Here is a 55,366-nt window from a genome sequence, read left to right as displayed (position 1 = left end):
GCTGGAAGTCCGAGACGCTGGCTTCCTCCGTCACGTCCAGGATGTCCAGGAGGTGGTGCGGCACTCCCCTGCGTTCGGCCATGGTGATTTTGGCGGTGCCGATGTCCATGCCGCGGTAGAACTGCATGGAGTCGGCGTTGATGACCTCGCCGTCGAGTTCCAGGGCCAGGGAGACCGCCAGGTCGGATTTGCCGGAGCCGGTGGGTCCGACGACGGCGATCACCGGCGGCGCCGCAGGGGCGGCTGCTGCCCCCGGTCCGGCCGGAACGTCTGCCGGGGCGCCCTGCTGGGCTGTCGCGGAAGCAGCCACGGCCTATCGGCCGCGGACGGGCAGGGTGGGCATGCCCAGGGAGACCCCGGTCCCGCCCGACGCCGATCCGGGCGCCGGGGCGCCGCAGGAGTCCGCCTGGGACCGGTCCCAGGCGTCGCCCGCGCGCGAGCGGCGGAGGCTGTAGTCGCCGGCTGTGGCGGGGTCCGCGACGAGGTGGAACGCCGCGGCCTCCGTGATGGTGACGGTGACGAGGTCGCCGGGACGCGGTGTCTCTGCGCCGTCGGGCACCGAGAAGTGGACCAGGCGCTGGTCCTGGGCGCGTCCGGACAGGCGGTGGGTTTCCTCCGACTTGCGCCCGGACTGGGCCGTGACCATCACCTCGACCCGCCGGCCGAGCTGGCGGGCGTTCTCTTCGGCGGCAATGCGGTCCTGCAGGGCGGTGAGGCGTTCGAAGCGCTCCTGCACCACCGCTTTGGGGAGCTGGCCCGGGAGCTCAGCGGCGGGTGTGCCCGGCCGCTTGGAGTACTGGAAGGTGAAGGCGGTGGCGAACCGGGACTTCTCCACGACGTCGAGCGTGGCCTGGAAGTCTTCTTCGGTCTCGCCGGGGAAGCCGACGATGATGTCCGTGGAGATGGCGGCGTGCGGGATTTTCTCGCGGACCTTGTCCAGGATGCCGAGGAACTTGGTGGACCGGTAGGAACGCTTCATGTCCTTGAGGACCTTGTCCGAGCCGGACTGCAGCGGCATGTGCAGCTGCGGCATGACATTGGGGGTCTCGGCCATGGCGTCGATGACGTCGTCCGTGAAGGCTGCCGGGTGCGGGCTGGTGAACCGGACACGTTCCAGGCCGGGGATCTCGCCGCACGCGCGCAGGAGTTTGGAGAACGCCTGCCGGTCGCCGAACTCCACGCCGTAGGAGTTCACGTTCTGGCCCAGCAGGGTGACCTCGATGGCGCCGTCGTCGACGAGGGCCTGGATCTCAGCCAGGATGTCGCCGGGCCGGCGGTCCTTTTCCTTCCCGCGCAGGGCGGGGACGATGCAGAAGGTGCAGGTGTTGTTGCAGCCGACGGAGATGGACACCCAGCCCGAGTAGACCGAGTCGCGCTTGGTGGGAAGCGTGGACGGGAAGACATCGAGGGATTCGAGGATTTCGAGCTGCGCGTCGTTGTTGTGGCGGGCCCGTTCCAGGAGCGCCGGCAGGGAGCCGACGTTGTGGGTGCCGAACACGGCGTCCACCCAGGGAGCCTTCTTCAGGATGGTCTCGCGGTCCTTCTGCGCCAGGCATCCCCCGACGGCGATCTGCATTCCCGGGTTCGCGGCCTTGACCGGGGCCAGGATGCCGAGGTTTCCGTAGAGCTTGTTGTCGGCGTTCTCCCGCACGGCGCAGGTGTTGAAGACCACGACGTCGGCCAGCTCCCCGGCGGAGGGGACGTAGCCGGCGGCCTCGAGCATCCCGGACATCCGCTCGGAGTCGTGCACGTTCATCTGGCAGCCGAAGGTCCGCACCTGGTACGTGCGGGGCTGCGCGGCCGGCACCGCCTCGGGGCGGGGTGTGGGCGCGGTGTCCGATGACGCGGTGTCCGGGGACGGGGTGGGGCCGGCTGCTGGGGAAGGAATGGTCAAACTCACCTGTTAAGGGTACCGGGTCGGTACGGTGCCGGGGCGCCTCAGAAATCCGGTTCCGGCTCCGCACCGGTAGCTGCCACAGCCTCATCGAGCACTTCGCCCACGATCCGGAACGCCAGGGACGGCTGGTATCCCTTGCGGGCCAGCATGGACGCCAGCCGGCGGGTGGTCTTGTCCCGCTCGGCACGGTCCGCGAACCCGGTGGTGCCGCGGAGTTTGCGCTGGACCAGGTCGCGGGCCGCGGATTCCTCGTCCGCGTCGCTGAGCTGCGCCAGGGCACCGGCCGCAGTGGCGTCGTCGATGCCCTTGTCCGCGAGTTCCCGGCGGAGGGCGCCCTTGGCGAGCTTGCGGTTCTGGGACCTGGACCGGACCCACATGTCGGCGAAGTCCGCGTCGTCGACCAGTTTCACTTCTTCGAAGCGGTCCAGGACGGCCTCGGCGACGTCGTCCGGAACGTGGCGTTCGGCCAGTTTGCGGGCGAGCTGCAGCCGGCTTTTGGGCGAGTTGGTCAGCTGCCGCAGGACGATGGCACGTGCGACAGCCGCCGGGTCCGCGTCCGGATCCAGTTCCGGGGACGGCGCCCCGGCGGGCCGGGAACCTGCGCTGCGCGTTCCCCCGGCCCCGGAGGACCTGCCGGACTTGCGTGAACTGCGGGAGCCGCGTGCACTGTGGGACTCGCGGGAACTTCGGGACTCGCGGGAACTGCGGGACTCGGCACCCGGGCCGGCATCGCCGTCCGGGTCGAGGCTCCAGGGAAGGAACCCCGGCCCGGTGCCGGCGCCGGTATTAGAAGCCGTCAACGGCCTTCAGCTTCGGGGAGTCTTCGCCCTCCTCGGCAGGCTTCACGCCAACGCCGAGCTTCTCCTTGATGAGCCGCTCCAGTTCGGCGGCGAGCTCGGGGTTGTCGCGCAGGAAGCGGCGGGAGTTCTCCATGCCCTGGCCCAGCTGGTCACCGTCATAGGTGAACCAGGAGCCCGACTTCTTGATCAGGCCGTGCTCGACGCCCATGTCAATGATGCCGCCTTCACGCGAAATACCCTGGCCGTAAATGATGTCGAACTCGGCGATCTTGAAGGGCGGGGCCATCTTGTTCTTGACGATCTTGGCCTTGGTGCGGTTACCGACGGAATCCGCGCCCTCCTTGAGGGTCTGGATGCGGCGGACGTCGATACGGATGGAGGCGTAGAACTTCAGGGCCTTGCCGCCGGTGGTGGTTTCCGGCGAGCCGAAGAAGACGCCGATCTTTTCACGCAGCTGGTTGATGAAGATGGCCGTGGTCTTGGTCTGGCTCAGGCGGCCGGTGATCTTACGGAGGGCCTGGCTCATGAGGCGGGCCTGCAGGCCGACGTGGCTGTCGCCCATATCGCCCTCGATTTCCGCGCGCGGAACCAGTGCCGCCACGGAGTCGATGACCACGATGTCCAGCGAGCCGGACCCCACCAGCATGTCCATGATTTCCAGGGCCTGCTCGCCGGTGTCCGGCTGGGAGACGAGGAGGGCGTCGGTGTCGACGCCCAGCTTGGCGGCGTACTCCGGATCGAGGGCGTGCTCGGCGTCGATGAACGCGGCGATGCCGCCCAGTCGCTGGGCGTTGGCCACCGCGTGCAGCGCGACGGTGGTCTTACCGGAGGATTCCGGACCGTAGATTTCCACCACGCGGCCGCGGGGCAGGCCGCCAATGCCAAGGGCGACGTCCAGTGCGATGGATCCGGTCGGGATGACCTCGATGGGCGCACGGACTTCGTCGCCAAGGCGCATGACCGAGCCTTTGCCGAACTGCTTGTCAATCTGGGCAAGTGCTGCGTCGAGCGCCTTCTGGCGATCCGGGGCTGCGGCCATGGTTCACACCTCTAATACTTTCTCGCTGTGGAGGGGCCTGCGGGGCCCCGGGTAGTGTTCGTGATCAGTTTTCTGTCATTACTGAAGCTACTGGCATCCACCGACAGAGCTTCCTGCTCGCCCCGCGTATGTGGAAAAACACTCTGCAAAAAGCATAGTCCCACCCGAACAGATATTCGAACAATCAGTCCGGCGTGTCAGCGGCGCAACGCCGGAACGGCGCATCAATCGGCACATCAACCGGCACATCAACCGGCAAGCCGGCAGCGGGGCTCAGCGCGGTTTGACGTCGCGGCCCAGCCGCCGTTCCGGCGGAACATCCTGCACGTCACACAGGGCGAGCCAGACCTGCTTGGGCGGCATGCCGGCGGCCAGGGCCTGGTCCGCCGTCCGCCCGCCGGCTCCGGCCAGGACCAGGGAACTGCTGAGGACACGGGAGTACCCGGCCCCGAATTCGTCGTCCATGAGGCGCCAAAAATCACTGATTCGCACCCTTCGAGTCTCTCACGCCCCGGGAGACTCTAGAATGGTTGCCATGATCACCCCGGCCGAAGGCCCCCGGATCCCCGGCCCGGCCGATGACTCCACCGAAGCCGCACTGACCGCCGTCGAGCACCAGCTGAGCATGCTGTGGCGCCGCGCCCGTTCCGTCTCCCACCAGCTCTCCCGCCAGGTGCACCCCGACATGGAACCGGCAGCCTATGGCCTGCTCTCGGTGATCCGCCGCGAGGGCGCGATCCGGCTGACCGAGCTGGCGTCCAGCATCGGCGTCGGGAAGCCCTCGGTGAGCCGGCAGATCGCGTTCCTGGAGCGCCTGGGTCTGGTGGCCAAGGAACCGGACCCGCTCGACGGCCGCGCGCAGATGATCCGGCTGACGCCCGCGGGCGAGGAGAAGATGCACGAGGTGCAGGACGCGCGGCGCGAAGTGTTCCGGGAACGCCTCGGTGAATGGCCGCTGGAGGAGCTGCAGAGCCTGGCCGGCTACATCGGGAAACTCAATGCCACCTACGAGCGGGACGGATTCCCCCGGGTCGACCCCCACTAGTTGCACCCTTATGGAGCAGGGCTGTCCCGCCGGCACGTCTCCGGCCCCGGCCTGAGGAGGGCACGCAAAAGACCCCGGCACACCGCCGGGGTCTTTTTGTCGAATAGGGGTGCCGGGGCTAGCGCGCCCCGGAGAGCAGGCCCTTGGCCAGCTCGTCATTAAGGTCGGAGTTGAGTTCACGGTCCAGGTCACGGCCGTAGCGCTGTGCGAACTCCTGGGGAACGGTGTCCGGAACGGCGACACCCTCGGCGACGGCGACCCGGTCGCTGACTTCCCGGAGCATGCTGGACAGCGGAACATCGAGGGCCGAGCAGATCGAGGAGAGCAGCTCCGAGGAGGCTTCCTTCTGGCCGCGTTCCACTTCACTCAGGTAGCCCAGGGAAACGCGGGCACTGTGCGAGACTTCGCGGAGGGTACGGCCTTGGCGTTGGCGGACATCGCGCAGTACATCACCGATTTCGTGACGAAGTACAACCATCTTGCGCTCCTTCTGTTCGCTCTTAGCCTGATCGGCGAGGCCCACATCCTTCCAGCGGACAACGCCGTTTACGGATACGGGCTGCTTTACCATCTGTATCGCCTTGCTCCCTCTTAGGTCGGGCCCGCTGGTCAAAGCGGACACTGATGATGCTTTCATCCTAGGCGCCTCCGTTGTTCGGAAGCGACACAATGTAACAACTATTAGGAATCAAGTTTTGTTCCCGGCAACTTTACGCCCGGTAGCCTTCGTCCTTCAGGGCTTCCAGCAGCCGCTCCAGCGCCGCGGCGCAGGCCTGCCCGCGGATTTCCGGCCGGCTGCCCTCGAAGCTGTAGCCGTACGACGCCGAGCCCGCCGCCGTCGCGACGCCGATGAACACGGACCCCACGTCCTTGCCGCCGTGCGGCTCGGGACCGGCGACGCCGGTGGTGGAGACGCCGATGTCGGCGCCGCAGGTCCGGCGTGCCCCTTCGGCCATGGCCTCGGCGACCCGGCCGTCCACCGCCCCGACACTGTCCAGCAGGTCCCGCGGCACTCCCAGCACCTCGGCCTTGACGGAGTTCTGGTAGGACACCACGCCGCCCTGCAGCATGCCGGAGGCGCCGGGCGTGTCGGCCAGGACGGCGGCCACCATGCCCGCGGTGAGGGATTCGGCCGTGGCGACGGTCTGGCCGCGGGCGATCGCCGTGGTGACGGCGTCCTCGGCGAGGTGGTGCAGGTTCACGGGGCGGTGGGGTCCGGTCATGGCTTGCCCTCCTGGCTCTGCTGCTGCCGGGCCCGGATGCCGCTGGCGCGCAGCTTGAGGGCCTCGATGACGTATTCGCCGCCGGTCCAGACGGTGATGGCGAGGGCCGCCATCATCACCACGAACGCCACGACGCCGAGCCACGGCGCGATCGAGGCGAGCGGCAGGATGTACAGGAAGATCGCCACCGTCTGGATGACGGTCTTGAGCTTTCCGCCGCGCGAGGCCGGGATCACGCCGTACTTGATGACGAAGAACCGCAGTGCGGTGACGCCCCATTCGCGGACCAGGATCAGGATGGTGACCCACCACGGCAGTTCCTGCAGCAGGGAAAGCATCACGAGTGCCGAGCCGGTGAGCAGCTTGTCGGCGATCGGGTCGGCGATCTTGCCGAAGTCGGTGACCAGGCCGCGGCTGCGGGCGATGTCGCCGTCGAGCTTGTCGGTGTAGATGGCGACGGCGAACGTGGCGGCGGCGACCCAGCGCCAGACGCCGTACTGGGGCTCGAGGCCGGGCGCGTCAAGCAGGAGGAACCAGACGAAAAACGGCACCATCACAATCCGCAGCATCGTCAAGATGTTGGGCAGGTTCCAGATCTGCGAGGCGGATCCGGGGCTGTTGGTTTCGGCGCTAGTCACGTTCCTAGGCTACCGTCCGGTGAGCGACCAGGCGTCCTCGGAACCGTCCTCGTCATCCCCGGAGCCGCCGTCGGCGCCGTCGTAATACTCGGTGCTTTGGGTCCGCCGGTCCAGGTCGTCGGCGACGAGGTCCTCCGCGTAGCCGCCCTGGGCGATGTTCGCGTTGGCGTTCTCGCTCAGCGCCGCGGTCTGCGAATCGCCGGCGGGCATTTCCATGCCCTTCATGGCGGCGAGGACGGTGGCCAGGTCATCGGGCTTGACCAGCACGTCGCGGGCCTTGGACCCCTCGGAGGGGCCCACCACGCCGCGGGACTCGAGCAGGTCCATCAGCCGGCCCGCCTTCGCGAAGCCGACGCGCAGCTTGCGCTGCAGCATCGACGTCGAACCGAACTGGGTGGTGACGACCAGTTCGGTGGCCTGCAGCAGGACCTCGAGGTCGTCTCCGATGTCGTCGTCGATCTGCTTCTTGGGCGCGTCGGGAGCCACGTCGTCGCGGTATACGGCCTTGAGCTGGCCCTTGACGTGCTCCACCACCTTGTGGATTTCGGACTCGGTGACCCAGGCGCCCTGGACGCGCATGGCCTTGGAGGCGCCCATCGGCAGGAACAGTGCGTCGCCCTGGCCGATGAGTTTCTCGGCGCCCGGCTGGTCCAGGACCACGCGGGAGTCGGTGACCGAGGACGTCGCGAACGCCATCCGGGACGGCACGTTGGCCTTGATCAGGCCGGTGACGACGTCGACCGAGGGCCGCTGGGTGGCGAGCACGAGGTGGATGCCGGCTGCACGGGCCAGCTGGGTGATGCGGACAATGGAGTCTTCGACGTCGCGGGGCGCCACCATCATCAGGTCGGCGAGTTCGTCCACAATCACCAGCAGGTACGGGTAGGCCCGGATGACCCGCTTGGACCCCTCCGGCGGGTGGACCTTGCCGGCCCGGACGGCCTTGTTGAAGTCGTCGATGTGCTTGAAGCCGTAGTTGGCGAGGTCGTCGTAGCGGGCGTCCATCTCGCGGACCACCCACTGCAGGGCCTCCGCGGCCTTCTTGGGGTTGGTGATGATCGGGGTGATCAGGTGCGGGACGCCCTCGTAGGCGGTGAGTTCCACGCGCTTGGGGTCCACCATGACCATGCGGACCTCGTCGGGGGTGGCGCGCATCAGGATGGACGTAATCATCGAGTTGACGAACGACGACTTGCCGGCGCCGGTGGCGCCTGCGACAAGCAGGTGCGGCATCTTGGCGAGGTTCGCGACGACGTAGCCGCCCTCGACGTCCTTGCCGACACCCATCACCATCGGGTGGTCGGTGCGCCGGGCGTTCTGGCTGCGGAGGACGTCGCCCAGGGAGACGGTCTCGCGGTCCGTGTTGGGGATTTCGATGCCGATGGCCGACTTGCCGGGAATGGGGCTCAGGATGCGCACGTCCGAGCTGGCCACGGCGTAGGAGATGTTCTTGGACAGCGCGGTGACGCGCTCCACCTTGGTGCCCGGGGACAGTTCGATCTCGTAGCGGGTGACTGTGGGGCCGCGGCTGAAGCCGGTGACCTGGGCGTCCACGTTGAACTGGGTGAGGGTCTCGGTCAGCGAGGCGACGATGGCGTCGTTGGCCTCGGTGCGTTCCTTCGGGATGGAGCCCGGGGTCAAGACGTCCGACGCCGGGAGCGTATACGTCACGTCGCCGGCGAGCGAGAGCTGTTCGGTGCGCTGCGGGATGGGCGTGGGCAGGGGCGCCGGGGCCACGGGGTTGGAGGGGACCTAGGCGTCGGCGACGACGCCGGCGGGTTGGAGGGGACCTTGGCGGCGGCGACGACGCCGGCCGCGGGCGGGGCCGGGGGTCCGCCGGCGGCCATTCCGGGGGAAACGAGCGGGATCGCTTCGGTGGCGTTCTCCCCCGCTGCGGCGCTGCCGAGGCCCTGGGCTGCCTTGATCTTCTCGACGGCGATCTCGGCCTGGGTGGGACGGCGGACGCCGGGGGCGGCGGCCTTGGCGGCGCTCTTCGCGGCCGCCTTGGCATCCCCTCTTGCCTCAGCGGCCGTCCGGGCCGCCTCGGCTTCCTCGTCCGCGATGAGTGCCCGTTCGAACGCCTCGTCGCCGACGTAGCCTTCGAGTCCGGCGTCGTCCTCGTGGTCTTTGCCGAAGAGGCGGCGGCGCCTCTTCTTCGCCGGTGCGGGATCGTTTTCGTAAAGGTAGCTGCGGTCATGGCCGTCAGCGTGGCCGTCGTGGTCCTGCAGGTCGATGCCCATGAGGTGCTCATAGGCGCCGCGCAGCCGGGCGGGGATCGCACCGAACGGCGTGGCGGTGACGATCAGCAGGGAGGTGAAGGCGAGCAGGCTGTAGGCGGCCAGCGGCACCGCGGCGTGGATGGCGGCGAGCGGGGCCGCGGCAAGGTAGCCGAGCATGCCGCCGGCCTGGCGGAGCCCGTCGAACCCCTCGGCGACGGTCGGTTCCCCGCCAATGACGTGGGCGAGGCCGCACCCGGCAAAGGTCATGATCAGGAAGCCAATCCCGATCCGGTTGTTGCCGCGGCCGTCGACGGGCTGGCGGAACAGGCGGAAGGCGCAGACGAAGAGCATCAGCGGCAGCAGCAGCGACATCCAGCCAAAGGTGCCGTTGACGATGCTGTAGACCATGTCCGGGAACCAGCCCTGGAAACCCCACCAGGCGAACGTGGCCACGAAGACGCCGAGGGCGAGGTTGAACAGGGCTGCGCCGTCGCGGCGTTCCTCGGGCGCGAGGTCGCTGACGTCGTAGCCGATCCGCCGGATTCCGGCGCCGACGACGTGGGCGACACCCAGCCAGGCGCCGGCCACCACCCTGACCAACCACGGCTGTTGGGGTTCGACGGCGGCCAGCTGGCGGGTGCGCGCGGCGCTGGACGTCCTTCCCGATTTGGACGCGGCCGAGCCGGAGCCCCTGGCCGGGGAGCCTGATTTGCCGCTGGAGTTACCTCGTGGCGCGGAGGAAGTACGAGTCGCCATACCCGCTACGGTACCCGACGCCGGGCAGAAAACCCCGGATTTCCGGGCCTCGGCCGGGACCATGTTGCCCGCCGGGCACACAGCAACGGCCGCCCCGGCCTGCCGCAGGCGGGGCCTGTGGCGGGCCGGGACGGCCGTTCTGGTAGGTGGCGGACGGTGCCGCCGCCTGGGTCCCGCGGGACCCAGGCCGGGGCTTACGCTTCCAGCACCACCGGGATGATCATCGGCTTGCGGCGGAGCTTGCGGTTGACCCAGGTTCCGACGACGCGGCGGACCACCTGCTGCAGCTGGTGCGTGGTGTGGTCGGTGCGGTTGAGCACGGCTTCTTCCAGCGCGGCGTTGATCTTCGGGATGATCTCGTCGAAGACCGAGTCGTCCTCAGCCACGCCGCGGGCGTGGATCTCCGGCCCGGAGACCACCTTGCCGGTGGCGCGGTGGATCACGGTGATGATGGAGATGAACCCTTCGTCGCCGAGGGTCTGGCGGTCCTTCAGGTCAGCTTCCGTGACCTCGCCGACGCTGGAGCCGTCGACGTAGACAAAGCCGACCTCCACCTGGCCCACGATGTCGGCCTGGTGGTCCCGCAGGTCGATGACGGTGCCGTTGTCCGCGAGGAGGATGCTCTCCTCGGGGACGCCGGAGTCCAGGGCGATCTTGCCGTTGGCGATCAGGTGCCGGGTTTCGCCGTGCACCGGCATCGCGTTGAGCGGCTCCAGGATGTTGTAGCAGTACAGCAGCTCGCCGGCCGCTGCGTGGCCGGAGACGTGCACCTTGGCGTTGCCCTTGTGGATGACGTCGGCGCCCAGCTTGAGCAGGCCGTTGATGATGCGGAAGACGGCGTTCTCGTTGCCCGGGATGAGGCTGGAGGCGAGGATGACCGTGTCGCCCTGGCCGACGACGACGCGGTGGTCACCGTTGGCCATGCGGGACAGGGCCGCCATCGGCTCGCCCTGGGAACCGGTGGACATCAGCACCACGCGGTTGTCCGGCAGGTTGTCGATGTTCTTGATGTCCACCAGGATGCCCGGGGGCACGTCGAGGTAGCCGAGCTTCGCGGCGATGGCCATGTTGCGGACCATGGAGCGGCCGACGAAGGCAACCTTGCGGTTGTGGTTGGCGGCGGCGTCGAGGACCTGCTGGACGCGGTGCACGTGCGAGGAGAACGAGGCCACGATCAGGCGCTTGGTGGCCTGGCCGAAGAGCCGGTCCAGGGTGGGCCCGATTTCCTTCTCGGCGGTGGTGAACCCCGGAACGTCGGCGTTCGTGGAGTCCGACATGAAGAGGTCCACGCCTTCTTCGCCGAGCTTGGCGAAGTGGCGGAGGTCGGTGATGCGGCCGTCCAGCGGCAGCTGGTCCATCTTGAAGTCGCCGGTGTGCAGGACGGTGCCGCCGGCGGTGCGCAGGAAGACAGCAAGGGCGTCGGGGATGGAGTGGTTGACGGCCACGAATTCGCACTCGAACGGGCCGAACTTCTTGATCTGGCCTTCGGTGACGGTCTGGGTGATCGGCCGGATCCGGTGCTCCTGCAGCTTCGCCTCGATCAGGGCCAGCGTCAGCTGGGAACCCACCAGGGGGATGTCGGCGCGCAGGCGCAGCAGGTAGGGCACGGCACCGATGTGGTCCTCGTGGCCGTGGGTCAGGACGACGGCGACGATGTCATCGAGGCGGTCCTCGATGTAGGAGAAATCGGGCAGGATCAGGTCAACGCCGGGCTGGGTTTCCTCCGGGAAGAGGACGCCGCAGTCGACGATGAGGAGCTTGCCGCCGATTTCGAAGACGGTCATGTTGCGGCCGATCTCCCCGAGGCCGCCGAGCGGAACGATCCGCAGGGTGTCCTTGAGCAGTTTCGGCGGCGTGACAAGGCCGGGAAGGGCAGTTTGGGTCATAGTGCACTACTTTCCAGGCGGTTGCCGGCCTGGTCTCCACTCATCAGGGTCACTGATTAGGAAAAGACCATTCCGGCTTCCGCCAAGTCCTCGCGGATGGTTTCGATCTCGGCGTCGTCCGGCTCCACGAGGGGCAAGCGGACAACAGAGTTGGGCAGGACTCCCTGCCACTTAAGAACTTGCTTCGCAGCAACAGCACCCTGGATGTGGGTCATCACTGCACGGACCACGGGGTCCAGTTCGAAATGTATGGTGCGGGCGGTGGCGAAGTCGCCCGCAAGTGCGGCGTCGATCATGGCGCGGAACTGCCGCGTGGCGACGTGCGCGGAAACGCTCACGAGTCCGGCGGCGCCGGCTGCCATCCACGGCAGGGTCAGCCCGTCGTCGCCGGAGTAGACGTCAAGGTCGGTGTTGGCAAGGACCCGGGTGACGGCCGCGAAGTCGGCCTTGGCGTCCTTGAGCGCGATGATGTTCCGGTGCTCCGCGAGCCGGATCATGGTCTCGGGTTCGATCGGGACGCAGGAGCGGCCGGGGATGTCATAGACCATCACGGGAAGGTCGGCGGCGTCGGCGACGGCTTCGATGTGGGCCTGGATGCCGCCCTGGCTCGGCTTGTTGTAGTACGGGGTGACGATCAGCTGGCCGTGGGCTCCGGCCTTCTCGGCGCGCTTGGCCATCTCGATGGAGTGCGAGGTGTGGTTGGTGCCCGTTCCGGCGATCACCTTGGCGCGGTCGCCCACCGCTTCGACGATGACGCGGAAGAGCTTCTCTTTTTCGTCGTCCTCCAGCGTGGAGGTCTCCCCCGTGGTGCCGGAAATGACGAGGGCATCGTGGCCGTCGTCGACGAGCTTGTTGGCCAGCTCCGCGTTCTGCTGGTAATCGACCTCACCGTCGGCTGTGAAAGGCGTAACCATGGCGGTTACGAGGGATCCGAACGTGTAAGAGCGAGTGCGAGAGTCAGGCATATGAAAAACGTTACCCTGTCCCCGGCTTGATAAGACAATGAAGGCGAAGTGATGAAGATCAAGCCGTGTCCGGAAAGCCCCCTTCGGACGGTGCCGCGCCGCTGATTATCCCTGCTGATTATCCCTGCTGGGCAGATCCGCCGGCCGGCACATCGCAGTAGCGGCCCACCGCTTCTTCGCGGAGCGCCTCGGCCCACGCCGCGAGCCGCTGGGCGGCCCGCACGTAGTGGAACAGTTCGCCGGGCGTGAGTGCTTCAAGGTCCGTCTCGGCAAGCCGGCGGGCGAGTTCGGCACCGGGCGCCTGCGCCGACAGGGCCGTCCCCTCCCTGCCCCACTGCACATCCTCCGCCGGCTCGCCGGCGACGAGCTGCCGGAACAGGAAGTCCACGACGCCGGGACTCATCGCCTTCAGCACGCCGGGGACCGCCTCCGGCGGGAGTGCGGGTTCTGGTCTGTTGTTCATGGCGCCATCCTATTCGAACATATATTCGAATACAAGGCCTGTGCGGCGCCTGTGAAGTTCCCCTGACCCGCCGTTGACGGAGGACCGCTGCCGGAGGTCGTGAGACGATCGACGAATGACGCCGCGCGGAACAGCATCCCCATCCCGGTCCGCAGCAGCCAAGGCCACCGGGATGCGGCTCGCAGGAATTGATGCCGCCCGCGGCCTGGCCCTCCTGGGCATGATGGCGACGCATGTCTTTCCGACCTTCGAGTCCAATGCCCAGCTCACCCCGACGTGGGTGGGGCTGGTTTTTTCCGGCCGCGCCTCGGCCCTGTTCGCCGTGCTTGCCGGGATCGGCCTGGCGCTGTCCACCGGGAAGCAGCAGCCGCTGGACGGTCCCCGGCTGTGGGCGGCCCGCCGGGGCATCGCCCTCCGCGCCCTGGTGATCGGCGCCGTCGGGCTCACCGTCGGCGGGCTCGAAGTGAACATCGCGATCATCCTGGTCCACTACGCCGTGCTGTTCCTGTGTGTGCTGCCGTTCCTGGGCCTGGACGTCAAGCACCTGCTGGTGCTGGCCGCCGGCTGGGTGCTGGTCAGCCCGGCAATGGCCTTCCTGCTGAGGCCGTGGCTCCTTGCCGCCGAGCCTCCCCTGCAGCTGGGCCACAACCCCGTCTGGGAGGACCTGTCCACCCCTGCCATCCTGCTGGGGGACCTGTTCCTGACCGGCTACTATCCCGTTTTCCAGTGGATGACCTACCTGCTGGTGGGCCTCGCGATCGGCCGGATGGCGCTGACGTCGGCGGCAGTCCCCGTCCTGCTGCTGGCCGTGGGCGCCGCCGTCGCCGTCCTCGCCAAGTGGTTCAGTGTGGTGATGATGGAGGACTGGGGCGGCCGGGCGCAGCTGCAAGCATCCCTCCTGGACCCCTCGTATCCGCTGGAAAGCCTGCTGCAGGTGAACCTCGCCGGGGTGGACCAGACCGGATCGGCCTGGTGGCTGGCATCCAGCGCCCCGCACTCGGGCACCACGCTGGACCTGCTGCACACCTCGGGGGTCGCGGCCGCCGTGGTGGGCTCTTTCCTGATCCTGGGCCGGCTGGTGCAGGGGGCCGGACTGGACCTGCTGCTGCCGCTGCGCGGTGCCGGAGCCATGACCCTGACCTTCTACACGGCCCACTTGTGCGCGATGGCGTCCCTCTCCGGCCAGCCGCTGCCGTCCGGCTGGACGGTGGAGGGGGTCTACTGGGCGCAGGCGGCCGCGATCCTCGCGATCGGCGGCATGTTCGCGGCGCTGGCGTGGCGGGGGCCGCTGGAATGGGTGGCGCATGCCGCCAACCAGCTGGGCCGGTACCAGCCGGCGCGGGTCAGGTAGCTGCGGCCCGGGCTACGGCCCGGGCGGCCCGGACGGCCCCCGGTAGCCAGGGGGCCGTCCGGGGCCCCGGGCAGCCCGCGGGCGCTCAGCCTTGGCGGGATCCCGTGCGGTACAGCCGGATGGCGTCGCGCATGGAGGCACGCGCCCGTTTGCGGTCGCCCGCGGCGTCATAAGCGCAGCTGAGCCGGAACCAGGAACGCCAGTCCTCCGGCGCCGCTTCCGTTTCGGCGCGGTACTTCTCGAATTCGCGGTCCGCGGCTTCGCGGATGATCCGCCCTGCGGGGGTGCGCGGCAGGTTGTCTTCGGGCAGCCCGCCTTCGGCTTCGAGGATGTTGGCCAGCCGTTCGGTCCGGGCACCGAAGAGCAGTTCGCGGACCAGGGCCCAGGCACCGATCACGGGCAGGATCAGGTACGCGGCGCCGATGGCCTTGGCCACCAGGTTGGGGTCCGTCATGAGGAGCACGGCGCGCTGGAAGGACACCACCAGGTAAAAGACCAGCAGGAGCGTGACCGCACCGACCCAGATCTTGGTGCGGTTGGCTTTGAAGGCGGCGAGGACGTTGGCCACGGCGCTCAGAGTCCCAGGTCCAGGTAGCCGTCGAGGCCGACGGTGAGGCCCGGGTGGGCCGCCACGTTGCGCACGCCCAGCAGCACGCCGGGCATGAACGAGGCGCGGTCGAAGGAGTCGTGCCGCAATGTCAGCTGCTCCCCCGGCCCGCCCAGAAGCACTTCCTGGTGCGCCACGAGGCCGCGGAGCCGGACGCTGTGGACGCGGACGCCGTCGACGTCGCAGCCGCGGGCGCCGGAGCGTTCGCTGGTGGTGGCATCGGGGCTGGCGGGAAGGCTGGCAGCAGAGCGCTCGGCGGCAATGAGCTGGGCAGTCCGCACGGCGGTGCCGGACGGGGCGTCCACCTTGTCCGGGTGGTGCAGTTCGACGATTTCCACCGACTCGAAGTAGCGGGAGGCCTTGGCGGCGAACGCTGAGGCGAGGACCGAACCGAGGGCGAAGTTTGGTGCGATCAGGACGCCCGCCTCCGGCTGGCCGGCGAGGAGCTCCTCCAGCCGGGCCAGTTTCTCCGCATCCCAACCGGTGGTACCAACTACGGCATGCATGCCGTGGTCGACGGCGAAGCGGACGTTCGCTTCGGTGCTTTCGGGGACGGTCAGGTCCACCACGATCCGGGCGCCGGCGTCGACAAGCGTCTCCAGCGGATCGTTGCGGCCCAGCGCGGCGACAAGGTTCAGGTCCGCGGCGGCTTCGACGGCCTGGACGGCTTCGGCGCCCATGCGCCCGTTGGCGCCCAGCACGGCGACTGCGAGTTGTTCGGTCATGCCATCAACCCTACCGCCGGGGCAGGGGCGGCCTTGAACCGGCCGCCCCGCGGTACTACTCCCCCGCGCCGACCCATTCCACCGTGCCGTCGGTGAAGAACTGCTCTTTCCAGATCGGCACCTGGGCCTTGATCCGGTCCACGAGTTCCGAGCAGACCGCGAATGCCTGCCCGCGGTGCGCGGCGGAGACGGCGCAGACCAGCGCGGGATCCCCGATCTCCAGCATCCCGATCCGGTGCGCCGCCCAGATCCGCACCGGGTGGCCCGGGGCTCCCCCGGTGGCTTGTCCGATGACTTGTTCAGTGGCTTGTTCGGCGACGAGCTGCGCGACGACGTCGGCCATGACCTGGTGCGCCGTGGGGTGCGCGCTGTAGCTCAGGCGGAGGACCGGCTTGCCGCCGTCGTGGTTACGGACCACGCCGCTGAAGCTCACCACGGCGCCTGCGGTTTCGGATTCGACAGCAGCGACGGCCTGGTCGATGGAGATGGGCTCGGCGCTCAGCACCGCGTGCACCACGTCGAAGGCCGGTGAAGTTTCGGTGTTCGGTTCAGTGGCCATGGCTGCCCTCCAGCTGGTCGCAAAGATGTCCGACGATGGGATCCAGCACGCCGAGGCCGTCCATGACGCCCTTCGGCGAGCCGGGAAGGTTAACAATGAAGGTCTGGCCCGCAGCTCCCGCGTGGCCCCGGCTAAGCATCGCCATCGGCGTCTTGGCGATCCCGGCGCCGCGGATGCCTTCCATGATGCCCGGGATCTCGCGGTCCAGCAGCGGCAGGGTCTGTTCCGGAGTGGCGTCGGTGGGGCTGAGGCCGGTGCCGCCGCTGGTGATGATGACGGCGGGCGCCTGGGTCAGGAGGGCGCGCAGGGCTGCGCCCACCGCGTCGCCGTCGGGGACCACCATGGCGGGGTACGTCTCGAAGCCGTGCTCGGTGAGCCAGTCGATGATGACCGGCCCGGTGAGGTCCTCATAGATTCCGGCCGCGGCCCGGGTGGAGGCGATCACGACGCCGGCCTTCCGCCCGGTGGCTTCGCCGTGCCGGTGTGGTTCGGGCATGCTCATAGTGTCCAGTCCCCGCTCTTGCCGCCGCTTTTGGCCAGCACCTTGATGTCTGTCAGCACCGCGTGCTTGTCCACGGCCTTGATCATGTCGTACACGCTGAGGGCTGCCACGGAGACCGCGGTCAGCGCTTCCATCTCGACGCCGGTGATGCCACGTGTCTTGACGGTGGCGAAGACGGTGACAAAGTCGGTTTCGAGCTCGAAGTCCACGGTGACCTTGGCGATGGGCAGCGGATGGCACAGCGGGATCAGCTCCGGCGTTTTCTTCGCCGCCATAATGCCTGCCACCCGGGCCACGGCAAGGGCATCGCCCTTGGGCAGCTCGCCCGCGCCGAGGAGGGCCAGGACCTCGGCGGTGCTGCGGACCGTGGCGGTGGCAGTGGCCTCACGGGTGGTCTCCGCCTTGTTGGACACGTCCACCATCTGGGCGGAGCCGTCCTGCCGGAGATGGGTCAGGCGCGGGGTTTCCGCCGGGGATGTTTCCGTTGCCGGGGCTTCTTCTTTCACAGCATCCATACTTCCACCTCTGCGCCCTCGGCGAGCGCGTCAATTCCTTCCGGGACCTGGATCAGGGCATTGGAGTGAGCCAGGGCACTGACGAGGTGGGATCCGGCGCCGCCCTCCAGCCGGACGGTGCCGTCCGGCAGGACCGTGCCCCGGCGCACCTGGTGCTTTGCCGGCGGCGATTCCAGGGCGTGGGCCAGGCGTGCCCTGACTGCCGGCCGCGGCGCGGGCGACCCGAACAGGTCGAAGAGGGCGGGCCGGAGGAACATCTCGAAGGAGACGAGGCAGCTCACCGGGTTCCCCGGGAACCCGAGGACCGGTACGCCGTCGAACGTTCCGATGCCCTGCGGGCCGCCGGGCTGCATCGCGACGCCGTAAAAGTCGACGTCGTGGCCCTCCATCGCCTGCCGGACCACCTCGTACGCGCCCTTGCTGACGCCGCCCGTGGTGATGATCAGGTCCGCGTCGGGGGCGTGCCGGCGCAGCAGTGCCGCGAGCTCCCCGGGACGGTCCGTGGCGATCCCGGTCCGGGTGACGTGCAGGCCCGCCTGGCGCATGGAGGACTCCAGCAAGGTGGCGTTGGAGTCGTAGATCTTGCCGGCGCCCAGCGGGGTGCCCGGTTCCACCACCTCGTCGCCGGTGGTGACCAGCACTACCCGCAGCTCGCGGTAGACGGGCACGTCGGTGAATCCCAAGGCGGCCAGGAGCCCCAGCTGCCCAGGTCCCAGGAAGGTGCCGGCGCCGAGGGCGGGCTCGCCGGTGCGGATGTCGCTGCCCGCGTTCCGGACGAAGGTCCCGGCCGGAACGGCGGGCAGCCGCACCGTGGCCGGGACGCCGGGCGCGGGGAACGCGGCGGGAACGGCCTGTTCGATCGGGACCACGGCGTCCGCGCCGGGCGGCATCATGGCGCCGGTCATGATCGGCGCGGCGGTACCGGCGGCCAGTGCGGGCGGCGCGGCCCCGGCTGGGACGGGCGCGACGACGCTCAGCCCGGTGCCGCCGTCGGGCACGTCGGCGCTGCGGATGGCGTAGCCGTCCATCTGGGAATTCGCGAACGGCGGCAGGTCCAGCGGCGCTACGACGTCCGCCGCGAGCCCGCGGCCCAGCGCCGCGAGGAGCGGGAGCCGTTCGATCCGGTCCGGGGTGCGGAGCGGGGCCAGGAGCCGGCGGACCGATTCGCGGTGCGCTTCCACGGTGACGTGCCCTGCCTGGGTGCGGTGCATGCGTTGGTGACCCCTCGTCTTGAGCCTGCGGCGTGGGCAGCCGGTCCGGTGCCCCGGCCCGGTTCCCTGGCCCGGCAGGGCCCGGCCGGTTAGGACTTTACGTCAACTCTAACCGTGTGGAAGCCGGTGGCCCCGCTGGGCGCCACCGGCGCGCGGTCCTCCACCTGGGCGGCGCCGGTGAGGTCCGTGGCGCGGACCTGGACCTCGTACCGGCCGGGGGTGAGCGGCAGTGCCAGCTTCCACTGGTACCAGGTGTCCGTGGAGATCCCGGGGGCCAGCTCCGCCTGCTGCCATGGGCCGCGGTTGACCCTGAGTTCCACCGTGCCGATGCCGGTGTGCTGGGCCCAGGCGACGCCGCCGAAGGTGACGTTGCCGGCGCTGACGGAGCGGCCGTCCCGGGGCACGTCGATGCGGGAGGACGTCTTGATGGGTCCGCGCTCGCTCCACCCGCGGGGCGTCCAGTAGCCGACGTCGTCAGCGAAGCGCGTCACCTTGAGCTCGGTGACCCATTTGGTGGCGGAGACGTAGCCGTAGAGGCCGGGGACGATCAGCCGGGCCGGGAAGCCGTGCTCCAGCGGCAGCGGTTCGCCGTTCATCCCGACGGCAAGGAGTGCGTCCCGGCTGTCCGTCAGCACCTCCAGCGGCGTTCCGGCGGTCCAGCCGTCCGAGCTGCGGGACAACACCATGTCCGCGCAGTCCTTCGGGCCGGCCAGTGCCAGCAGGTCACGGACCGGCCAGCCCAGCCAGCGGGCGTTGCCAATCAGGTCCCCGCCCACCTCATTGGACACGCAGGCAATGGTGATGTGCCGTTCGACCATCGGTTTGGCCAGCAGGGCGGCGAAGTCCAGCGAGACCTCGCGCTCCACCATCCCGGTGACCTTCAGGGTCCACTGGCCCGGGTCCAGCACCGGGACGCGCAGAGCCGTGTCGATCCGGTAGAAGTCCTTGTTGGGGGTCACCAGCGGGCCCATGCCGTCCAGCCGGACCTCGGCCCCGGCCGGGATCGGCGGAGCCGGGGATGCCGGGGCGGGGAGGGCCAGTTTGCTGCGCAGTTCGCTCACGACGGCGGCGGCTCCCCGGAAGGTCGCGGCGAGCACACCGGCGAGCACGCCGGCGGCGGCCGTTCCGCCGAGGACCTGGAAGAAGCGGCGCCGGGACGGGGGCCGCTGGGGTGTGGCGCCTGGTGCCTCCGCGGACATCCCGGCGTCGGCTTGCCAGTCCTCCAGCCGGCGGATCAGCCAGCGCAGCAGCACCATTCCGACGACGGCGGCGAACAGCGGGACGGGCACCGCGTTCGGCGTCAGTTCGCTCCGGCTGAGGACGGCGGCCAGCCCCGCCGCGCCGAACACGGCAATGATGGCCACGCCGGCGAACCGGCGCCGGAATTCGACGATTCCGGACAGGGCCGCCAGCGCGGCAATGACGAGTCCCATGCCGCCAAGGAGCGCGGCTTTGTCCGCCGTGCCGAAGAGCGCCACGGCCCAGTCCTTGACTCCCGGCGGGACCACGTCGATCACGGCGCCCCCGACGGCGGTCACCGGGGACAGCGAGGGGCTCACCAGGCCCGCCGCGAGCTCTCCGAGGGCGAGCCCTGTGCCGACGGCTACGACTCCCGCGGCAGCCGCCCAGGCCGTCGCGTGCCGGTCCGCGCCTCGCGGGGCCGGGGTCCGCGTGCCGGGGCCGGGAAGGGTGTCCGGCCCGGGCGGGGAAGTGTTCACCCCTCCAGCATAGGTTCGAGCCGGAGCCGGGGCACCGTCCTGCGGGAAGGGGCTGGGGGGCACCGCTGGCACCGTCCTGGGGCAAAGGCCGCTGTGCAGCGCAATGAGGGGTCCAACGGGAGTGATGCCGGCGCCGAGGTGGCGTAGCCTGAGCTTATGAGTGTTCAGCTTGGTATGCCCCAGCCCCGCGCGGAGGACGGTTCCGGCGCGGGCACTTCCGCCGCGCAGGTGCCCGGCCGCCCGGCCGGCCTGCCCGCCGGCCTGATGGACCGCTACGGCCGCCGTGCCACCGACATGCGGCTTTCCCTGACGGACAAATGCAATCTGCGCTGTACGTACTGCATGCCGGCCGAGGGCCTGGAGTGGCTATCCAAGCAGGCCGTGATGTCGGCGGAGGAGATCGTCCGGATCGTGCGGATCGGCGTCGACATGCTGGGCGTGCGCGAGCTGCGGCTCACCGGCGGCGAACCGCTGGTCCGGGCCGATCTGATGGACATCATTTCCGCGCTCCGCCACGCGCACCCTGACCTGCCCATCTCCATGACCACCAACGCCGTGGGACTGGATAAAAAAGCCGCCGGGCTCAAAGCCGCCGGACTGTCCCGGATCAACGTCTCCCTCGACTCCCTCCATGAGGAAACGTTCACCCAGCTCACCCGCCGGCCCTTCCTGAACAAGGTCCTCGCCGGCGTCGACGCCGCCTGGGCCGCCGGGCTGGGCCCCGTCAAGCTCAACGCCGTGCTGATGCGCGGCATCAACGACGCCGAGTCCCCCGCCCTCCTGGCGTGGGCGCTGGACCGCGGCTACGAGCTGCGCTTCATCGAGCAGATGCCGCTCGACGCCGACCACGGCTGGACCCGGCGGAACATGATCACCGCCGCGGAAATCCGGGAGCTGCTGTCCGTCGACTACGTGCTCAGCGCCGATCCGCGCGACCGCGACGGCGCCCCGGCGGAACGCTTCGAGGTCCGGGCCCGGGTGCCCGGCACGGCCGAGGCCACCGGGCCGGTCCTCGGCACCGTGGGGATCATCGCGTCCGTGACCGAGCCGTTCTGCTCCGATTGCCGCCGCACCCGCATCACGGCCGAGGGCAAGATCATGAGCTGCCTCTTCTCCCGCGAGGAAATCGACCTGCTGGGGCTGCTCCGCGAGGGCGCCAGCGACGAACAGCTCGCCGAACGCTGGCAGGATGCCATGTGGATCAAACCCAAAGCCCACGGCATGGACCACGTCGGACTGGACGCCCCGGACTTCGTCCAGCCGGACCGCAGCATGAGCGCCATCGGAGGCTGAAGCACCTGTGAACGTACGTTACTTCGCTGCCGCGCGCGCCGCTGCCGGCGTCGACGAGGAGCGCTTTGACCTCGCCGCGGACGCCACCGTGGACGCGCTGCTGGAGGCGATCCTCGCCGTCGAGCGCCCGGAACCCCCGGCCGGGACCCCGCCGCTGGCGCGGCTGCTGTCCCGGAGCAGCTTCCTGCTCAACGAGGTGGCGGTCCGCAACCGTGCGACGGCGCTGAAGCCGGACGACGTCGTCGACGTGCTCCCGCCGTTCGCCGGCGGCTAGGCAGCCCGCCGGCCATCCCCCGCCACGTTTTTGGGATACCGCCCGGCCCCCGCCGCGCGTAGCGTGGAACCATCCCAGAAACCCCGGGACCAGTAGCCGGAAGGAACGACTGGCATGTACACCTTGCAGATAGAACACGCGATCAAGGATTTCGGCATGTGGAAGGCCGCCTTCGACCGTGATCCGGTGAACCGGGCGGCGTCGGGCGTCACCGCGCACCGGATCAGCCGCCCGGTGGATGATCCGAACTACGTGGTGGTCGAACTCGATTTCGAGGGCCGGGACCAGGCGGAAGCGCTGCTTGCGAACCTCCAGGCTAACGTCTGGAACTCCTCCACCGTTGCCCCCGCCCTCGCGGGTGCCCCGAAAACCCGGATTCTGGAATCCGCGCCCTGACGCGCACCCGGCGCCCGGCCGTCATCCTGCGGCCAGCGCCTCCCGCACGGCGTCAGCGACGGCGGCGGCGCCGGCTTCGCCCATGATGATCGTGTAGTGGTTGACGTCCGGCACCTCGCGGACTTCCAAGGCCGGAAGCTTTTCCGCCCAGGCGTCCAGGTAGCCGGGCGCATACAGGCCGGCGGGTTCGTCCAGCAGCCCCCGCGGCGCTCGCAGCACCACGGTCTGCACCGCCAGTTCGTCCAGCGCCTTCAGGAGCGAGGGGCCGCGGCGCAGTTCGGCGGTGTCGTCCGCCATCGCCTGGAACCGGGTGGCGGGCCGGAGCACGGGCTCCTCACCGGTGAGGTCGTAGTCGACGTACTCCTCCACAGCCGGGCTCCAGTCCGCGCTGAAGGCCGGGTGCTGCTTCCAGTACCTGCGGTACGCCTCCCGGCTCGGGAACGTGGCGTTCAGCCGTTCGGCCGCAGGCCCCAGCACGGCAGCAACGATCTGGTCATCGCTCAGTTCCTCCGGCACCTGCAGCGGAAGGCCGCCGTCGACCAGCACCAGGGACCGCACGCGCTCCGGGTATTGGTTGGCGAGCACCACCGACACGAAGGCGCCCATGGAATGGCCCACCACCACCACCGGCCCCGTGCTCAGCGCGGCAAGCACTGCTGAGAGGTCCTCGGCATGGGAAGGCATCCCGTACGGGGCAGGCAGCGCGTTGCTGCGCCCACGGCCCCGCAAGTCCGGTGCGATGATCCGGACGTCCGGAAGGGCCTCTGCCAGTTTGGGCCAGGCCTTGTGGGATGCCGTCACCCCGTGCACCGCGAGGATGGTGGGGGCGGACGCGTCATCCGGTCCCCAGAGGGCAGTGTGCAGGGTCCCGCCACGGACCGGGACCTCGGTGGTGCGGTAGGTGGCGTGGCCGGCTGGCTGTATCTGGGCGGGCTGGTTCACGGGGCGTTCCCTTCCTGGGTCTGGGTGGGGCTGGAATCGCGGCCGACTCCCGGAGCGGGGCCGGGGGCGAGCCCGCGTTCAATGAACTGCATCATCTCCTCAAAGACTTCCTCCGGAACGTCCGGGCGGGCGCCGGGGGCGGGATCCGCGCCCTCTTCATCCCACAACACCCAGCGCATGCCGATCAGCTCGCCGATGCCCATCAGGGCCCAGGCCGCCACGGTGGGATCCATCTCCCGGACCTCGCCGCTGAGCTGCGCGGCTTTAAGGCCCTCAATGTAGCCGTTGACGATCCGGGTGTAGTGCAGCCGCAGCGCGCCGGGCGAGACGAACTCGGCCTGCCGGATGATCCGGTAAAGCGCCGGGTGTTCCGCCGTGAATTTGAAGAAGGCCCGGAACCCGGCGCGTTCGGCCTCCAGCCGGGTCCCGGCGGCCCGGGCGGCGTCCGTCATAGCGTGCCGGACCCGCCGGTTCAGGTCCTCGACGACCTCGTCGAAGATGGCCTGTTTGCTGTCGAAATAGAGGTAGAAGGTGCCGAGCCCGACGCCGGCCGCCTCCGTGATCTTCACAATCGAGGCCTCGTGGTAGCCCACCGAGGCGAACACGGTCTCCGCCGCCTGCAGCAGCTTCGCCCGGGTCCGGGTCCCCCGGGCGGTGCGGGGCACGGCGCTCATGCCGGGCTCCCGTCCGCGGGCACGGCAGCTGCCGTGTGGCCGGGATATCCTGCCCGGGTGCTTCCGTCGAGCTTATCCCGCAGGCGGGAGCGCAGCACCTTGTTCAGCGCCGTGCGCGGCAGCGCTCCGACGGTCTCAATCCGGCGGGGCACCTTGAACCGCGCCAGCTGTGCCCCGCAGTGTTCAAGGAGTTCCTGTTCGTCCGTGGCCATGCCGGGACGGATCACCACGAAGGCGACGCCGGTTTCGCCCCACCGATCGTCAGCCACCCCGACGACGGCGGCCTGCGCCACCGCCGGATGGGCCAGCAGGGCGGCCTCCACCTCAGCCGGAGCGACGTTTTCTCCACCGGAAATGTAGATGTCCTTCAGCCGGTCCACCACTTTGATGTACCCGTCAGCGTCGCGTTCCACCAGGTCCCCGGTGTGCAGCCAGCCCCCGGAGAGGACTGCGGCGGTGGCGGCCGGGTCGCGGAAGTAGCCGGCGAAGACGCCCGGGCCTGCCACCAGCAGTTCCCCGGCCGCGGCGCCGTCGAGGACTTCCCCGGTCACCGGGTCCGCCACGGCGACTTCGACGTGCGGGTACGGTTTGCCTGAGTAGCCGACCATCCGGGCGGCGTCCTCGTTGGCCAGGCAGAGGACGTTGGGTGACGCCTCGGTGAGGCCGTAGCCCTGGCTCAGCGCTACTCCCCTGCGGTGCCAGATCCGCAGCAGCGGTGCCGGCATGGGCGCCCCGCCCACCACGGCGTGGCGGAGGCTCCCCAGCTCCGCGGTGGCGAAATCGGGGTGTTCCGCCAGCATCAGGTACTGGGTGGGGACACCCATGAGCATGGTGACCTTTCGCTCCGCGATCAGCTGCAGCACCCGGCCGGGTTCGAAGCCGCGCTCCAGTACCACGGTGGCGCCGGTCCACCAGGCCAGCAGGGGCTGGATGTTCCAGCCGCCGACGTGGAACTGCGGCAGCACCGCCAGTACGACGTCGGTGCTGCCCAGATCCATCGTCCGGGAGAGCGAAAGATTGGTCCAGAAGCAGTTGGCGTGCGTCAGCACCGCGGCCTTGCTGGCCCCTTCCATGCCGGAGGTGAAGATCATCAGGAGGGGATCGTCGTCGTGCACTTCCCGCCGAAGACCAGGTGTCCCGCCGGGCGGATCGGACATCTGCCGGGTCCGGAGCGGCGGCGGCACGGACTTCTCAATGTCGCCGGGACCCAGCGCGGCGGTCCGCGGCCGGCGCGGCAGGAGGGCACACGCCCCGGCGGCGAGCAAATCCAGCTCATCCTCGACGAGGAGGAGCTGCGGGTCGGCGACCTCCAGCTGACCGGCGAGCTCCTTCGGCGAGAGCCGCCAGGACAGCGGGACCAGGACCAGCCCGGCCTTGGCGCACGCGAAGAACACCACCACGTGGTCCGAGCTGTTGCCTGTCAGGGTGGCCACCCGGTCCCCGTTCACGTAGCCGGCGGCTGTGAAGCCTGCGGCGAGTGCTGCGGCCCGGCGTTCGAGCTCGCCGTAGCTGAGGGTGCAGCCGCGGTCGTCGACGGCGGTCCGGTGCGGCGCGGCGAGGCTGCGGTCGGCGGTCCAGCGGCCCAGCGTGTGCAGACCGTCCGCCCCGTGGAGGCCGGCGGCGGCGCTCATGCCGATTCCTCCAGGATCTCCCGGGAGGCCGCGGTGCTGTGCCGGGTGCCGCTGCGGCGGTTCCGCCGTTCGGCCAGCCGCTGCGCGGCGCCCGTCAGGCCGCCGGGCAGGAACAGCACTACGAGGATAAATAGGGTGCCCAGGATGAACAGGGGCTCAGACAGCGGGATTCGGAGGATGTCCGGGAGCGTGTCGATGGCGTCGGAGTTCGCCAGCGTCGTGAGGCGCTGGTCCAGGATGGTGTAGAAAACCCCGCCGATGACGGCGCCCCAGCGGGAGCCGACGCCGCCCAGGACCACCATCACCAGCAGGGTGATGGTCAGGTCCGCGGAGATGGCCCGCGGCACGGCACCGCTTTGGAGGAGCAGGAACACCATGCCGATGATGCTGACCAGGACGGCCGACACCACAAAGATCAGCAGCTTCACAAGGTACGGCTGCAGGCCCAGGACGCGGACCCGCAGTTCGTTCTCCCGGACCGCGGCGGCCGCATGGCCGGCGCGCGAGGACTGCACCCAAGTAACCACAACAAACACGGCAACCAGCACGGCCAGGGCCAGCCAGTAGAGATTGCGGGTGTTGACCACCCCCACCAGGAAGTCGGGCAGGTTTTCGGTGCGCAGTGACAGGCCCTCGTCTCCGCCCGTGGTGCCGTCGGGGTTGCGTCCCACGATGACCGAACCGGCCTGGGCAAAGGCGAGGGTCACCATGGCGAAGGGGATGCCGCTGACCCGGAGGCTGATGCTGCCCACCACGTGGGCCAGCACGATCACAACGAGCAGGGTCAGGCCCATGGCCGGCAGCAGCGGGATGTCCAGGTTCTGGAGGATGATCGCCAGCCCGTACACGCCGGCGCCGAAGTACAGGGCATGGCCGAAGGAGAGGAGCCCGGCGACGCCCAGCAGCAGGTGGTAGGTCAGGGCCGCGGCGGCCATCAGCATGCACATGGCCAGCAGCTGCAGGGACCCCGGCGTGTACGTCGGTCCGGGCAGTACGCCCGGCAGGGACAGGTTCAACAGCGGCAGCAGGACCAGCAGCACCACACCGGCGAGCCCGGCAGCGGCTCCGAGGATCCTCCGGCGGGTCAGGCGGGGCCCGGCCGGTGGAGCGGAACGGCCGTCACCTGCCGTCTGGCGCAGTCCCGCGGGGCTGCCGGGGGTGCTGGTGCCTTGGCTGGCCCCTGTGCCGGCACTGTTGACGCCGGAGGCATCGGTATCGGTGGTCATGAGGTTCTCCCGAGCAGGCCGGAGGGACGGAACAGCAGCACCAGCGCCAAGGCCAGCACGACGACAAAGTCGCCGGTGCCGCCGAGGTAGAAGTTGGCGAACTGCTGGAGGACCGCAACCGCGACGGCGGCAATGGCCGCGCCGGTCAGCGAGCCCAGCCCGCCGATCACGGTGACGATGAAGGCGAAAATCAGCAGCGAGCCGCCCAGCATGGGCGAGACGTAGCCGAAGTAGTGCGAGGCAAGGACCCCGCCCAGGCCGGCGGCGGCACCGCCGATCGTGAACACGAGCGTGAAAGCTTTCCGGACGTCGATGCCGAGGGCAGTCACCATGGAGCGGTTTTCAACGCCGGCCCGGATAATCATGCCGTAGCGCGTGTTCTTCAGGAAGAACACCATGGCGAGCAGCACCAGGACGGCCGCGATAATGCAGACGAACCGGTCGTTGGGAACCCGGGCCCCGAAGATCTCGGTGGTGTCCTTGAACCAGGCGGGTCCCTGGATGAAAACGGGATCGGTGCCCCAGATGCCGTCGAACAGGGCCACGGCGGCCAGTGACAGGCCCAGTGTGATCAGGAGCTGCTCGATGTGCCGCTGGTACAGCCGGCGAATAAGCACGAATTCAGTGAAGGCCGCGAACGCGGCGCCCGCGGCCGCTCCGACCAGCAGGGAGAGCAGGAAGATCCCCCAGTCGTCGGAGCCGGTGCGGCGGGCGACTTCCCAGCCGGCGAAGGCACCGAGGGTCAGGAAGGCGCCGTGGGCGAAGTTGAGCACGCCCATGAGCCCGTAGATCAGGGACAGCCCGGCGGCCACCAGGAAGTAGAGGGCGCCAAGGCCCAGGCCGGTGAAGAGGAGCAGGACAACGGTACTCACAGGGCGGCGCCTTTCCCGGCTGATTTCTCAGCCAGCGGGTCAGCGGAGACGCCCAGCAGTCGCTGGGTCAGCTCGGCGTCGTCGAGGAATTCCAGGGCGTCGCCGGTGTGGACCACACGGCCCCCGGAGAGAACCACAGCGCCCTCGGCGAGCTGGCGTACGACGTGCAGATTTTGCTCGACCAGAAGGATAGGAACGGTCTTGGCGGCCTCGGCGAGGGTTTCGGCCACCTCGGCGACGATTTTCGGGGCCAGGCCCTTGGTGGGCTCGTCGACGAGCAGGATCTTGTTCGTGTTCAGCAGCGCGCGCGCCAGCGAGACCATCTGCTGCTGGCCGCCGGAGAGGGTGCCGGCCATCTGACCCGACCGGGCCACCAGGTCCGGGAAGAGCTCCTCCACCAGCTGGCGGCGCGGGGCGTCGTCGCGCTCGGCGAGCCGGAGGTTCTCCGCCACGGTGAGCTTGGAGAACACCTCACGGTCTTCCGGCACATACCCAACACCGCTGCGGATGATCTTGTACGTCGACTCTTTCTCGATCCGCACGCCGTCAAGCTCCACGGCTCCGGTGCGGTCGATCAGTCCGATGATGGCTTTGATGGTGCTGGTCTTTCCAACACCGTTGCGGCCCAGCAGTGCGGTAATGCCTGCGGCGGGGACGGTGAAGGAGACGTCCTCCACCACTTGTTGGCCGGCGATATGGGCGTTGAGCCGCTCAATCCGGAGGATGGGACGGGGTTCCGCGGCGGCGGTCATACGGGCTCTCCAAGGTAGGCACTTTGTACGGTGGGATCCGACATCACGGCCTCCGGGCTGTCCAGGGCCAGCAGGCTGCCGTGGTGCATCACAGCCACCCGGTCCACGAGGCCCAGGACCACATCCATGTGGTGCTCCACCATCATCACGGTGCAGCCGCGGTCCCGGTGCATCCCGCGGATGATCGCACTGAGGGACGGGACGTCCCCCGACGCCACCCCGGCCATCGGCTCGTCCAGGAGGACGACGGCGGGATCCGTCGCCAGGAGCACGGCGATCTCCACCTTGCGTTTTTCGCCATGCGAGAGGTCCCCGGCCGCCGTCGTGAGCTGGCCGGTGAGGCCGACCTCGTCGATGGTGCCGCGGGCGATGCGGGTGGCCTCATCGGAGGCTGACGGGAAACGCAGGATGCTGAAACTGCCGCCAAGTTTGGCCTGGGCGGCCAGCCGGACGTTTTCCAGCACGCTGAGCCGGGGAAACAGGTTGGAGGTCTGGAAGGTCCGCCCCAGCCCTGCCTTGGCACGGCGGTGGACCGGCTCCGAGGTGATGTCCCTGCCGTTCAGGGCGATGCTGCCCGCCGTCGGCCGCAGAACACCGGAAATCAGGTTGAACAGGGTGGTCTTGCCGGCCCCGTTGGGGCCGATGACACCGACCATTTCGCCGGCGCCGACCGTGAAGCCCACATCCTGCAGGATACGGGCACCGCCGATCTGCAGGCCGAGGCCGTCCACCGCGAGGGCGGGCAGGGCTGGGGAATTCATGCGGATCCTTTGTGTCTGGCTGGAGTCGTGTCGAGGAGCGCGGCGCTGTGCGGTGGGGCCCGACACAGCGCCGCGTCGGGTTATTTCTTCTCCGGCGGGGCGACGGTGTCACCCGGCACAACAGTGACGAGCTCGGGGGTCCAGCTGCCGCCGTTCTGGACCAGCTTCGCCTGGTACATGTCCTGGATCAGGGCGTGGTCCGAGGCCCGGACGGTGGTCTTGCCCTTGGGCCCGTCGAAGCTGAAGCCCTCCAGGGCCTTGACCATGGAGTCGGCGTCGGAGCCGCCTTCCTTGATGGCCTGGACGATCATCTGGCCGGCCACGAATCCGTCGGGCGTAAAGAGGTCCGCCTTGGCTCCGGCCTTCTCCACCGCGGAGATCATCGTCTTCTCGACCTCATTGCCCGCGGCTCCGGGGAAGTAGTGGTTCAGGAAGCTGATCTTGGCGGTCGCCTCGCCGTAGGCCCCAAAGGTGGAGGCGTCGCCAAGCCCGGTGACCACGGGGGCGGCGTCGAAAACGCCCTGCTGGCTCAGGGTCTGCCACATGGTCCCGGACGTTGCCCCGGCCCAGGCGGCAAAAACCATATCCGGCTTCGCGTCGATGAGCTGGCGGGCGAACGGGGTGAGTTCCTGTCCTTCCGGAACGAGGACCGACTCCACGGTGGCGCCCTTGGCGCCGAGGACGGCCTTGACGGCTGCGACGTTGCCCTGGCCGAAAGCGTTGTCCTGCGCGAAGACCACCACCTTCTTGCCGTTGGTGTCGATGAACGAGCCCGCGGTGGCGACGTCCTGCAGGCTCTGGCGGCCCGAGCGGAAGGTGTACTTGTTGATGCCCTGGATGGCATCGGTGGCAGCGGGCCCGGAGATGTACACCACCTTGTTCTGGGCAGCCTGCTCGGCGAGCTTGAGCGCGATGCCGGAAGAAACGGTGCCGCCGATGATCTTGTAGCCCTTGCCGATCATGTCCTTGGCGGCCGTCACGGCCTTGTCCGGGTCACCGCCGTCGTCAGCGTAGGTGAGGTTGATCTTGGCACCGTTGACTTCGCCGGTGCCGCCGGTGGCGTGGTCGATGCCCGCCTGGAGGCCCTCGTAGTACGTGGCGCCGTAGGCGGCCAGGGGTCCGGTCTTGGAGTAGATGATGCCTACGTTGACCGGTTCGGCGGCGGCTGCGCTGCCCGAGCCGGCCGGCGCCGCGCTGCCCGGAGTGGGGGCACAGGCGCTGAGGGCGAGCCCGGTGGCCATCACGGCGGCCATCAGGAACTTCTTTGTATCCTTCACGGGATGCCTTTCTTGAATGGAATCTGTGCATGAGATCGAACGGGAACTGCGCTGAACCTGAAAGGTGATTCAGATTACGGCAAATCTATGGTGCAACCCACGAAGTGTCAACGGATTCCAGGCCCGGCCCTGCAACGTTTTGGCAACGGGATAATGAGCGCACCCTGCGGTGCTCCTTTACAGCCGCTGGACACGGCGTGATGATGGTGGCGGGACCAGACTGAGGGAAGCCCACCCGGAGGAAGCATGGATCGACCGCTGCCCGGCAGCGCACATGAAGCCCTTGAATTGTTTCTGGGGCACTGGAGCGGAACCACCCAGTGGGAAGCCACCGCCTGGGGTCCGGCCCGGAGCGCCGCGTCCGAGGTCGTTTTCACCCGTGCCGCCGCCGGCCTGGCGGTGACCATGAGCTACCGCCACACCGATGCCGACGGTACCAAGACCGAGGGCGTGGGCGTTTTCACCATGGACCCCGACCGTCCCGACACGCTCTGGTACCACGTCAACAGCATGGGGCTGCCGCCGGAGGCGCCTGCCCGCGCAAGCTGGCTCGACGGCACACTGACCATCGAACGGCGCAGCGACCGCGGCACCGCGCGCCACACCCTAAGGGTCGACGACGGCCAGCTCACCCATGCCGCCGGGCTGCGGCTGGGCAGCGCGAGCGAGTTCAGCCCGTTCATGACGACGGTGTGCCGCCGCGTGCCCGAGCCTGCGCCCGTCGCCGCCTGATCTGCGGGAGGCTCGGCAGTTTCCCCACCGGAGCTGATGGACGGTCAGCAGTTTCTGCGCCGGTGCTGAGGGAGCGTGCGGGTCAGAGGCCGAAGGTCTCGGTTTCCTCGAAGGGTCCCACCACGGTGACGGTCCGCGGCGCGGCCGCGAGCTCGCGGGCCAGTTCCTGGACCTCGGCCGCGGTGACGGCCTGGATCTGGCGCAGGGTCTCGTCGATGTCCTGGTACTCGCCGGAGACCAGCTCGGCCCGGCCCAGCCGGGACATCCGGGAGCCCGTGTCCTCCAGGGCCAGCACGATGCCGCCGCAGAGCTGCCCGACGGCTTTGCGGAGCTCCTCGTCGGAGATGCCGCCCTCGGCCAGCTTGTCGAGCTCGGCGCCGAGCAGTTCAAGGACCTGCCGGACCTTCGACGGCGTGCAGCCGGCGTACATGCCGAAGTAGCCGGCGTCGGCGTAGGAGGAGGCGAAGGAGTAGGTCGAGTAGACCAGGCCGCGCTTCTCCCGGACTTCCTGGAAGAGCCGGGAGGACATGCCGCCGCCCAGCACGGCGTTGAGGACGCTCATCACGAAGCGCCGGTCGTCGGTGGCGACGATCGTGGGGCAGCCCATGATGATGTTGGCCTGTTCCACCGGGCGCTTGACCACGTGCAGGCCTGCGGTGCCGGTGATGTCGGCGCGGTCGGTGGAGCGGCGCTGCACCGGGGCGGCGTCGGGTTCCAGGCTCCAGCCTGCGGAGTGCAGCGCATCGACCACCAGCTGGCAGACGACGTCGTGGTCCAGTCCCCCGGCGGCGGTGATGACCAGCTCGTCCGGGCGGTAGTAGCGGCGGTAGTGGTCCCAGACCGAGTCGCGGGCGACGGCCCGGATCGCGTCCGGGGTGCCGCCGATCGGGCGGCCCAGCGGGTGGGTGCCCAGCACCGCGGCGACGAAGTGTTCGTGGGCGACGTCCGTGGGGTCGTCGCTGTCCATCGCGATCTCCTCGAGGATGACGTCGCGTTCCTGCTCCATCTCCTGCGGGTCCAGCACGGCGCCGGTGATCATGTCCGCAATGACGTCGATCGCCATCGGCAGGTCGGTGTCCAGCACGCGGGCGAAGTAGCAGGTGCTTTCCTTGGCCGTGGCGGCGTTGGATTCCCCGCCCACCTCATCGAAGGCCGAGGCGATCTCCAGGGCGGTGCGCCGCGTGGTGCCTTTGAACAGCAGGTGCTCCAGGAAGTGGGTGGAGCCGTGCTGCCCGGGGGCCTCGTCCCGGGAGCCGACGCCCACCCAGAAGCCGATGGTGGCCGAGCGCTGGCCCGGCATCGCCTCGGTGAGCACGCGTACGCCGCCGGGAAGGACCGAGCGGCGGACCTCGGATCCCCCGTCTGCTCCGTGGATCAGGGTGTCTGCGTGCTGGTTCTGCTCAAGCGGCAGGGGGACGACTGTCATCGAGGCCTTTCGGTAAACGCGCGCCAAATCTGCCTGCAATCCTACCTGCCTTTAACGGCAGAGGGGCCGGTGGATGATCCACCGGCCCCTCTGCTTGGGTCAGGAAAGACTACTCTGCGGACTCCGCGGAGACCTCAGCGTCGCCAGCCCCGGCCTCGTCAGCCACAACGGGAGACAGGGAGAGCTTGCCGCGGTCGTCGATCTTGGTGATTTCCACCTGGATCTTCTGGCCGACGGAGACGACGTCCTCGACGTTGTCCACGCGCTTGCCGCCGGCGATCTTGCGCAGCTCGGAGATGTGCAGCAGGCCGTCCTTGCCCGGGGTCAGGGAGACGAACGCACCGAAGGTGGTGGTCTTGACGACCGTGCCCAGGTAGCGCTCACCAATTTCCGGGACCTGCGGGTTGGCGATGGCGTTGATCGCGGACCGTGCTGCGTCGGCAGACGGGCCGTTGGTGGCGCCGATGTAGACAGTTCCGTCGTCCTCGATCGAGATGTCGGCTCCGGTGTCTTCCTGGATCTGGTTGATCATCTTGCCCTTCGGGCCGATGACCTCGCCGATCTTGTCCACGGGGATCTTGACCGCGATGACGCGCGGAGCGAACTCGGAGAGCTCGTCCGGGGTGTCGATGGCGGAGTTCAGGACCTCAAGGATGTGCAGGCGGGCTTCGCGGGCCTGCTTCAGGGCGGCGGCCAGGACGGAGGCCGGGATGCCGTCGAGCTTGGTGTCCAGCTGGATGGCCGTGACGAACTCGGAGGTACCGGCAACCTTGAAGTCCATGTCACCGAAGGCATCTTCGGCGCCGAGGATATCGGTCAGGGCGGCGTAGCGGGTCTGGCCGTCAACCTGGTCGGAGACCAGGCCCATGGCGATACCGGCAACAGCGGCCTTCAGCGGCACACCTGCGTTGAACAGGGACAGCGTGGAGGCGCAGACGGAACCCATCGACGTCGAACCGTTGGAGCTGAGCGCCTCAGACACCTGGCGGATGGCGTAGGGGAATTCCTCGCGGGAGGGCAGCACCGGCATGATGGCGCGCTCTGCCAGGGCACCGTGGCCGATTTCGCGGCGCTTCGGGGAACCGACGCGGCCGGTCTCGCCGGTGGAGTACGGCGGGAAGTTGTAGTTGTGCATGTACCGCTTGCGCGTGACGGGAGACAGCGAGTCGATCTGCTGTTCCATCTTGAGCATGTTCAGCGTGGTGACACCCATGATCTGGGTCTCGCCGCGCTCGAAGATGGCCGAACCGTGCACGCGGGGCAGGACCTCGACCTCGGCGGTGAGCTGGCGGATGTCCGTCAGGCTGCGGCCGTCGATGCGGATCTGGTCCTTGAGGATGCGCTGGCGCACAACCTGCTTGGTGACGGAGCGGAAGGCTGCGGAGAGTTCCTTTTCGCGGCCCTCGAACTGGCCGGCCAGGGAGGAGACGACCTCGTCCTTGAGCTCATCGGAGGCGGTGTCGCGCTCCTGCTTGTCGGCGATCTGGAAGACGGCGGTCAGCTTCTCGGCGGCAGCGGACTCCACAGCGGCGAAGACGTCGTCCTGGTAGTCCAGGAAGACCGGGAACTCGACGGTCGGCTTGGCGGCGCGGGCTGCCAGGTCGGACTGTGCCTCGCAAAGAGCCTTGATGAACGGCTTGGCAGCCTCGAGGCCCTCGGAGACGACCTCTTCGGTGGGGGCGGTGGCGCCCTGTTCCTTGATGAGGTTCCAGGAGTTGTCGGTGGCTTCGGCTTCAACCATCATGATGGCAACGTCGTCGCCCGCGATGCGGCCGGCAACCACCATGTTGAAGACGGCGTTCTCCAGCTGGGAGTGCTTCGGGAACGCAACCCACTGCGATCCGTTCTCGTCGGCGATGAGGGCAACGCGGACGCCGCCGATCGGGCCGGAGAAGGGCAGGCCGGAGAGCTGGGTGGACATCGAGGACGCGTTGATCGCGACGACGTCGTAGAGCTCGTCCGGGTTGATGGACAGCACGGTGACGACGATCTGGACCTCGTTGCGGAGGCCCTTGACGAACGCGGGGCGCAGCGGACGGTCCATGAGGCGGCAGGCCAGGATGGCTTCCGTGGACGGGCGGCCTTCGCGGCGGAAGAACGAGCCCGGGATGCGGCCGGCAGCGTACATGCGCTCTTCGACGTCGACCGTCAGCGGGAAGAAGTCGAAGCCTTCGCGCGGGTGCTTGCCCGCGGTGGTGGCGGACAGCAGCGCGGTCTCTTCGTCGATGTAGACCATGGCTGCGCCGGCTGCCTGCTTGGCAAGGCGGCCGGTTTCGAAGCGGATTACACGCTTGCCGAAGCGGCCATTGTCAATGACTGCTTCTGAGAACTGGATTTCGGGACCCTCCAAGAGAGTCACCTCCGTTTCATGATTCACGGAGTCCAGCCGCATCAACCCAGTCCAGCATCTGTCTACTGGCCTGCACTGCACCCGGTCATCGATCGAGACCCACGGGCCGGGGCTTCCGTCGTGGAAGCCGTTCCCGGGGATCACTACCGAGGACCGCGAATGCGTGATGCGGTTGATCCTCCTGTTGAGTTTTTGTTTGAAGAAAGCGGCCCTCTCCGTGATGGAAAGGGCCGCCCCTAAAGCTGACTAGCGGCGCAGGCCGAGGCGCTCGATGAGCGCACGGTAGCGGTTGATGTCAGTGTTCTTGAGGTAGGTGAGCATACGCTTGCGACGACCAACCATGGCCAGCAGACCGCGCTGGGTGTGGTAATCGTGCTTGTGCTCCTTCATGTGCTCAGTGAGATCCTTGATCCGCTGAGTCAGGACCGCAACCTGGACCTCCGGCGAACCGGTGTCGCCCTCGGACGTTGCGTATTCCTTCATGATGGACTGCTTTACAGCGGCTTCAAGTGCCACAATAACTCCTAGAGATGTGCCGTGAGGCCCGAAACAGTAATTCACCGCCGGGGGTGCTGTACCCGGAAATCTCCCCGCAAGGAAAGCGTCCCGAACACAACAGGAACCAGCCGCCACGGACTGCAGCCGGATCCACCGTCCAGTTTACCGGCACGCCGCCGGACTTGTCTAAACCGGCCTGCCCGCGCGTGCGGCGGCGGCCTACGCGGAACCGGGCAGCTGCCCGCGGATCGCCGCAACGCCCTGGTAGAGCTCGGCGAAGGACGTGCTGAGCGGCGACAGCCCGATCCGGATGCCGTGCGGCGCCCGGAAATCCGGAATGATGTCCTGTTCCCAGAGCACCTTCGTCATTTCGCGGAAGGCCGGGTGGTTCACCGTGATGTGGCTGCCGCGCAATTCCGGATCCCGCGGCGTGGAGAGCTCCACTCCCGCCGGGGCGAGCCAGGCATCGTAGAGGTCGACGGCGAACGCGGTCAGCAGGCGCGATTTCTCCCGGACGGCGGCCATGCCCGCCTCCTCGATCAGGTCCAGGGTGCCGCGCATGGCCAGCATCCCGAAAATGGCAGGGGTGCCGCTGAGGAACCCGCGGATGCCCGCGGCGGCCTGGTAGCCGGGCCCCATTTCAAAGGCGTCCTTGCGTCCCATCCAGCCCCAGATGGGCTGCTGGAGCCCGGGCAGGTGCCGGGCGTTGACGTAGGCGAACGCAGGCGAGCCCGGTCCCCCGTTGAGGTATTTGTAGGTGCAGCCGGCGGCAAAGTCGACGCCGGCGTCGTCCAGGGCGATCTCCACCGAACCGGCGGAGTGGCAGAGGTCCCACACCACCAGCGCGCCGGCGTCGTGCACGGCGGCGGTGATGCCCGGCAGGTCCGCGAGGAACCCGGAGCGGTAGGCGATCTGGCTCAGGACCACGACGGCGGTGGCCGGGCCGGTGGCGTCGCGCACCTGCTGGACGGTGACGCCGGAGGCGGGGTCGGCGTCGATCCAGCGCAGCGTGAGGCCCTCTTCGCGGGCGATGCCCTCAACCAGGTAGCGGTCGGTGGGGAAATTTTCCGTGTCCAGCACGATTTCGGTGCGGGCGGGGTCCGCGACGGCGGCCAGCGCGGCCCGGATCAGCTTGTAGAGCACCACCGTGGTGGAGTCGGCGATGATGGTCTGTCCGGGAGGAGCGCCCAGGACTGCCCGCCCCAACTGGTCGCCGATGGCCTGCGGGAGTTCCAGCCATTCCTCATCCCAGCCGCGGATCAGCCGGCCGCCCCAGCTGTCCTGGATGAAGCTGCTGATGTCGGTGACGGTGCGCTTGAGCGGGCGGCCCAGGGAGTTGCCGTCCAGGTAGGACAGGTCCGTGTCCGTACCGACGAAGTGCTCCCGGTAGGCTGCCAGCGGATCGGCGGCGTCCAGGTCCCGGGCGCGCTGGAGGAGGTCCGTGGTGTCGCCGGCGGCCCGGGCCGGGTTTCCCGACACGGCAGGGGTTCCGGCCGTCTCCGGCTGCAGGGCGCTCACTGGCCGATCTCCGTCCGGACGGCGAAGAGCTCCGGGAAGAACGTCAGTTCGAGGGCTTTCTGCAGGAAGGCGGCGCCGCTGGAGCCGCCGGTGCCGGATTTCATGCCGATGGTGCGCTGGACCGTGCGCAGGTGCCGGAACCGCCAGAGCTGGAAGTTGTCCTCCAGGTCCACCAGTTCCTCGCAGGCCTCATAGGCGCCCCAGTTGTCCGCGGCGTTCTCGTAGATGTACTTGAAGACCGGCACCAGCCCGGCGCTGAATTCGTGCGCCTGGGTAACGTCCCGCTCCAGCACCGACGCGGGCACGTCGAAGCCCTGGCGCTTGAGGTAGGCGAGGAAGTCGTCGTAGATGCTCGGGGATTCGAGGAGTTCGGTCAGCATCGCGTGGGCCTCGGGGTCGGATTCGAAGACCGGGAGCATTTTGCGGTTCTTGTTGCCGAGGAGAAATTCCACCGCGCGGTACTGGCTGGACTGGAATCCGGAGGAGTTGCCCAGGAAGCCGCGGAACTGCGAGTACTCGGTGGGTGTGAGGGTGGCCAGCACGGACCACTGCTCGGTGAGCGTTTTCTGGATGTGCTTGACCCTGGCGATCGCCTTCAGCGCCGAGCCGAGGTCATCGGCGCGGAGCCAGGCCGCGGCGCTGCGGAGCTCGTGCAGGACCAGCTTGAGCCACAGCTCCGTGGTCTGGTGCTGGATGATGAACAGCATCTCGTCGTGGTGTTCCGGTTCGCTGACCGGCTGCTGCGCGCTGAGGAGCGTCGGCAGCTGCAGGTAGGACGCGTAGCTCATCCTCGAGCTGAAGTCCCGGACAATTTCTTTGTCCAGCTCCCGCGTGTTTTTCTCAATGGTCACGACTCTGTGCCTTCCTTGCCAAATTGCTGTGAATCCCTGCGTAGCATGCCGATGCAGGACCGCAGGTGCGGTTCAGCGCGCGAACAGGATGTTGTGGGCCTGGACCACGTCGAGGCGCATCTGGTCCACCAGGGCCTCAGGGCCACGGTATGCCACCATCCCCCGCAGCCGGGCAACGAATTCGACCACCACTGTCTGGCCGTACAGATCGAAATCCTCGACGGCCTCTTCCGGGCGGTCGATCACGTGCGCTTCCACCTGCCGGCTGACGCCGTCGAACGTAGGGTTGGAGCCGACGGAGATGGCGGCGGGCCAGCGCGTGCCGGCCTGGTCCACCAGCCAGCCGGCGTAGATGCCGTCGGCGGGGATGTAGCCGGTCGAGTCTGAGGCGAGGTTGGCGGTGGGGAAGCCGAGGTCGCGTCCGCGCGCGGCGCCGTGGACCACTTCGCCGCGCATCCGGTGCGGCCTGCCCAGGACGGCGGCGGCGGTGGCGACGTCGCCCTCGCGCAGGGCCTCGCGCACCCAGGTGGAGGAGCAGCGGCGGTCTTTGCTGCCGCCGTCGTGCTGGTTCCCGTGCTGGTCACCGTGCAGGTCCCCGTGCAGCGGGAATCCTTCGGAGCCGAATTCACTGATGACCAGCACCTCGAAGCCGAGCTTCCTGCCGAGCTCCTGCATGGTGTCCAGGTCGCCGGAGTTCCCGCGGCCGAACCGCGCGTCGTGGCCGATCACCACGTGGCTTGCCTTGAGGCTGCCGACCAGGATGTCGGCGACGAATTCTTCGGGGGTGAGGCTGGCCAGTTCCAGGGAGTACTTCATCACCAGGACGGCGTCGAGCCCCAGCTCGCCGAGCGCCACCAGTTTGTCTTCCAGCCCCATGATCAGTTCCGGGGCGGATTCGGGGCGGTGGACCTGCGCCGGATGCGGGTCGAAGGTGATGGCGACGGCGCGGGCGTGGTTCAGCCGGGCGATGCGGATGAGCTGCGACAGTACCTGCTGGTGGCCGCGGTGCACGCCGTCGAAGTTGCCGAAGGTCACGACTGAAGGGCCGAAGTCCGCGGGGACTTCGGACGGATCGTTCCAGATGTGGACCATCAACCTCGCCTTTTGCTGCCTGCTGGGTGTGCGTCCGGAAAATCCTGCCGGCTCCGGAACTCTCCTAGATTACCCGCATTCGCGGTCCGCCTCCGACGGCGCAGCCCTCCCCCGGCGGCAGCGTCCTTCCGCGTTCCGGGCGCCCGGACTACGATGCAATGGCAACCGACCGGCGGCGCCAGTGCAGGCGCTGTGTCCAGCGAGGCCCGCAACGACTGCGGCTGAAGGAGTATCCCATGACTGAGCTCAACGACATCCTGCGGCAAATCCCGGTAGACCAGATCGCCGGCATGCTCGGCACCGACCGGCAGACGGCCCAGGCCGCGGTGGAGGCCGCAGTTCCCACGTTGCTGGCCGGCATGCAGAACAATGCCCAGGGCTCCGACGGCGCCGCCTCGCTGCAGTCGGCGCTGGGCCAGCACCAGGACGGTCTGCTGGACGGCGGCGTGGACGCATCCCAGGTGGACACGGCCGACGGCGAGAAGATCGTCAGCCACGTCTTCGGCGGACAGCAGGACCAGGTGGCGAACCAGTTGGCCGGGACGTCGCAGCTCAGTGGTGTGGGCGGGGATCTGGTCAGGAAGCTCCTGCCGATCCTGGCGCCGATTGTGATGTCCTATCTCGCGAACAAGGTCCTCGGGGGCCGCGGCCAGTCGTCCGGAGCCGGCGACGGAGGTTCCGGCCAGGCGGGCGGCATTGACCTCGGCGGAATCCTGGGCGGGATTCTTGGCGGCGGCGCTGCCGCAGGCGGCGCGGGCGGCATGGGCGGACTCGGCGACCTGCTGGGCGGGATCCTGGGCGGAGGCCAGCCGTCGTCGCCCGCAGCTGTCCCGGATGCCGGGCGGGACTCGTCGCTGGAGCCCCAGGCCTACCCGCAGGGCCAGCCCGCCGGCGGCGCCCCGCGCCCGGGCGAAATGATCGAGGTCGACCTTCCGGACAGCCAGCCGGAAGAGCGGAAGAAGGACGCCGGCGGGCTCGGCGGAATCCTGGGCGGCTTGTTCGGGAAGAAGTAGGGGAACTCCCCCGGCTAGCGCCGGCCCGCAGCCCGGTAATTGCGCCAGTGCAGCAGCACAGCGGCAAGGATCAGGGGGACGTGGATGCCGGGCAGGTTCCGCGCGAACCACCGCGGCAGGTAGATGTCAGTGACCGAGCCCGTCTCGTCGCCCAAATCCCTGGCCACGGCGGTCAGCGGGCAGTGAAAGCCGTTGGCGGCGAAGACCAGGGTCTCGGCGGTCACCACCCCGGCGGCCATGCCCACGCTTCTATCGGTGCGGCCTCGGGCACCGGCGTACAGGACGTAGACCATGCAGGCCTCGATGGTGAACCATGCAAACGTATGGAATGCCTTCACAGCCCGCAGCAGCGACGCGCGTTCGGCGTCCCGCAGTCCGCGCGGAGCGGGTTGTCCGGCCCTGGGTGCAGGCATGCGTCCGGCCATGGCTCCAGCGTAGGCGCCCGCAGCCGCTGTCGGGTCAGAGGCTTTTGGCCCGCCCGGTGCCCGCGGACCGGGCGGGCAGCCGGGCGAGCCAGGCGTCAAGGTCGCGGGGATGGCGGAACAGGATAGCCGGCGGCATTGCCGGGTCCGAGTGGAGGCTGCGCATCACATGGCGTTTCCGGGTGAACGACCGGAAATGCCACCGGATGATCGAGTCCTGGACAAAGAGCCGGGCCAGGGTCTCTCGGTTGCCGTTGCAGACGGGTTCCCGGGTCAAGGCCCGCCGCAGTGAACGGCGCACCAGCCGGGCCAGTGAGAGCCAGCGCGGATAGTCCAAGCCGATCACGAGCTCTGCCCGCGGCACCACCACGTCCCGCCAGACACCGTAAGCACTGTCCAGCACCCAGTGGTCCTGGGCTGCAATCGCGGCGGCCAGGTCCCGCTGCTCCTCGACGGTGCGCTGCTGCCAGCCGGGCAGCCAGCCGATGTCATCATCCGCCGAGTACTCAGGCAGCCCGGTGGCCTCGGCGTAGGCCCGGGCGGCGGACGACTTGCCGCTGCCGGTCACGCCGTAGAAGAGGACGCGCGAGGGCGCTGCGGGAATTGATTTGAGGATGCCCGGCGACCCCGGCGCAGCGGTCGCAGTGTGCGGCTTGCGGTTGTCTTCTGCCGTAGTGGAATTCATGGTTGGTCCCCCGGATCTTGCCGCCGGCACGGCTCGGCGCTGTTGTTCCTCGGCGCTACGCTAGCACCACCCGTCCCGGCTGCGCGGTTTAGCGCCTCTGCCCGTGCGCCGAGTGCCGGGTGCCATGTGCCGAGGTGCGCCCGTGCGCCCGTGCGCCGAGTGCCGAGTGCCGGAGGGCCCGGTGCGAGCACCTGCTCTGCCAGGCTGATCGGAGTCCCGGCCGGCACCCTCACTCCAACTGGAAGTAGCGGTTTCGCCGTGGCGACTGGCGCGGATCGAGGTGCGGCGGCGGGATGAACCATGGGACGCCGCCCATCAGCTGGACGCGCCACTGTTCCTTGTGGATCAGATGGTGGTGATGCGAGCAGAGAAGCACACCGTTGCCGGTACCGGTGCTCCCCCCGCGCGACCAGTAGTCGATGTGGTGCGCCTCGCACCAGGACGCGGGGATGGTGCACTGCGGAAACGCACAGCCCCCGTCCCGCGCCGCAATGGCTTTGCGGATGTGCGGCGGAAACACCCTCGACGCACGTCCGATGTCGAGGATCCTGCCCTTACCGCCCAGAACGATGGGGACGATGTCGGCGTCGCACGCAATCCTGCGCACGGTCTTGGCCGTAACCGGGCCCGTAAACATTAGCGTCCCGGCGTGGGAGCCTGCCGGCCCTAGGTTCGTATCGGCGCCTTCCAGCCGCTCCAGAAGGTCACCGTAGTCGATGGTGACCATCACCTGCGGCCGCAGTCCTCCTGCAGCGGGAAGCTTTCCGCCAGCGAGAGCGGCTTCGCAGGCGCCGACGAGGCCGTCGAGGAGCCGCTGCGGCCGGGTCCGCCGGTCCAGCTGCGCCGCATCAGCGTCTTCCACGCCGCCGGCAGGATCAACCGCGCCCGCCGCGGTGACAGCATCTTCGTGTAGCCCGCTTCCAGCGTCGGTCTCGGCATGCCCGTCGGAATATCTCCCGCCGGCGGGGCCGCCCGCACGTCCTGCGCGCGGATTGGCGGCAGTGTTCATGGCGGTAAGCAAAGGCTCGACTTGCTCAGCCGTGGCGAAGACTTCCAGGTGGTGCAGTCCGCGATGAAGCCGGCGAATGAAGACACCCTGCCGACGGCGCAGTTCCTGCTCGCCGGGTTCCGCGCCGTCAGGGTCCAACGCGTCTGTCCAGCGTTTTGCGATCCTGATCAGGAAGTCCTGGTCATTCTCAACCGCCGTACAAGTAAGACTGTGCTCCATCCGCGCGGCATCCTCGGGTGGCGATGTATGGCGGACTCGGTCCAGGGAAAGGGTAATAATGGTCGCCGCCTTTGAAGCGACCTCTCCGGCGGCGACTGCAGCTGCGAGTTCTTCCTTGGCAGCCGGCAAGGGCTGGCCCGTTATTCCCCTTCGCGGCAAGACGGCCGCGGCCAGGGCCAGGCGGCGTCGGGCTTCCGCGCTGCTGATTCGCAGCCGCGCCCTGAGGAAATCGGCGGTGTTCCGGTATCCGTCGTCCACCCAGGCCGGTGAAGCACCAGCGCTGCCAGGCTCATTCCAGATGGGGTCCGACGGAGAATGAGCCGGAACGGTCGAATCGGTGTTCCAGCCCGTTAGCCACCCAGCCGGCGCTTCGCCACCGGGAGTCGCAATGGCAGCCCTTGGCCCGGCTGCTGCCCGGCTCCGAGTCTTGTCGACTGCCGCGGCGGCCGCCAGTTGAAGGTAGTCCACAGTTCGCGACAGGTCCTCTACGTGGCCGGCGAAGTCCGCGGCTTCAACCAGCCCCAGCCGTTCCGTCCCATTCACGGCCGTCTCGATCGACGAGCGCAGCAGCGCGAGCGCCTCCTCAACAGCGCGGACCACGTCCTCGGGTTGATGTGTGGCTGAATTGAGCCGGGGAAGGCCGGAAAGAATCACGGCGTCGGGCCGGGAAGCCTGCACGGGGGTGACAACTTCGCTGACCTTCATAGCCAAAATCTTCCTGATGGCTGTGGCTTCTGGGACGGGGACTCCCCGGACGGGGATTGGGCAGTTTCCTGCGGAGAGTGCGGGCGCATGAGACGTTGCCATCACTGCGCCCCCGCAAGAGATCTGCTTCCAGACAGCCCCGGGGGGCTAATTCAATGATTCCCCATTCAAGGCGTGAGTAGCCTCGGCTAAGGCCCGTATGTGGATAACTCTGGGGCCGGCGAGGAACCCGTCCGCAGGCAAATGATCGGGTAACCCGGCAGGCCCGGCGCCCGTTCAGGTGTTCTGCGCGAGGTGCTGGACGGGCCTTACGGCGGCCAGGCCTGCCCGCGGAGCTATGAGTGCTTAGGCCGTGCCCGTACGTGCATCCGTTCGCCCTGCTGCCCGAACAGACTGATGAATTCGACCGGACTGCCGTCGGCGCTGGCAAACCAGTGCGGGGTGCGGGTGTCGAATTCCGCAGCTTCGCCCGGGCGGAGTTCAAAGTCCTTATCGCCCAGCACCAGACGCAGCCGCCCGTTGAGGATGTAGAGCCACTCGTAGCCTTCGTGGACGCGCGGGTCCGGCTCTGCGCCCCGGGCGTTGCCGGCAAGCACCATTTTGAAGGCCTGCAGACCGCCCGGGCGGCGCGTGAGGGGAACAGCCGTCATGCCCGCGTGGGTGATGGGCTGGAGGTGGATCCTCGGATCTCCGGTGGGCGGTGCGCCCACCAGGTCATCGAGGGGAACACCGTACAGCCTCGCCAATGGCAGCAGGAGCTCGAGGTTGGGTCTGCGCTGGCCGGATTCGAGGCGGGACAGGGTGCTGACGGACACTCCGGATGCGCCGGCCACATCTCCGAGGGTGAGGTTCCGTTCCGCGCGGAGGGCCCGAAGCCGTGGCCCGACCGCTCCGAGAACATCATCAAGTTCTTGTGCCATGCCCCCACTTTGCCATAGTGGCAATCTTCTTTGTCAAAACTTGGCATCGGGATGGAGGCTGGTATGGCCGGGAACCGACGCCGGCGGCAGCACTTCAGGACTCGACGAAGGACAAGCAGGATGGACACCACACGGTATGACGTTGTCATTGTTGGCGGCGGCGCAGCTGGACTCAGCGCCGCCACGACGCTGGGCCGCGCGCTGCGGCGGGTACTGGTCATCGATTCCGGTACGCCACGCAACGCACCCGCGGCGGGGGTTCACGGTTTCCTTTCGAGGGACGGCATGAACCCCCTGGAACTCCTGTCCATTGGTCGCAGCGAAGTGATGTCCTACGGAGGAACGGTCATTGACGGCGAGGCCGTCGCCGCGCGGCGGCGCCCTGACGGGTTCGAGGTGGTCCTCGGGGATGCCCGCCGGTTCTCCGGCAGACGCCTCCTGGTCACCACCGGGCTGGCCGACGGACTGCCACCCGTCGAGGGGCTGCGGGAGCAGTGGGGACAGGGCGTTGTGCACTGCCCCTACTGCCACGGCTGGGAAATCCGCGGGCAACGGATTGGAGTGCTGGGCACCGGCCCGCTGTCCGTCCACCAGGCTCTGTTGTTTCGGCAGTGGTCCCCGGATGTAACGCTCTTCCTCAACGACACCGTGGAACCCACCGATGAGGAGTGGGAGAAACTTGCTGCCCGGTCTGTCAGGGTCGTGGACGGCGCTGTGGCTGCTGTTGACGCCGTCGGGGGTGTCCTGTCTGGCGTCACGCTCCGCCAGGGTGCCTCGGTCGACGTCCAGGCCCTGGCCGTGGCGCCACGGATGAAGGCCAGGTCGTCGCTCCTCGAATCCCTCGGGCTGGATCCGCAGGAGCACCCGTCGGGGGCCGGACGGTTCATCGAGACCGACTCTCTGGGGGCCACGGCCGTCCCCGGCGTCTATGCGGCGGGCAACGTCTCCAACCTCATGGCGCAGGTCATCACCGCTGCGGCTGAAGGCGTCATGGCCGGGGCGGGGATCAACGCCGGCCTTGTCGAAGAGGAAACCCGGTGGGCCGTGGAGGGGCGTTACGGCCCCTTCTCAGCCGGATCGGAAGCGGCGGTTACCAGGATCGTCATGGGTCACCGCCGCCATGGCCTCAGTGATGGTCAGTAAGACTCCCGCATGCCGCCCGTTCAGCCACGCAGCGCTTCCTCGTCGGACAGCTGATGGTCCTCAATCCGTGCATCCCTGAACCGGGAGAAGAGCAGCACCAGTGAGGCCATTAGCAGGAAGGCAGCGGCCACCCACAGTGCCGCGCCGGAGCCGGCAACGGTTGCTATGAGGCCGCCCAAGGGGGCTCCGAGCACGATCATCCCCCGGTTCACCGAACGCCTCGTGGCGCTCATGCGCGCGATGAGCCTGTCCGGAGTCACGGCCTGCTGGTACCCCATTTCCAGCGGCCCTTTGACGCCCATGGCCAGGCCGAACAGCAATTGCCCGACGCCGGCCAGCACCAAGGCCGTCCACAGCTGTACGGGCCAGTGCAGAGGGGAACCGTGCGCCTCTCCGCTGTTTCCGGCACCGGCGGCGAGGGGCGCCAGCGCCACCACCGCGACGGCCAGCGGCTCGGCAAGGCGGGACGCAACGATCGCACGGCCGGTACCCCACCTGCGCCCCAGGCGGGTGGAAAGTGTGGTGCCCGCGACAGCACCGATTCCGGCGCACCCCATCACCACACCCAGGCCCAGGGCACCCAAGCCAAGATCTTTCAGGACCACCGCGGGCAGGACCGTCCCCAGGATGGCGGAACCGATGAACCAGATGTGGGTGCTCCACGCCAGCGGCCCCAGCCGGGCGTGGCCATAGACCCACCGGAGCCCCTCGGCGATCTGGTGGCGCAGTTTCTGTCCGCTCAGTGCCGCAGCCTGGTCGGACGGCCGGTCCAGGGAGAGGAGCACCGCTGCGGAGAAGAAATATGAGACAGCATCCACCAGGAGAGCCACAGGCGCCGTCACCAGGGCCACCAGGCCGCCGGCCAGCGCGCTGCCCGTCGTCTGGGCCACGGTGTCGCTTTGCTGGAGCCGGGCGTTGGCCTGGGTGAGCAGGGACCTGGAGACCAGCCGGGGAAGGAAGCTCTGATAGGCGGCGTCGCTGGTCAGCGCGAGGGTTCCGAATGCGAACATCAGGATCATCAGCGCCGGAACCGAAAGGGCCGCCGTCACTGCCGCAACGGCAACCCCGGCGAGGATCAGACCACGGCCCACGTCTCCGCCGATGAGGACAGTCCGCCGGGGGAACCGGTCGATCCAGACTCCGGCAACCAGACCGAAGAGCAGATACGGGGTCCACCTCGCGGCGTTGACCAGGCCCTGGTCGAACGGGGTGCCGCTCATCGTGACCAGGATCAGAACGGACATAGCCAGGGTGGTGATGTAGGTGCCGAAATCAGACACCGTCGAGGCCACCCAGAACCTGACAAAGGCTGGGTAGCGGCGAAGCTTTGGCTCCGTGGCCGTTGGGCCTTCGCCAATAATTCCCATGCTCTCCCCCGCTCACCGCGCGTAAACTGAGATCCTAGCGGTCACGGCAGGCGCCGGCCGATACGCAGGGTCGTTGGACGCATTGTCCCCTCCGGGATCTCCAGCCCACCCGCACAGCAAATCCACAGGCGATCCGTGTGGAGGACATAGCCCCCGGACCCACACTGGTCGGACTGGGGCAGCCGCTGCCGCAACAGCGGACGCGACATAGCCAGCGCAGAAGCGCCGCCAACTCAAGAATCCGAACAGTTAGGTGACACCTATGTCACGCATCTGGAACCGTGACAACGCTCCCCTGATCATGCTGGTCGCAGGACTCGTCCTGGCCCTCATCGCCGCCGGCATAATCATTTGGGTCATCAATATCGCGCCGGTCATCGGCCGCCTCACTGGGTCCTGACCGGACAGTGCCGGGCACAACCGCTGCTGTCCACAGGCGCCGGCCTGCACCCCCACAGGGGCAAACCCGCGCACAGCCGCAACGGCGACCAGGAACGTGGGCTCGAAGCTGGTCAACGCCCCCGTACGAGCCTGATTGCCTGCACGAGGATGCCTAGGTAGACAAACAGCGCGAAGACGTTTGGCCTCATTCCCTCCGTATTTACGGCGTCCAGGAAGTTGGTGATTGCAAGTGCAAGGCCGATGCCGGACAGAGCCAGCGCCGCCATAGGGGGAGCCAGGGACTTGCTGCGTCGTGCTGCGAGGTTCCAAATCCCGCCTCCGAGCAGAGCGAGAACGAAAACGACATTAAGGGCGTCGAATATGACGACTTCGACCCTCTCGCTCTCGCTGAGGGTGTCGATGAGGGAGCCGTACTGCGTGTACAACCAGACCATGCCAAACGCACCAAGCGCACCCACTACAAGGAGCCCGATTCCGATGCCGGTCCGACCCTTACGGGAGCGCTTGGCGTCTTCAGTCTCCCCTGCGATGGCTGCGTAGGCCGGGTGTGGATATTCAGTGCTCATGTGAGTCCCCCTCGAGAGTGCAGGGAGTACCCAATGCCCCCCAGCTGGGAACAACCTAGCACCATCAATGGCTGGTTGAGTTCAGGAAGGCCGAGGTGGGTCATGGCGCCGCAAAAGTGGCGAACATAGCGGAGATAGTCCGGCGCCTTTCTTGGGCAGCTGTTCCCGCAGTCGGGTCCGCTCTACGTGTTACCGGTTGGACTCGGCGTGGGCATATCCCTTCGTTTGATCGCACGGTATCTGGCGGGCAGACGAGAAGACTGAACGCCGATATAAAGCCGTCCTCGGGAGCTGATACCCACCCCTTGCGTGGCGTCCGCCGTCGGCATTCTGTTGCCGAACGAAGCGCCGCTAAAGGATTTCCTGTCGGGTGATTGGAATGTAGGATCCGGTTCGTACCCTGGACTTTCCACGACAAACTCTGGATCGCCCGACACCACGAGGAGGCACCCGTTGAACGACCAAAGGGACCAGGCCGCCGAGACCTATACCGAGCCCCCTATGGCCGGAGACGAGTCCGCTACCCTGCTGGGCTTCCTGGAGCGACAGCGGGCGACCTTCGCCTGGAAGACCGCCGGACTCGACGCCGCAGGCCTACGGGCGGCACTCGCCCCTTCGTCGATGACGCTGGGCGGCCTGCTCAAACACTTGGCCCGATTCGAGGACGACATGTCCACCGAATGGCTGCATGGCCGCAAACAGCTCCCCCCGTGGAACGCCGTGGACTGGGACGCCAACCCTGACTGGGATTGGACCTCTGCCAGCGAGGACTCCCCCGACCAACTCTATGGAAGATGGAGCGACGCGGTGAGCCGCTCCCGCGCCCTGTTCGCGCAGGCGCTGAAGGACGGCGGTCCAGGCCGGCAAGGCACAGTTGCCTCCAACCACAACGTCGAACTCCCCAGTCTGCGCTACATCCTCCTCAACATGATCGAGGAATACGCCCGTCACAATGGCCATGCAGACCTCATCCGAGAATCGGTGGACGGTCTGGTGGGACAGGACCCGCCGGGGTAGGGAGCCCGTTCGCGGAATGAGGCAAGTACAAAGCGGGGAGAGCGGGAGCATCGGTCGCTCTCGGTCACCTTCGAGCACGTCGACGACCCCGCGTTCCGAGCTACAGCCGTCGTCAACAGAACGACCGGGGTTATCGAGAAAATGGCAATTCTCGGGGACGTCACCATACTGACCGACGTCGAGATCGATGTGCCGCTCGCCCGGGAAAACTCACCTAACTTCATCCCGGTCACAGATTGGATTCGACCCGACTACTAATGGAGACTGGGGGGCATGGACAGCCCTAGCGACCCTCAGTCCACCAAACCGCCTTTTGAGCTGCGCAGGCCCCTCGGCCCGCGCGATCCGGGGGACGCATGGGTCGAGGGTGACCGCGGGCGCTTCTGGGGGCGCTTTGGCTCGGCGGGCCTCCTTGTCCACGACCCTGCCAAGGGCATCCTCCTCCAGCACCGGGCTTTGTGGAGCGACCAGGGCGGCACGTGGGGACTCCCCGGCGGGGCCCTGCACCAGGGCGAAGAAGCGGTGCACGGCGCCCTCCGTGAGGCGCAGGAGGAAGCCGCCGTGCCGCCGGAAAACGTCCGGGTGCTGTTCACCACGGTGTTCGACGTCGGCTATTGGAGCTACACCACGGTGGCCGTCGAGGTGGTGACGGCGTTCGAGCCGGAAATCAGCGACCCGGAGAGCCTGGAACTGCAGTGGGTGCCGGTGGGAAGCGTCGGCGGCAAGGCGCTGCATCCCGGCTTCGCAGCAGCCTGGCCCGGCCTGCGCCGCAGGTTGTCAGGGCTCGACGACGGTCCCGACTGACGCCGGCCGGCGGCGGTACAGCCAGATCAGGCCCAGGATGGGCAGCAGGAGCGGGATGAACGCATAGCCGCGCCCGAAGAGGGACCACACAGTCTCATGCGGGAAGCTGACCGAATCGAACACACTGAGCGCCCCGACCACCAGCACACCCACCAGCTCCACCAGCACCGCAACCACGGAGACCTTGAACCAGGTGCGGCCGGACTTGGCGAGGGACACCGTCGCCACGAGGTACACGACGGCGGCGAAGGCCGACAGCAGGTAGGCCACCGGGGCTTCGGAGAACTTGGTGAGGATCTGGTAGCCGGCCCGGGCCGTCGCGGAGATCGCGAAGACGGCGTAGACAGCGATCAGGAGTCGGCCGGGGCCGGTGTTCCGGGTGTCTTTAGTCTCCGGGTCCGGCACTGACGCCGGCACAGAGCCCGGTGCCGGCGTCGTCCCGGGGTTCTGCTGCGAAGGTTTCGCCGTCACGTTCTGAGCCTCTTCCACGTCAGTACCAAATCTGATTCATCCTGGCGGCCATGACCAGTGCCGTGACGCCGACGGCGGCCAGCACAAAGTTGCTCCAGCGCGTTCGCTCCAGGATGGCCCAGTAGACCGCGCCCACCGGCAGCAGGAGCGCCGTCAGCAGGTAGCCCCAGAACTCCCACGGCTCCCCCGCGATCTGTTCCCCGCTGGCAACCCGGACGATCGAGCCGACCAGGTACACCAGGAGGGAGAGCTCGACGGCGGCCACCGAGAGAATGGTGGTGTCGTTGGGCGCCTTCTTAAGGATGCCGGCGGTGAGGCAGATGACGGTGGAGACCAGCCCGGCCACCAGGACAATGTAGAAATAAACGTCCACTACTGCCCGGCCTGCTGTTCCGCTGCCGGCTCCGCGGCCGCACGTTTTTCGTTGTCCGGCGCGAACACCAGCACCGGTTTGGCGTAGCTGCCCTTGTCCGCGAGCAGCGCCACGAGCGTCCCGTCCGGGGCGAACGCCGCTGCCGGGTTCTCAGGCGTCGCGGCGTCCGGCGTTCCGGCGGCCGCGCCCGCGGCGATCCTGCGGCCAAAGGAAATCTCGGTGGTTTCCTCGTCGCTGAGTTCACGGTTGGGCATCAGTGCCCGGGCGGCCTGCGACATTTCCAGCACGTCCAGGTGCTCGGCCAACTGCTCCAGAGTGTGGGCCTGGTCCAGGGTGTAGGGGCCCACCTGGGTGCGGCGCAGCGCCGTCAGGTGGCCGCCGACACCGAGCGACTCGCCAAGGTCGCGGGCCAAAGCCCGGATGTACGTCCCCGAGGAGCACTCCACCGTGACATCCACATCGAGAACGTCGACGTCGGCCGCCTCGCCGCCACGTGCCGGGCGGATCCCGTGGACCTCGAAGCGGTGGATGGTGACGGGCCGGGCGGCGAGCTTGACCTCTTCGCCGGAACGGACCCGCGCGTAGGCGCGTTCCCCGTTGACTTTGATGGCACTGACGCTGCTGGGGACCTGTTCGATCTCGCCGGTCAGAGCGGCAACGCCGGCCCGGACGGCGTCCTCGGTGACCGCGGAGGCGCTGCGGGTGGCGGTGACCTCGCCCTCGGCGTCGTCCGTCACCGTCGATTCGCCCAGGCGGATGGTGGCCGTGTACGTCTTGGAGGTGCCCACGATATAGGTCAGCAGCCGGGTGGCCTTGTTGATGCCGACCACCAGGACTCCCGTGGCCATCGGGTCCAGCGTCCCCGCATGGCCCACCTTTCGGGTACCGGCCAGCCGCCGCATCCGTCCAACCACATCGTGGCTGGTCCAGCCTTGCGGCTTGTCCACTATCACCAGTCCAGAAAGCACGCTTCCCAGTATATCCGCGCCGGGGCCGGCCTCCGCCGCGGCCCCCTCCTGTACCCCGGCGCAGCCGGCAGCGGCGGCTAGGATGGCAGACATGCCCGAGCTTGCCGCCCACGTCCGCGACGTTCCCGTCAACCAGATCCGCGAGATCACCGAAGCCGCCTGGGGAACCCCCGGCGCGATCGTGCTGAGCATCGGGGAACCGGGGTTCGCCGTCCCCCGCCACATCCTCGAGGCGGGGATGGCCTGCCTGGACCGCGACGAAACGAACTACACTCCCAACGCCGGCTTCCCCGCCCTGCGCGAGGCCTTTGCCGCGAGGTTCCGCGAACACAACGCGACGCCGGTCGGCGCGGACCGCGTGTACGTCGTCGACGGCGCCCAGCAAGGTCTGCACTTCGCGATGAGCCTGCTGCTCTCCCCCGGCGACGAGATCCTGATCCCCAATCCGGGGTACCCCACGTTCGCCATGACCAGCAGCCTGCTCCACGCCGTCCCGGTGCGGTACCCGCTGTATCCCGAACACGCGTTCCAGCCCCGGATCGCGGACATCGAGGCGCTGATTACCCCGCGCACCAAGGTCCTGGTGCTCAACTCGCCGTCCAATCCGCTGGGCGCCGTCCTGGGCGAGGAGCTCACCCGCAGCCTGGTTGAACTGGCCGTCCGCCACGACCTTTGGATCATCTCGGATGAATGCTACGAGGCGTTCACCTACGACGTCCCGCATGTGAGCCCCGCCCGCTTCGACAGTGACGTCCCCGGCGAAGCCCGCGTGTTCACGTCGCTGACCCTGTCCAAGACCTACGGCCTGACCGGGCTGCGGATCGGCGCGCTGATCTGCCCGCCCGGCCTGGAGCAGCAGATGAGCAACGTGATGGAGGCGATCGTCTCCTGCGTCGCCTCGCCGTCGCAGTACGCCGCGCTGGCCGCGCTCACTGGCCCGCAGGACTATGTCAGCCACGCGCACGCGCACTACCGCGCCAACCGGGACGCCGCCTCGGCGGTGCTGGAGTCCAAAGGGATTCCGTTCCTCACGGCGCAGGGCGCCTTCTACCTCTGGGCCGACGTCTCCCACGTCAGCGGCGGCGACGTCCGTTCGTGGGTCCGCCGCTTCCTCGCCGATTCGGGGGTGGCTCTTGCCCCCGGCACCTCCTTCGGTTCGATCGGCGAGGGCTGGATCCGGATTGCGCTGTGCGGCAGCCAGGCAGAGCTGGTGGAAGGCCTGGGGCGGCTCCCCGCCAGGGTCCCGGCTGACAGCTGAGGGCTGAGGCGGCCCGGTCACCGGGCCGCTGTCCCCTACCGCGCCTGACCCGCAGCACCTACCCTGAGTCCATCGCGTGGTCCGGCCAGGCAGTCCGGTCGGATTCACGGTTCGGCCAGGGAGGTTCACATGTGGTGGCAGGACTTGTTATGGGGCATCTGGAACGGGCTGACGGCGTGGATTGTGCTGATCGTCCATGTGTTTGGGCAGTGGAGCGATTTCCCGTTCTACAACTCGGCCAGGGCCGGTAACTGGTACGACTTCGGCTTCCTGCTGGGGGTGGGCTCGCCGTTTCTGGGCGGACTGGGCGCCCGCGGCGCGCGGAGCCGGCGACGCTGAACGGCTGTACGGGCCGGACCGGCGGCCCGGCCCGCGTCAGAGCATGATCTCCGGTTCCGGCGCCGCGTGCGCCGGCGGCGTGTGGCTGAACGAGAGTGTGACGACGAAGTGGGCCTCGGAGCAGTTCTGGGCGATGATGGCCCCGGCCCCACCGGCCAGCTTGACGCCGAACTGGAGTTCCATGTGCTCCGCACCGACTTCCTTCAGCACCTCGGCCGCAGCCGCGGCCGCCGGCCGGACGGCAGCGAGGGCATCCTCCAGCCGGCGCCCGGCATCAGTGATCCCCTGTTCGTTCCTTGCGGGCCGTTCGACGCCGAAGCTGTTCTCCGCAGCCTCCACCAGCACCGTTCCGGATCCCACTTCGTAGCGCAGTATCTCGGTCACTGCGTCCTCCCTCCTGCCCGCAGGCCGGTCACGGCGTGCCCGCGGCCAGGGCGCCGTCGAGCCATTCGCGCAGGGCTGCCGCCGGCGGGGCTCCCGCCTGGCGGGCCACCACTTTGCCGTCCCGGATCAGCAGCATGGTCGGGATGGCCTGGATCTGGAACCGCTGGGAAAGCGCCGGCGAGTTGTCGACGTCGACTTTCACGAGCTTGACCCGGCCCGCCCGGTCGTGGGCCAGCCTGTCCAGCACCGGGCTGACCATGCGGCACGGCCCGCACCAGGCTGCCCAGAAATCGATCAGGGCCGGCGTCGAGGACTGTTCTGCAATGGCGGCGAAGTCGGCGTCGCCGGCGTCCACAATCCACGGCAGGTCGGTACGGCAGTGGCCGCACCGCGGGTGGCCGGCCGCCGCCGCCGGGATCCGGTTCGTCTTCCCGCACTGGGGGCACTTGATCAGGCTGGAGCCCACAGTCCACCGCCTTCCCGGGTCCCCGCAGTCATGGTTCCATGGGACGCTCCGGCGGCGGCCGGGCATAGGGTCCAAAGGCCCCGGGCGGGGCGTCCCCGTCAGTATTCGATGCGGTCGGGGTTGTCGCGCCAGGCCTGGAAGGGAACATCCGACGCCGGTACTGCCGCCTGGCGGACCGGCATCAGGTCCGGCCGGGTGCCGTCGAAGTATTCGTAGAACAGCGCATCGTCGAAGCCGGCAGCGGCGGCCGCGTGGCGGTCCGCAGCGAAATAGACCCGGTCAACGCGGGCCCACAGGGCCGCGGCAAGGCATAGCGGGCACGGCTCGCAGCTGGCGTAGAGCACAGCGCCGCTGAGATCGAACGTGGCGGACGCGGCAGCGGCGGCGCGGATGGCCACCACCTCGGCATGGGCCGTGGGGTCGTTGTCCCGCGTCACCCGGTTGACGCCGGTGTGCACCTTCCCGTCGGCGGTGACCACCAGCGCCCCGAACGGGCCGCCGCCGCCGGCAGCGCTCCCGGCGGCGAGCCGGATCGCCTGGTCGAGGAAACTGCGGATGTCGGTATCTGCGGGCGGCATGGGCATGGTCCGATCATAGCGAGCCGACCGGCCCCGCAGAGGGTCTGCGCGCCCGGAAGGCATCGACTTTGCGGCGCCTGCGGCTTAAAATTCGCTGGGGGCCGCCGTGGAATTTCCCGGCCGCCAATGAACGGTCTCAGTGGTCTCAACGATGTGGATGCTTAGCCATACGCTCCGGGAGCCAGCCATGAGAACCAGATTGTCACTGCTCGCCACGGCCGCCACAGCCGCCGTGTTCTTCTCGACCGGGACCGCCGCCGGCGCCGCACCCGGCAACCCGTCAGGCGGCGGCGGCGGGGACGCCGGAGACAAGTCAGCCGTGCTGCTGACCGGAGGGCTGGTGGGCCCGCTCCACCTCAGCACGGGCCGCAACGGCTCCGTGACCGTGAGCGAGTCCTTTGCCGGCCGGCTGACCCGGGTGGACGACGCGGGGACCCACAGCGTCCTCTACGAAACCCCGGACTGGAGCGTGGCAGGCAACGCCCAGCGGGACGGGCGCACCTACTTCCTCGAAAGCCAGGGCGCCGGCCCCGACCCCGGGGAGCTGGCCGGCCACGTGCGCATCATTGAACAGGACGGCAGCCAGGAGACCCTGGGCGACTTCGCCGCCCTTGAGACGGAGGAGAACGCCGACGGCGGCACCCGGTACGGCTTCCGCGACCTGCCGGCGGGCTGCGCTTCGGAACTGCCGCCCAACATGCCCGAGACGTACCAGGGTGAAATTGACTCCCATCCGTACGGCATCGCGCTGACGGAGCGGACCATCTACGTTGCGGACGCCGGGGCCAACAGCGTGGTGTCCGTTGACGCCCGGACCGGGGAGACCGAGACCATGGCCGTGCTGCCGCCGCGGCCCTACACCATCACCGCTGAGGCTGCCGCCTCCAACGGACTGCCTGCCTGCGTCGTCGGAACCACCTACGATTTCGAGGCTGTTCCGACCGATGTCGCCGTCGGCCCGGACGGCCGGCTGTACGTCACCTCGCTGCCCGGCGGGCCGGAAGACCCGACGCTGGGCCCGCGCGGCGCCATCTTCACGGTGGGACGGGACGGCGACGTGGAGCTCCTGGCGGAGGACATCATGACGCCCACGGGACTGGCCCTGGATGACGACGGCGGCCTGTACGTCGCCTCGCTGTTCGGAGAGGGGGTGCTCCGGATTGACCCGGACTCCGGTGAGTCGACAGTGGTGCTCGCGGCCAAGTTCGCGGCAGACGCCGACATCCGCGGCCATACCCTCTACGCGGCGGTCAACGCCCTGCCCGGCCCGGACGGGCCGCCCGACGGCCAGGTGATGTACGTGGAGCTGGGCGGCCACTGACCAACCATTCGTGAATACACACAGAAATGGCCGGTCCCCTGCCGGGGCCGGCCATTTCCTCGCGCAGGACGCTAATCTTCAGGACTGCGTCGACGCTGAACTACTTGTTGCTGTCCTCATCGACGTCGCCGTCGGCGGAGAGGTCCAGGTCCTCTTCGTCGAAGTCGTCCTCGTCGAGTTCCACGTCCTGGGGAACGTCGCTCTTGTAGGGGTCGGCGTCGCCGGCGTGCTTGGCGCTGGCAGCGAGTGCGG

59 protein-coding genes and 1 pseudogene (2 of these 60 cut by a window edge) are annotated in these 55,366 nt (G+C 68.5%); 14 read left to right on the top strand and 46 right to left on the bottom strand.

Features of this window, described 5'->3' with window-relative positions:
- The 5 genes from miaA to AR539_RS08695 all read right to left on the bottom strand — a co-directional run.
- Positions 1-223, bottom strand: partial view of a tRNA (adenosine(37)-N6)-dimethylallyltransferase MiaA gene (gene miaA / locus AR539_RS08715; protein WP_066434921.1) — the beginning only. 665 nt of this gene lie to the left of the window's left edge; the window shows 223 of its 888 coding nt (coding positions 1-223); it begins with the start codon at positions 221-223; its stop codon lies off the left edge, out of view.
- Positions 224-313: 90 nt separating this feature from the next.
- Complete coding sequence (gene miaB / locus AR539_RS08710) at positions 314-1,900, bottom strand: tRNA (N6-isopentenyl adenosine(37)-C2)-methylthiotransferase MiaB (RefSeq protein WP_197410577.1); 1,587 nt, start codon at positions 1,898-1,900, stop codon at positions 314-316.
- Positions 1,901-1,938: 38 nt separating this feature from the next.
- Positions 1,939-2,463, bottom strand: a complete 525-nt coding sequence (locus AR539_RS08705; RefSeq protein ID WP_066436365.1) for a regulatory protein RecX — start codon at positions 2,461-2,463, stop codon at positions 1,939-1,941.
- Between the two features lie 220 nt (positions 2,464-2,683).
- Positions 2,684-3,736: a recombinase RecA gene (recA, locus tag AR539_RS08700; protein WP_066434917.1), complete on the bottom strand. Its 1,053-nt coding sequence runs from the start codon at positions 3,734-3,736 to the stop codon at positions 2,684-2,686.
- Between the two features lie 273 nt (positions 3,737-4,009).
- On the bottom strand, positions 4,010-4,228 hold the full coding sequence (locus AR539_RS08695; protein ID WP_066434915.1) for a DUF3046 domain-containing protein: 219 nt from the start codon (positions 4,226-4,228) through the stop codon (positions 4,010-4,012).
- Between the two features lie 43 nt (positions 4,229-4,271).
- On the opposite strand from AR539_RS08695, the gene AR539_RS08690 reads away from it, so the two are divergent.
- Complete coding sequence (locus AR539_RS08690; RefSeq protein WP_066434911.1) at positions 4,272-4,781, top strand: MarR family winged helix-turn-helix transcriptional regulator; 510 nt, start codon at positions 4,272-4,274, stop codon at positions 4,779-4,781.
- A gap of 118 nt (positions 4,782-4,899) precedes the next feature.
- Here the strand turns inward: AR539_RS08690 and AR539_RS08685 are convergent, their stop codons facing one another.
- From AR539_RS08685 to AR539_RS08655, 7 genes and pseudogenes are all read right to left on the bottom strand, one after another.
- Complete coding sequence (locus AR539_RS08685) at positions 4,900-5,352, bottom strand: helix-turn-helix domain-containing protein (RefSeq protein WP_066434909.1); 453 nt, start codon at positions 5,350-5,352, stop codon at positions 4,900-4,902.
- Between the two features lie 139 nt (positions 5,353-5,491).
- Positions 5,492-6,004 (bottom strand): CinA family protein, encoded by a 513-nt coding sequence (locus AR539_RS08680; RefSeq protein WP_066434907.1) that lies wholly within the window; start codon positions 6,002-6,004, stop codon positions 5,492-5,494.
- On the bottom strand, positions 6,001-6,642 hold the full coding sequence (gene pgsA, locus AR539_RS08675) for a CDP-diacylglycerol--glycerol-3-phosphate 3-phosphatidyltransferase (RefSeq protein WP_066434905.1): 642 nt from the start codon (positions 6,640-6,642) through the stop codon (positions 6,001-6,003). The genes AR539_RS08680 and pgsA overlap by 4 nt, the downstream gene beginning before the upstream one ends.
- Positions 6,643-6,651: 9 nt before the next feature.
- A pseudogene (locus AR539_RS08670) lies at positions 6,652-9,617 on the bottom strand (DNA translocase FtsK).
- A gap of 194 nt (positions 9,618-9,811) precedes the next feature.
- Positions 9,812-11,503 carry a ribonuclease J gene (locus AR539_RS08665; protein WP_066434903.1) on the bottom strand — a complete coding sequence of 564 codons (1,692 nt, stop codon included), beginning with the start codon at positions 11,501-11,503 and terminating at the stop codon, positions 9,812-9,814.
- Between the two features lie 56 nt (positions 11,504-11,559).
- Positions 11,560-12,468 (bottom strand): 4-hydroxy-tetrahydrodipicolinate synthase, encoded by a 909-nt coding sequence (gene dapA, locus AR539_RS08660; RefSeq protein ID WP_066434900.1) that lies wholly within the window; start codon positions 12,466-12,468, stop codon positions 11,560-11,562.
- A 118-nt stretch (positions 12,469-12,586) separates the two neighbouring features.
- Positions 12,587-12,931, bottom strand: a complete 345-nt coding sequence (locus tag AR539_RS08655; RefSeq protein ID WP_066434897.1) for a hypothetical protein — start codon at positions 12,929-12,931, stop codon at positions 12,587-12,589.
- Positions 12,932-13,046: 115 nt separating this feature from the next.
- On the opposite strand from AR539_RS08655, the gene AR539_RS08650 reads away from it, so the two are divergent.
- Entirely contained in the window at positions 13,047-14,282 is a 1,236-nt protein-coding gene (locus AR539_RS08650) for a heparan-alpha-glucosaminide N-acetyltransferase domain-containing protein (RefSeq protein WP_066434895.1), read from the top strand.
- A gap of 85 nt (positions 14,283-14,367) precedes the next feature.
- Here the strand turns inward: AR539_RS08650 and AR539_RS08645 are convergent, their stop codons facing one another.
- The 7 genes from AR539_RS08645 to AR539_RS08615 all read right to left on the bottom strand — a co-directional run bounded on the left by AR539_RS08645 (position 14,368) and on the right by AR539_RS08615 (position 20,119).
- On the bottom strand, positions 14,368-14,850 hold the full coding sequence (locus AR539_RS08645) for a hypothetical protein (protein ID WP_066434893.1): 483 nt from the start codon (positions 14,848-14,850) through the stop codon (positions 14,368-14,370).
- 5 nt (positions 14,851-14,855) lie between these two features.
- Positions 14,856-15,614, bottom strand: a complete 759-nt coding sequence (dapB, locus tag AR539_RS08640) for a 4-hydroxy-tetrahydrodipicolinate reductase (protein ID WP_066434887.1) — start codon at positions 15,612-15,614, stop codon at positions 14,856-14,858.
- Between the two features lie 55 nt (positions 15,615-15,669).
- A complete protein-coding gene (locus tag AR539_RS08635; protein ID WP_066434884.1) occupies positions 15,670-16,173 on the bottom strand; it encodes a molybdenum cofactor biosynthesis protein MoaE in 504 nt (167 codons plus the stop codon).
- Positions 16,163-16,675 (bottom strand): MogA/MoaB family molybdenum cofactor biosynthesis protein, encoded by a 513-nt coding sequence (locus tag AR539_RS08630; protein WP_066434880.1) that lies wholly within the window; start codon positions 16,673-16,675, stop codon positions 16,163-16,165. Before AR539_RS08630 ends, AR539_RS08635 begins: the two co-directional genes overlap by 11 nt.
- Complete coding sequence (gene moaC / locus AR539_RS08625; RefSeq protein WP_066434877.1) at positions 16,672-17,190, bottom strand: cyclic pyranopterin monophosphate synthase MoaC; 519 nt, start codon at positions 17,188-17,190, stop codon at positions 16,672-16,674. The genes AR539_RS08630 and moaC overlap by 4 nt, the downstream gene beginning before the upstream one ends.
- Positions 17,178-18,401 carry a molybdopterin molybdotransferase MoeA gene (locus tag AR539_RS08620; protein ID WP_066434874.1) on the bottom strand — a complete coding sequence of 408 codons (1,224 nt, stop codon included), beginning with the start codon at positions 18,399-18,401 and terminating at the stop codon, positions 17,178-17,180. The genes moaC and AR539_RS08620 overlap by 13 nt, the downstream gene beginning before the upstream one ends.
- A gap of 89 nt (positions 18,402-18,490) precedes the next feature.
- A complete protein-coding gene (locus AR539_RS08615; protein ID WP_066434872.1) occupies positions 18,491-20,119 on the bottom strand; it encodes a molybdopterin-dependent oxidoreductase in 1,629 nt (542 codons plus the stop codon).
- 156 nt (positions 20,120-20,275) lie between these two features.
- Between AR539_RS08615 and moaA the strand changes: the two genes are divergently transcribed.
- The 3 genes from moaA to AR539_RS08600 all read left to right on the top strand — a co-directional run bounded on the left by moaA (position 20,276) and on the right by AR539_RS08600 (position 22,082).
- The gene (gene moaA / locus AR539_RS08610; protein WP_197410576.1) at positions 20,276-21,412 is read left to right on the top strand and encodes a GTP 3',8-cyclase MoaA; all 1,137 of its coding nucleotides are present in this window, start codon (positions 20,276-20,278) and stop codon (positions 21,410-21,412) included.
- 7 nt (positions 21,413-21,419) lie between these two features.
- Positions 21,420-21,686: a MoaD/ThiS family protein gene (locus tag AR539_RS08605; protein WP_066434867.1), complete on the top strand. Its 267-nt coding sequence runs from the start codon at positions 21,420-21,422 to the stop codon at positions 21,684-21,686.
- A 114-nt stretch (positions 21,687-21,800) separates the two neighbouring features.
- Positions 21,801-22,082: a hypothetical protein gene (locus tag AR539_RS08600; protein WP_066434864.1), complete on the top strand. Its 282-nt coding sequence runs from the start codon at positions 21,801-21,803 to the stop codon at positions 22,080-22,082.
- A gap of 21 nt (positions 22,083-22,103) precedes the next feature.
- On the opposite strand, the gene AR539_RS08595 is transcribed toward AR539_RS08600, so the two are convergent.
- From AR539_RS08595 to AR539_RS08560, 8 genes are all read right to left on the bottom strand, one after another.
- Positions 22,104-23,024 (bottom strand): alpha/beta hydrolase, encoded by a 921-nt coding sequence (locus tag AR539_RS08595; RefSeq protein WP_082699254.1) that lies wholly within the window; start codon positions 23,022-23,024, stop codon positions 22,104-22,106.
- Positions 23,021-23,698: a TetR/AcrR family transcriptional regulator gene (locus AR539_RS08590; protein WP_066434861.1), complete on the bottom strand. Its 678-nt coding sequence runs from the start codon at positions 23,696-23,698 to the stop codon at positions 23,021-23,023. Before AR539_RS08590 ends, AR539_RS08595 begins: the two co-directional genes overlap by 4 nt.
- Positions 23,695-25,329 carry an AMP-binding protein gene (locus tag AR539_RS08585; protein WP_066434858.1) on the bottom strand — a complete coding sequence of 545 codons (1,635 nt, stop codon included), beginning with the start codon at positions 25,327-25,329 and terminating at the stop codon, positions 23,695-23,697. Before AR539_RS08585 ends, AR539_RS08590 begins: the two co-directional genes overlap by 4 nt.
- A complete protein-coding gene (locus AR539_RS08580; RefSeq protein WP_066434854.1) occupies positions 25,326-26,555 on the bottom strand; it encodes a branched-chain amino acid ABC transporter permease in 1,230 nt (409 codons plus the stop codon). The genes AR539_RS08585 and AR539_RS08580 overlap by 4 nt, the downstream gene beginning before the upstream one ends.
- Entirely contained in the window at positions 26,552-27,427 is an 876-nt protein-coding gene (locus tag AR539_RS08575) for a branched-chain amino acid ABC transporter permease (protein ID WP_066434847.1), read from the bottom strand. Before AR539_RS08575 ends, AR539_RS08580 begins: the two co-directional genes overlap by 4 nt.
- Entirely contained in the window at positions 27,424-28,179 is a 756-nt protein-coding gene (locus tag AR539_RS08570) for an ABC transporter ATP-binding protein (protein ID WP_066434844.1), read from the bottom strand. The genes AR539_RS08575 and AR539_RS08570 overlap by 4 nt, the downstream gene beginning before the upstream one ends.
- Complete coding sequence (locus tag AR539_RS08565) at positions 28,176-28,940, bottom strand: ABC transporter ATP-binding protein (protein WP_066434840.1); 765 nt, start codon at positions 28,938-28,940, stop codon at positions 28,176-28,178. The genes AR539_RS08570 and AR539_RS08565 overlap by 4 nt, the downstream gene beginning before the upstream one ends.
- Before the next feature lie 80 nt (positions 28,941-29,020).
- Positions 29,021-30,217, bottom strand: a complete 1,197-nt coding sequence (locus tag AR539_RS08560) for a substrate-binding domain-containing protein (RefSeq protein ID WP_066434834.1) — start codon at positions 30,215-30,217, stop codon at positions 29,021-29,023.
- A gap of 246 nt (positions 30,218-30,463) precedes the next feature.
- On the opposite strand from AR539_RS08560, the gene AR539_RS08555 reads away from it, so the two are divergent.
- Positions 30,464-30,949 carry a hypothetical protein gene (locus AR539_RS08555; RefSeq protein ID WP_066434832.1) on the top strand — a complete coding sequence of 162 codons (486 nt, stop codon included), beginning with the start codon at positions 30,464-30,466 and terminating at the stop codon, positions 30,947-30,949.
- An 82-nt stretch (positions 30,950-31,031) separates the two neighbouring features.
- Here AR539_RS08555 and AR539_RS08550 read toward each other — a convergent pair whose 3' ends face one another.
- The 6 genes from AR539_RS08550 to AR539_RS08525 all read right to left on the bottom strand — a co-directional run bounded on the left by AR539_RS08550 (position 31,032) and on the right by AR539_RS08525 (position 38,684).
- Positions 31,032-32,375: a M16 family metallopeptidase gene (locus tag AR539_RS08550; protein ID WP_066434827.1), complete on the bottom strand. Its 1,344-nt coding sequence runs from the start codon at positions 32,373-32,375 to the stop codon at positions 31,032-31,034.
- Positions 32,376-32,484: 109 nt separating this feature from the next.
- Positions 32,485-34,725 carry a polyribonucleotide nucleotidyltransferase gene (locus tag AR539_RS08545; protein WP_066436358.1) on the bottom strand — a complete coding sequence of 747 codons (2,241 nt, stop codon included), beginning with the start codon at positions 34,723-34,725 and terminating at the stop codon, positions 32,485-32,487.
- 246 nt (positions 34,726-34,971) lie between these two features.
- A complete protein-coding gene (gene rpsO / locus AR539_RS08540) occupies positions 34,972-35,241 on the bottom strand; it encodes a 30S ribosomal protein S15 (protein ID WP_066434825.1) in 270 nt (89 codons plus the stop codon).
- A 201-nt stretch (positions 35,242-35,442) separates the two neighbouring features.
- Positions 35,443-36,702 carry a kynureninase gene (gene kynU, locus AR539_RS08535; protein WP_066436354.1) on the bottom strand — a complete coding sequence of 420 codons (1,260 nt, stop codon included), beginning with the start codon at positions 36,700-36,702 and terminating at the stop codon, positions 35,443-35,445.
- A 35-nt stretch (positions 36,703-36,737) separates the two neighbouring features.
- A complete protein-coding gene (gene kynA, locus AR539_RS08530) occupies positions 36,738-37,592 on the bottom strand; it encodes a tryptophan 2,3-dioxygenase (RefSeq protein WP_066434824.1) in 855 nt (284 codons plus the stop codon).
- A 72-nt stretch (positions 37,593-37,664) separates the two neighbouring features.
- On the bottom strand, positions 37,665-38,684 hold the full coding sequence (locus AR539_RS08525) for a bifunctional riboflavin kinase/FAD synthetase (RefSeq protein WP_066434822.1): 1,020 nt from the start codon (positions 38,682-38,684) through the stop codon (positions 37,665-37,667).
- Between the two features lie 236 nt (positions 38,685-38,920).
- Here AR539_RS08525 and AR539_RS08520 point away from each other — a divergent pair, with 236 nt between their 5' ends.
- On the top strand, positions 38,921-39,697 hold the full coding sequence (locus tag AR539_RS08520; protein ID WP_066434820.1) for a DUF937 domain-containing protein: 777 nt from the start codon (positions 38,921-38,923) through the stop codon (positions 39,695-39,697).
- A gap of 14 nt (positions 39,698-39,711) precedes the next feature.
- Here AR539_RS08520 and AR539_RS08515 read toward each other — a convergent pair whose 3' ends face one another.
- From AR539_RS08515 to AR539_RS08500, 4 genes are all read right to left on the bottom strand, one after another.
- Positions 39,712-40,110, bottom strand: a complete 399-nt coding sequence (locus AR539_RS08515; RefSeq protein WP_082699325.1) for a hypothetical protein — start codon at positions 40,108-40,110, stop codon at positions 39,712-39,714.
- 46 nt (positions 40,111-40,156) lie between these two features.
- Positions 40,157-40,804 (bottom strand): adenylate kinase, encoded by a 648-nt coding sequence (locus AR539_RS08510; RefSeq protein ID WP_231728548.1) that lies wholly within the window; start codon positions 40,802-40,804, stop codon positions 40,157-40,159.
- Positions 40,805-41,033: 229 nt separating this feature from the next.
- Positions 41,034-42,737 carry an HNH endonuclease signature motif containing protein gene (locus AR539_RS08505; RefSeq protein ID WP_082699253.1) on the bottom strand — a complete coding sequence of 568 codons (1,704 nt, stop codon included), beginning with the start codon at positions 42,735-42,737 and terminating at the stop codon, positions 41,034-41,036.
- Positions 42,738-43,072: 335 nt separating this feature from the next.
- The gene (locus AR539_RS08500; protein ID WP_066434817.1) at positions 43,073-43,657 is read right to left on the bottom strand and encodes a helix-turn-helix domain-containing protein; all 585 of its coding nucleotides are present in this window, start codon (positions 43,655-43,657) and stop codon (positions 43,073-43,075) included.
- Positions 43,658-43,777: 120 nt separating this feature from the next.
- Between AR539_RS08500 and AR539_RS08495 the strand changes: the two genes are divergently transcribed.
- Complete coding sequence (locus AR539_RS08495) at positions 43,778-44,800, top strand: NAD(P)/FAD-dependent oxidoreductase (RefSeq protein ID WP_066434815.1); 1,023 nt, start codon at positions 43,778-43,780, stop codon at positions 44,798-44,800.
- Between the two features lie 20 nt (positions 44,801-44,820).
- On the opposite strand, the gene AR539_RS08490 is transcribed toward AR539_RS08495, so the two are convergent.
- Positions 44,821-46,167, bottom strand: coding sequence for an MFS transporter (locus AR539_RS08490; protein ID WP_082699252.1), 1,347 nt, complete (start codon positions 46,165-46,167; stop codon positions 44,821-44,823).
- 262 nt (positions 46,168-46,429) lie between these two features.
- On the opposite strand from AR539_RS08490, the gene AR539_RS19315 reads away from it, so the two are divergent.
- A complete protein-coding gene (locus AR539_RS19315) occupies positions 46,430-46,567 on the top strand; it encodes a hypothetical protein (RefSeq protein WP_157360949.1) in 138 nt (45 codons plus the stop codon).
- A 112-nt stretch (positions 46,568-46,679) separates the two neighbouring features.
- Here AR539_RS19315 and AR539_RS08485 read toward each other — a convergent pair whose 3' ends face one another.
- A complete protein-coding gene (locus tag AR539_RS08485; RefSeq protein WP_157360948.1) occupies positions 46,680-47,135 on the bottom strand; it encodes a hypothetical protein in 456 nt (151 codons plus the stop codon).
- Positions 47,136-47,588: 453 nt separating this feature from the next.
- Here AR539_RS08485 and AR539_RS08480 point away from each other — a divergent pair, with 453 nt between their 5' ends.
- On the top strand, positions 47,589-48,152 hold the full coding sequence (locus AR539_RS08480) for a DinB family protein (RefSeq protein ID WP_231728546.1): 564 nt from the start codon (positions 47,589-47,591) through the stop codon (positions 48,150-48,152).
- A gap of 273 nt (positions 48,153-48,425) precedes the next feature.
- Positions 48,426-48,956 carry an NUDIX domain-containing protein gene (locus tag AR539_RS08475; protein WP_082699251.1) on the top strand — a complete coding sequence of 177 codons (531 nt, stop codon included), beginning with the start codon at positions 48,426-48,428 and terminating at the stop codon, positions 48,954-48,956.
- On the opposite strand, the gene AR539_RS08470 is transcribed toward AR539_RS08475, so the two are convergent.
- The 3 genes from AR539_RS08470 to truB all read right to left on the bottom strand — a co-directional run bounded on the left by AR539_RS08470 (position 48,930) and on the right by truB (position 50,768).
- Positions 48,930-49,373 (bottom strand): hypothetical protein, encoded by a 444-nt coding sequence (locus AR539_RS08470; protein ID WP_066436336.1) that lies wholly within the window; start codon positions 49,371-49,373, stop codon positions 48,930-48,932. The two genes, AR539_RS08475 and AR539_RS08470, sit on opposite strands and share 27 nt — an antisense overlap.
- Positions 49,374-49,446: 73 nt before the next feature.
- Positions 49,447-49,800 carry a hypothetical protein gene (locus AR539_RS08465; protein WP_066434807.1) on the bottom strand — a complete coding sequence of 118 codons (354 nt, stop codon included), beginning with the start codon at positions 49,798-49,800 and terminating at the stop codon, positions 49,447-49,449.
- Positions 49,800-50,768, bottom strand: a complete 969-nt coding sequence (truB, locus tag AR539_RS08460; RefSeq protein WP_231728545.1) for a tRNA pseudouridine(55) synthase TruB — start codon at positions 50,766-50,768, stop codon at positions 49,800-49,802. The genes AR539_RS08465 and truB overlap by 1 nt, the downstream gene beginning before the upstream one ends.
- A gap of 91 nt (positions 50,769-50,859) precedes the next feature.
- Here truB and AR539_RS08455 point away from each other — a divergent pair, with 91 nt between their 5' ends.
- Both AR539_RS08455 and AR539_RS08450 read left to right on the top strand, forming a co-directional pair.
- Positions 50,860-52,026, top strand: a complete 1,167-nt coding sequence (locus AR539_RS08455) for a pyridoxal phosphate-dependent aminotransferase (protein ID WP_197410575.1) — start codon at positions 50,860-50,862, stop codon at positions 52,024-52,026.
- A 129-nt stretch (positions 52,027-52,155) separates the two neighbouring features.
- Positions 52,156-52,365 (top strand): hypothetical protein, encoded by a 210-nt coding sequence (locus AR539_RS08450; RefSeq protein ID WP_066434794.1) that lies wholly within the window; start codon positions 52,156-52,158, stop codon positions 52,363-52,365.
- Between the two features lie 36 nt (positions 52,366-52,401).
- On the opposite strand, the gene AR539_RS08445 is transcribed toward AR539_RS08450, so the two are convergent.
- From AR539_RS08445 to AR539_RS08435, 3 genes are all read right to left on the bottom strand, one after another.
- Positions 52,402-52,749, bottom strand: coding sequence for a CU044_2847 family protein (locus AR539_RS08445; protein WP_066434791.1), 348 nt, complete (start codon positions 52,747-52,749; stop codon positions 52,402-52,404).
- 28 nt (positions 52,750-52,777) lie between these two features.
- Positions 52,778-53,215, bottom strand: coding sequence for a thioredoxin (gene trxA, locus AR539_RS08440; RefSeq protein ID WP_066434788.1), 438 nt, complete (start codon positions 53,213-53,215; stop codon positions 52,778-52,780).
- A gap of 98 nt (positions 53,216-53,313) precedes the next feature.
- A complete protein-coding gene (locus AR539_RS08435) occupies positions 53,314-53,799 on the bottom strand; it encodes a deaminase (protein ID WP_066434786.1) in 486 nt (161 codons plus the stop codon).
- 181 nt (positions 53,800-53,980) lie between these two features.
- On the opposite strand from AR539_RS08435, the gene AR539_RS08430 reads away from it, so the two are divergent.
- Positions 53,981-55,114 (top strand): ScyD/ScyE family protein, encoded by a 1,134-nt coding sequence (locus AR539_RS08430; protein WP_066434783.1) that lies wholly within the window; start codon positions 53,981-53,983, stop codon positions 55,112-55,114.
- Positions 55,115-55,214: 100 nt separating this feature from the next.
- Here the strand turns inward: AR539_RS08430 and rbfA are convergent, their stop codons facing one another.
- A protein-coding gene (gene rbfA, locus AR539_RS08425) for a 30S ribosome-binding factor RbfA (protein WP_066434776.1) crosses the window boundary here: on the bottom strand, positions 55,215-55,366 show its final stretch. Its footprint extends 358 nt past the window's final position; 152 of the gene's 510 nt are visible here — the last part of the coding sequence; its start codon lies off the right edge, out of view; its stop codon occupies positions 55,215-55,217.

Source organism: Arthrobacter sp. EPSL27 (genome assembly GCF_001512305.1).
Lineage (GTDB): Bacteria > Actinomycetota > Actinomycetes > Actinomycetales > Micrococcaceae > Arthrobacter.
This window is presented reverse-complemented; position numbering and strand designations above follow the sequence as displayed.

Bases quoted from the DNA above. Each gene is read 5' to 3' on its own strand.
- AR539_RS08630 (WP_066434880.1), bottom strand. From the start codon at position 16,675: ATGAGCATGCCCGAACCACACCGGCACGGCGAAGCCACCGGGCGGAAG.
- moaA (WP_197410576.1), top strand. From the start codon at position 20,276: ATGAGTGTTCAGCTTGGTATGCCCCAGCCCCGCGCGGAGGACGGTTCC.
- AR539_RS08585 (WP_066434858.1), bottom strand. From the start codon at position 25,329: ATGAGCGCCGCCGCCGGCCTCCACGGGGCGGACGGTCTGCACACGCTG.
- AR539_RS08520 (WP_066434820.1), top strand. From the start codon at position 38,921: ATGACTGAGCTCAACGACATCCTGCGGCAAATCCCGGTAGACCAGATC.
- AR539_RS08680 (WP_066434907.1), bottom strand. From the start codon at position 6,004: ATGACCGGACCCCACCGCCCCGTGAACCTGCACCACCTCGCCGAGGAC.
- AR539_RS08690 (WP_066434911.1), top strand. From the start codon at position 4,272: ATGATCACCCCGGCCGAAGGCCCCCGGATCCCCGGCCCGGCCGATGAC.
- AR539_RS08555 (WP_066434832.1), top strand. From the start codon at position 30,464: ATGGATCGACCGCTGCCCGGCAGCGCACATGAAGCCCTTGAATTGTTT.
- AR539_RS08565 (WP_066434840.1), bottom strand. From the start codon at position 28,940: ATGAATTCCCCAGCCCTGCCCGCCCTCGCGGTGGACGGCCTCGGCCTG.
- AR539_RS08590 (WP_066434861.1), bottom strand. From the start codon at position 23,698: ATGAGCGCCGTGCCCCGCACCGCCCGGGGGACCCGGACCCGGGCGAAG.
- AR539_RS08570 (WP_066434844.1), bottom strand. From the start codon at position 28,179: ATGACCGCCGCCGCGGAACCCCGTCCCATCCTCCGGATTGAGCGGCTC.
- AR539_RS08580 (WP_066434854.1), bottom strand. From the start codon at position 26,555: ATGACCACCGATACCGATGCCTCCGGCGTCAACAGTGCCGGCACAGGG.
- AR539_RS08635 (WP_066434884.1), bottom strand. From the start codon at position 16,173: ATGGCCACTGAACCGAACACCGAAACTTCACCGGCCTTCGACGTGGTG.
- AR539_RS08600 (WP_066434864.1), top strand. From the start codon at position 21,801: ATGTACACCTTGCAGATAGAACACGCGATCAAGGATTTCGGCATGTGG.
- AR539_RS08515 (WP_082699325.1), bottom strand. From the start codon at position 40,110: ATGCCTGCACCCAGGGCCGGACAACCCGCTCCGCGCGGACTGCGGGAC.
- moaC (WP_066434877.1), bottom strand. From the start codon at position 17,190: ATGGATGCTGTGAAAGAAGAAGCCCCGGCAACGGAAACATCCCCGGCG.
- AR539_RS08490 (WP_082699252.1), bottom strand. From the start codon at position 46,167: ATGGGAATTATTGGCGAAGGCCCAACGGCCACGGAGCCAAAGCTTCGC.
- AR539_RS08650 (WP_066434895.1), top strand. From the start codon at position 13,047: ATGACGCCGCGCGGAACAGCATCCCCATCCCGGTCCGCAGCAGCCAAG.
- AR539_RS08620 (WP_066434874.1), bottom strand. From the start codon at position 18,401: ATGCACCGCACCCAGGCAGGGCACGTCACCGTGGAAGCGCACCGCGAA.
- AR539_RS19315 (WP_157360949.1), top strand. From the start codon at position 46,430: ATGTCACGCATCTGGAACCGTGACAACGCTCCCCTGATCATGCTGGTC.
- AR539_RS08485 (WP_157360948.1), bottom strand. From the start codon at position 47,135: ATGAGCACTGAATATCCACACCCGGCCTACGCAGCCATCGCAGGGGAG.
- AR539_RS08430 (WP_066434783.1), top strand. From the start codon at position 53,981: ATGAGAACCAGATTGTCACTGCTCGCCACGGCCGCCACAGCCGCCGTG.
- AR539_RS08435 (WP_066434786.1), bottom strand. From the start codon at position 53,799: ATGCCCATGCCGCCCGCAGATACCGACATCCGCAGTTTCCTCGACCAG.
- AR539_RS08475 (WP_082699251.1), top strand. From the start codon at position 48,426: ATGGACAGCCCTAGCGACCCTCAGTCCACCAAACCGCCTTTTGAGCTG.
- dapA (WP_066434900.1), bottom strand. From the start codon at position 12,468: ATGCCTGACTCTCGCACTCGCTCTTACACGTTCGGATCCCTCGTAACC.
- AR539_RS08510 (WP_231728548.1), bottom strand. From the start codon at position 40,804: ATGAATTCCACTACGGCAGAAGACAACCGCAAGCCGCACACTGCGACC.
- AR539_RS08525 (WP_066434822.1), bottom strand. From the start codon at position 38,684: ATGGTCCACATCTGGAACGATCCGTCCGAAGTCCCCGCGGACTTCGGC.
- AR539_RS08505 (WP_082699253.1), bottom strand. From the start codon at position 42,737: ATGAAGGTCAGCGAAGTTGTCACCCCCGTGCAGGCTTCCCGGCCCGAC.
- dapB (WP_066434887.1), bottom strand. From the start codon at position 15,614: ATGACCGAACAACTCGCAGTCGCCGTGCTGGGCGCCAACGGGCGCATG.
- AR539_RS08455 (WP_197410575.1), top strand. From the start codon at position 50,860: ATGCCCGAGCTTGCCGCCCACGTCCGCGACGTTCCCGTCAACCAGATC.
- recA (WP_066434917.1), bottom strand. From the start codon at position 3,736: ATGGCCGCAGCCCCGGATCGCCAGAAGGCGCTCGACGCAGCACTTGCC.
- AR539_RS08500 (WP_066434817.1), bottom strand. From the start codon at position 43,657: ATGGCACAAGAACTTGATGATGTTCTCGGAGCGGTCGGGCCACGGCTT.
- AR539_RS08450 (WP_066434794.1), top strand. From the start codon at position 52,156: ATGTGGTGGCAGGACTTGTTATGGGGCATCTGGAACGGGCTGACGGCG.
- AR539_RS08665 (WP_066434903.1), bottom strand. From the start codon at position 11,503: ATGACCCAAACTGCCCTTCCCGGCCTTGTCACGCCGCCGAAACTGCTC.
- AR539_RS08550 (WP_066434827.1), bottom strand. From the start codon at position 32,375: ATGACAGTCGTCCCCCTGCCGCTTGAGCAGAACCAGCACGCAGACACC.
- AR539_RS08495 (WP_066434815.1), top strand. From the start codon at position 43,778: ATGGACACCACACGGTATGACGTTGTCATTGTTGGCGGCGGCGCAGCT.
- AR539_RS08655 (WP_066434897.1), bottom strand. From the start codon at position 12,931: ATGAACAACAGACCAGAACCCGCACTCCCGCCGGAGGCGGTCCCCGGC.
- AR539_RS08685 (WP_066434909.1), bottom strand. From the start codon at position 5,352: ATGGTAAAGCAGCCCGTATCCGTAAACGGCGTTGTCCGCTGGAAGGAT.